This is a genomic window from Psychrobacter sp. DD43, from assembly GCF_904846555.1.
GTDB lineage: Bacteria > Pseudomonadota > Gammaproteobacteria > Pseudomonadales > Moraxellaceae > Psychrobacter > Psychrobacter cryohalolentis.
In genome coordinates, this window is sequence record NZ_CAJHBE010000001.1 from 230,687 (window position 1) to 274,473 (window position 43,787).

At 43.1% G+C, this 43,787-nt stretch carries 35 protein-coding genes; 19 read left to right on the forward strand and 16 right to left on the reverse strand.

The features are described 5' to 3' along the window. Positions 1-16 precede the first annotated feature (16 nt). Positions 17-439 carry a DUF6691 family protein gene (locus JMX89_RS01005; protein WP_201550497.1) on the forward strand — a complete coding sequence of 141 codons (423 nt, stop codon included), beginning with the start codon at positions 17-19 and terminating at the stop codon, positions 437-439. 119 nt (positions 440-558) lie between these two features. On the opposite strand, the gene JMX89_RS01010 is transcribed toward JMX89_RS01005, so the two are convergent. Beyond that, a complete protein-coding gene (locus JMX89_RS01010; RefSeq protein WP_201550500.1) occupies positions 559-2,223 on the reverse strand; it encodes an AMP-binding protein in 1,665 nt (554 codons plus the stop codon). 348 nt (positions 2,224-2,571) lie between these two features. Between JMX89_RS01010 and JMX89_RS01015 the strand changes: the two genes are divergently transcribed. Then, positions 2,572-4,707 carry an NADPH-dependent 2,4-dienoyl-CoA reductase gene (locus JMX89_RS01015; protein ID WP_201550503.1) on the forward strand — a complete coding sequence of 712 codons (2,136 nt, stop codon included), beginning with the start codon at positions 2,572-2,574 and terminating at the stop codon, positions 4,705-4,707. A 51-nt stretch (positions 4,708-4,758) separates the two neighbouring features. Here JMX89_RS01015 and JMX89_RS01020 read toward each other — a convergent pair. Then, positions 4,759-5,510, reverse strand: a protein-coding gene (locus tag JMX89_RS01020; RefSeq protein WP_201550505.1) for an IS5 family transposase whose coding sequence is annotated in 2 segments (ribosomal slippage) — positions 4,759-5,288 and positions 5,288-5,510 — 753 coding nt in all. Because the reading frame shifts where the segments join, the coding sequence is not laid out codon by codon here. Positions 5,511-5,678: 168 nt separating this feature from the next. Continuing rightward, positions 5,679-6,683 (reverse strand): lipoate--protein ligase, encoded by a 1,005-nt coding sequence (locus JMX89_RS01025; RefSeq protein WP_201530512.1) that lies wholly within the window; start codon positions 6,681-6,683, stop codon positions 5,679-5,681. Between the two features lie 285 nt (positions 6,684-6,968). Here JMX89_RS01025 and trpB point away from each other — a divergent pair, with 285 nt between their 5' ends. After that, positions 6,969-8,195, forward strand: coding sequence for a tryptophan synthase subunit beta (trpB, locus tag JMX89_RS01030; RefSeq protein ID WP_201550508.1), 1,227 nt, complete (start codon positions 6,969-6,971; stop codon positions 8,193-8,195). A gap of 100 nt (positions 8,196-8,295) precedes the next feature. Further along, the gene (locus JMX89_RS01035; protein WP_201550511.1) at positions 8,296-9,192 is read left to right on the forward strand and encodes a DMT family transporter; all 897 of its coding nucleotides are present in this window, start codon (positions 8,296-8,298) and stop codon (positions 9,190-9,192) included. Between the two features lie 85 nt (positions 9,193-9,277). On the opposite strand, the gene JMX89_RS01040 is transcribed toward JMX89_RS01035, so the two are convergent. After that, a complete protein-coding gene (locus JMX89_RS01040; RefSeq protein WP_201550514.1) occupies positions 9,278-9,445 on the reverse strand; it encodes a hypothetical protein in 168 nt (55 codons plus the stop codon). A 319-nt stretch (positions 9,446-9,764) separates the two neighbouring features. On the opposite strand from JMX89_RS01040, the gene JMX89_RS01045 reads away from it, so the two are divergent. Then, positions 9,765-10,868 carry an alkene reductase gene (locus JMX89_RS01045; protein WP_020442567.1) on the forward strand — a complete coding sequence of 368 codons (1,104 nt, stop codon included), beginning with the start codon at positions 9,765-9,767 and terminating at the stop codon, positions 10,866-10,868. Positions 10,869-10,942: 74 nt separating this feature from the next. Here the strand turns inward: JMX89_RS01045 and JMX89_RS01050 are convergent, their stop codons facing one another. Next, positions 10,943-12,244 carry an NAD(P)/FAD-dependent oxidoreductase gene (locus JMX89_RS01050; protein WP_201550516.1) on the reverse strand — a complete coding sequence of 434 codons (1,302 nt, stop codon included), beginning with the start codon at positions 12,242-12,244 and terminating at the stop codon, positions 10,943-10,945. Positions 12,245-12,464: 220 nt separating this feature from the next. On the opposite strand from JMX89_RS01050, the gene JMX89_RS01055 reads away from it, so the two are divergent. The 6 genes from JMX89_RS01055 to pgsA all read left to right on the forward strand — a co-directional run bounded on the left by JMX89_RS01055 (position 12,465) and on the right by pgsA (position 17,836). Next, positions 12,465-12,614, forward strand: coding sequence for a hypothetical protein (locus tag JMX89_RS01055; protein WP_181209436.1), 150 nt, complete (start codon positions 12,465-12,467; stop codon positions 12,612-12,614). Between the two features lie 15 nt (positions 12,615-12,629). Continuing rightward, a complete protein-coding gene (gene acs / locus JMX89_RS01060; RefSeq protein ID WP_201550517.1) occupies positions 12,630-14,597 on the forward strand; it encodes an acetate--CoA ligase in 1,968 nt (655 codons plus the stop codon). A 355-nt stretch (positions 14,598-14,952) separates the two neighbouring features. Next, positions 14,953-15,708: an NAD(P)-binding protein gene (locus JMX89_RS12765; protein WP_227672973.1), complete on the forward strand. Its 756-nt coding sequence runs from the start codon at positions 14,953-14,955 to the stop codon at positions 15,706-15,708. Positions 15,709-15,732: 24 nt separating this feature from the next. Then, positions 15,733-16,122, forward strand: a complete 390-nt coding sequence (locus JMX89_RS12770; protein ID WP_227672974.1) for a hypothetical protein — start codon at positions 15,733-15,735, stop codon at positions 16,120-16,122. Between the two features lie 98 nt (positions 16,123-16,220). Beyond that, positions 16,221-16,652, forward strand: a complete 432-nt coding sequence (locus JMX89_RS01070) for an MgtC/SapB family protein (protein WP_201550518.1) — start codon at positions 16,221-16,223, stop codon at positions 16,650-16,652. A gap of 503 nt (positions 16,653-17,155) precedes the next feature. After that, positions 17,156-17,836, forward strand: coding sequence for a CDP-diacylglycerol--glycerol-3-phosphate 3-phosphatidyltransferase (gene pgsA / locus JMX89_RS01075; protein WP_201550519.1), 681 nt, complete (start codon positions 17,156-17,158; stop codon positions 17,834-17,836). A gap of 142 nt (positions 17,837-17,978) precedes the next feature. Here the strand turns inward: pgsA and JMX89_RS01080 are convergent, their stop codons facing one another. After that, positions 17,979-18,473, reverse strand: coding sequence for a pyridoxamine 5'-phosphate oxidase family protein (locus JMX89_RS01080; protein ID WP_201550520.1), 495 nt, complete (start codon positions 18,471-18,473; stop codon positions 17,979-17,981). 436 nt (positions 18,474-18,909) lie between these two features. On the opposite strand from JMX89_RS01080, the gene purL reads away from it, so the two are divergent. After that, positions 18,910-22,920: a phosphoribosylformylglycinamidine synthase gene (gene purL / locus JMX89_RS01085; RefSeq protein WP_201550521.1), complete on the forward strand. Its 4,011-nt coding sequence runs from the start codon at positions 18,910-18,912 to the stop codon at positions 22,918-22,920. 133 nt (positions 22,921-23,053) lie between these two features. On the opposite strand, the gene JMX89_RS01090 is transcribed toward purL, so the two are convergent. The 9 genes from JMX89_RS01090 to JMX89_RS01130 form a co-directional block, all read right to left on the reverse strand. After that, positions 23,054-26,140 carry a histidine kinase gene (locus JMX89_RS01090; protein WP_201550522.1) on the reverse strand — a complete coding sequence of 1,029 codons (3,087 nt, stop codon included), beginning with the start codon at positions 26,138-26,140 and terminating at the stop codon, positions 23,054-23,056. 49 nt (positions 26,141-26,189) lie between these two features. Further along, positions 26,190-26,390 (reverse strand): hypothetical protein, encoded by a 201-nt coding sequence (locus JMX89_RS01095; RefSeq protein ID WP_201550524.1) that lies wholly within the window; start codon positions 26,388-26,390, stop codon positions 26,190-26,192. 29 nt (positions 26,391-26,419) lie between these two features. Beyond that, entirely contained in the window at positions 26,420-27,307 is an 888-nt protein-coding gene (locus JMX89_RS01100; RefSeq protein ID WP_201550526.1) for an N-acetylmuramoyl-L-alanine amidase, read from the reverse strand. Beyond that, the gene (locus JMX89_RS01105) at positions 27,301-28,554 is read right to left on the reverse strand and encodes a hypothetical protein (RefSeq protein WP_201550529.1); all 1,254 of its coding nucleotides are present in this window, start codon (positions 28,552-28,554) and stop codon (positions 27,301-27,303) included. The genes JMX89_RS01100 and JMX89_RS01105 overlap by 7 nt, the downstream gene beginning before the upstream one ends. A 60-nt stretch (positions 28,555-28,614) precedes the next feature. Next, a complete protein-coding gene (locus JMX89_RS01110; RefSeq protein WP_201550546.1) occupies positions 28,615-29,277 on the reverse strand; it encodes an MOSC domain-containing protein in 663 nt (220 codons plus the stop codon). A gap of 359 nt (positions 29,278-29,636) precedes the next feature. Continuing rightward, positions 29,637-30,050, reverse strand: coding sequence for a ribosome silencing factor (gene rsfS / locus JMX89_RS01115; RefSeq protein WP_201550532.1), 414 nt, complete (start codon positions 30,048-30,050; stop codon positions 29,637-29,639). Between the two features lie 153 nt (positions 30,051-30,203). Continuing rightward, positions 30,204-31,112 carry a nicotinate-nicotinamide nucleotide adenylyltransferase gene (locus tag JMX89_RS01120; RefSeq protein WP_201550534.1) on the reverse strand — a complete coding sequence of 303 codons (909 nt, stop codon included), beginning with the start codon at positions 31,110-31,112 and terminating at the stop codon, positions 30,204-30,206. A 196-nt stretch (positions 31,113-31,308) separates the two neighbouring features. Beyond that, positions 31,309-33,465, reverse strand: a complete 2,157-nt coding sequence (gene pta / locus JMX89_RS01125; RefSeq protein ID WP_201550536.1) for a phosphate acetyltransferase — start codon at positions 33,463-33,465, stop codon at positions 31,309-31,311. Between the two features lie 110 nt (positions 33,466-33,575). Continuing rightward, entirely contained in the window at positions 33,576-34,808 is a 1,233-nt protein-coding gene (locus JMX89_RS01130) for an acetate/propionate family kinase (protein WP_201550538.1), read from the reverse strand. Between the two features lie 601 nt (positions 34,809-35,409). Here JMX89_RS01130 and lptM point away from each other — a divergent pair. The 4 genes from lptM to JMX89_RS01150 all read left to right on the forward strand — a co-directional run bounded on the left by lptM (position 35,410) and on the right by JMX89_RS01150 (position 39,357). Further along, positions 35,410-35,721, forward strand: a complete 312-nt coding sequence (lptM, locus tag JMX89_RS01135) for an LPS translocon maturation chaperone LptM (protein WP_149492448.1) — start codon at positions 35,410-35,412, stop codon at positions 35,719-35,721. Positions 35,722-35,830: 109 nt separating this feature from the next. Then, complete coding sequence (gene lysA, locus JMX89_RS01140) at positions 35,831-37,162, forward strand: diaminopimelate decarboxylase (protein ID WP_201550540.1); 1,332 nt, start codon at positions 35,831-35,833, stop codon at positions 37,160-37,162. A gap of 200 nt (positions 37,163-37,362) precedes the next feature. Next, positions 37,363-38,250 carry a diaminopimelate epimerase gene (dapF, locus tag JMX89_RS01145; protein WP_020442583.1) on the forward strand — a complete coding sequence of 296 codons (888 nt, stop codon included), beginning with the start codon at positions 37,363-37,365 and terminating at the stop codon, positions 38,248-38,250. A 57-nt stretch (positions 38,251-38,307) separates the two neighbouring features. Further along, positions 38,308-39,357: a tyrosine recombinase XerC gene (locus JMX89_RS01150; RefSeq protein WP_201550542.1), complete on the forward strand. Its 1,050-nt coding sequence runs from the start codon at positions 38,308-38,310 to the stop codon at positions 39,355-39,357. A gap of 75 nt (positions 39,358-39,432) precedes the next feature. Here JMX89_RS01150 and JMX89_RS01155 read toward each other — a convergent pair whose 3' ends face one another. Beyond that, a complete protein-coding gene (locus tag JMX89_RS01155) occupies positions 39,433-40,329 on the reverse strand; it encodes a carbon-nitrogen hydrolase family protein (protein WP_201530495.1) in 897 nt (298 codons plus the stop codon). Positions 40,330-40,652: 323 nt separating this feature from the next. Here JMX89_RS01155 and rpoN point away from each other — a divergent pair, with 323 nt between their 5' ends. From rpoN to JMX89_RS01170, 3 genes are all read left to right on the forward strand, one after another. Then, positions 40,653-42,365, forward strand: a complete 1,713-nt coding sequence (gene rpoN / locus JMX89_RS01160) for an RNA polymerase factor sigma-54 (RefSeq protein ID WP_201530494.1) — start codon at positions 40,653-40,655, stop codon at positions 42,363-42,365. A 402-nt stretch (positions 42,366-42,767) separates the two neighbouring features. Further along, a complete protein-coding gene (gene hpf, locus JMX89_RS01165) occupies positions 42,768-43,136 on the forward strand; it encodes a ribosome hibernation-promoting factor, HPF/YfiA family (RefSeq protein ID WP_201530493.1) in 369 nt (122 codons plus the stop codon). A gap of 245 nt (positions 43,137-43,381) precedes the next feature. Then, a partial coding sequence (locus JMX89_RS01170) for an IS1595 family transposase (protein WP_201550544.1) occupies positions 43,382-43,787 on the forward strand: 406 nt, incomplete at its 3' end.

Consider the following 43,787-nt stretch of genomic DNA (forward strand, 5'->3'; position numbering starts at 1 on the left):
TGAAGTGCGAGACATAATGATGCTAAAAAATATAATTGGGTTACTGGCAGGTCTGCTATTTGGTATTGGGTTATTAATCTCAGGTATGACTGATCCTGTTAAAGTACAGGGCTTTTTGGACGTCTTTGGTGCATGGGATATTTCCCTTGCATTGGTGATGGGTGGCGGTTTAATAGTTGCCATCGTTGGTGTCCAATTGGCTAAGCGTCAACAGACCAGCTGGATTGGCACTTCAATAGATATGCCAAGCAAAACAGTGATTAATAAAAAACTGTTAATCGGCGCGATGCTATTCGGTATCGGCTGGGGCTTGGTGGGTATTTGCCCAGGTCCTGGTATTGTGCTGCTCGGTACAGGGCAGTGGCAGGCATATGTTTTTATCCCAGCGATGATAGTTGGGATGCTGGTGTATCAATGGCTGGAGCCAAAGCTTAATTAGTTGTTTGATTAATAATGAGCTTGGTTTTTTTAGCACAATAAAAAGGTCAGCCTACATTCATTAGGCTGACCTTTTTTATCAATGATGATTCAGTATTATGAATCATCATTGATAAAAGCTTACTTAGCACTAGCCGTTACTTTTGGCGTTTCGTGTGCCAATGATTTGGCTGCTTGACGCAGCTCAAACTTCTGCACTTTACCAGTGCTTGTCTTTGGGATTTCAGCAAAGATAATATATTTAGGTACTTTAAAGCCAGCAAGGTGCTGTTTGCAATGTTCCATCACATGATCGTGCTGTAAAGTGCTGCCTTCATGAATCTCGATAAATGCCACCGGTACTTCGCCCCATTTATCATGCGGCGCGGCGACGACCGCACAGCTTTGGATTTCGGGCATTTTATATAAGACGTTCTCGACTTCGATACTAGAGATGTTTTCACCGCCTGAGATGATGATGTCTTTAAGCCTGTCCATAATTTTGATATAGCCGTCAGGATATTTGACCCCTAAATCACCGGTGCGGAACCAGCCATCAGTAAAGGCTTCTTCGGTGGCTTTACGACTTTTTAGATAACCTTTCATCACCATATTGCCGCGCAGTGCCAGCTCGCCCATCTCTTCGCCATCAGCAGCAACTGGCTCAGTAGTCCCTTGTTTAAACAGCTCAAAGCCACTCATCAAATGCGAGGTCACGCCCTGACGCGACTTCTTTTGCGCACGAGTAGCGACATCCAGCTCATCCCATTCTTGCTGCTCAGCGCATACAGTAACCGGTCCATAGACTTCGGTCAGACCATAAACATGCGAGATATGAAAGCCCATTGCTTCCATGGCGGCGAGCATGGTTTCAGACGGCGGCGCACCAGCAACCCAGCCTTTGACTTCATGATTAATGGCGTCTTTATATTCTGGTTTGCCGCCTGCAATCATATTATGTACCACGGGTGCTGAGCAATAATGAGTCACTTTATGCTTAGCAATCAGCTGCAAAATCAAATCAGCGTCAATCTTGCGCAAGCATACATTGACTCCAGCACGTTCGGCAATCGTCCACGGAAAGCACCAACCATTACAATGAAATAATGGCAGCGTCCATAGATACATAGGGTGCTTGGGCATATCCCAATCTAAAATATTGGAGACGGCATTGAGCGTCGCACCGCGATGATGATAGACCACGCCTTTGGGCTTACCCGTCGTGCCAGAGGTATAGTTGAGCGCGATAGCATCCCATTCATCTAATGGTTTTTCCCAATTATCCAAACTGTCTGAGCTGGCGATTAATGATTCGTAGCTCATGCTGCCAAAACCTTTAATATCGAGCGCCGCATCTGTCACATGAATCACGATTAGATTTGGAAAGGTTTCATCGATCATTTCAGCATGTTCAGCAAACTCGCTGTCTAGAATCAATACTTTGGCTTCTGAATGCTGTAGACAAAAGGTCAGCGCATTGATATCGAGGCGGGTGTTCAGTGTACAAAGTACGCCGCCTGACATGGGTACGCCAAAAGCGCATTCGACCATTGCTGGGGTGTTTGGCATCATGACTGCAACTGTGTCATTTTTATCAATGCCTAATTTACGCAGACCATCCGCCAGTTGTCTGCAACGATCATAAGTCTGTTGCCACGTTTGGGTGAGGTTATTATGTTCTAAGTCGTCATAGATAATAGCGGTTCTGTCAGGATAGACCTGAGCACTACGGATGATAAAATCAATAGGAGTAAGCGGTTGATGGTTGGCAGAATTTTTGCCGAGACCGGTATGGAAGTCTGTCATGCAGATAGTCCTTTATCGTATGTTTTTATAGTCGATGACGCAGTAATGGTGCTTTGCTGTCGCCAATCAACTGTATCAGGGTCTGATTATTATAGACAGTCGCAGGCAAAATTTGGACAGGTTTTGTGGAGTTTATTTAACTATCTGCAAAAAACCTCACTAATTAATAGGATCGTTCAGCGCCGCTATTAATTAGTGTTCACTCATCAGTCGCTTGTCTGCATAGCTGATGATAATGGCGGTGTGGTACGATACCGTAACGCTAAATCCTATAGCACGAGCAATATAAGCACTCTTACAAAGCATTCCTAAAAAATATTCTCATAAACCATTCATAAGGAAAATGATATGTCCGCCAGCCGTACTGCCACTTCTATTGAGACCACCAGCACTAATGCACACTACCCGCATTTATTTGAGCCATTAGATTTGGGCTTTACCACGCTTAAAAACCGCATGGTGATGGGTTCGATGCATACGGGGCTTGAAGACCGTTTTTATAACTACGGTAAACTGGCAGCATATTTTGCCGAACGTGCCAAAGGCGGCGTAGCGATGATGATTACGGGCGGTATTTCGCCCAATCGTGAAGGGTGGTTACTGCCTGCTGGTGGCACCATGAATACGCGTGCTGACGTGATTAACCATCAACGCGTGACCCGTGCTGCGCATAAGTATGACAGCAAAATAATCATGCAAATCTTGCACAGTGGTCGGTACGGCTATCATCCATTTGCAGTCTCATCAAGTCCGATTAAATCGCCAATCTCACCATTTAAACCGCGTAAGATGAGTATTAAAAACATCGAACAAACGGTAAAAGATTATGCCCGTTCGGCTAAACTTGCCAAGCAAGCTGGTTATGACGGTGTGGAGATCATGGGCTCAGAAGGCTATTTGCTGAATCAGTTTTTATCCCGTCATGTGAATAAGCGTACTGATGAATATGGCGGCGACATTCAAAATCGTATGAAGTTTGCGGTCGACGTGGTCAAAGCGGTACGTGAAGCTGCCGGTGAAGACTTTATTATCTTATTTCGCTTATCAGTGATTGATTTGGTCAAAGACGGTAACGTCATGGACGAAGTCATCACTGTTGCCAAAGCGTTAGAAGAGGCGGGCGTGACCATCATGAATACGGGCATCGGCTGGCATGAAGCTCGCATTCCGACGATTGTCACTAGTGTACCGCGTGCGGCCTTTGTTGATTTTACCGCTGAAATTAAAAAACACATCAGCATCCCAATGATGGCAGCCAACCGTATCAATATGCCAGAAACGGCAGAAGAAATCGTCGCCAGTGGTCAGGCAGATATGATTCAGATGGCGCGTCCATTTTTAGCCGATGCCCATTGGGTGAATAAAGCCAAAAATGGTCAGGCAGATCGTATTAATACCTGTATTGCCTGTAACCAAGCCTGTCTTGACCATACTTTTGAGAATAAACGCTCAACTTGTCTGGTCAATCCCCAAGCCTGCTACGAGACTGAATTGGTTTATAAAAAAGCCAAAAAACCTAAAAAGGTCGCAGTCATTGGTGGCGGTGTCGCTGGCATGTCAGCCGCTCACGTCGCCGCGCTACGTGGTCATAAGGTCACGCTATTTGAAGCAAAAGACATCTTAGGCGGTCAGTTTAACTACGCCAAAGTTATCCCTGGTAAAGAAGAGTTCTTTGAGACCATTCGCTACTATATCAATGAGCTCGAGCACTTAGGTGTTGAAATCAAACTCAATACCAAAGTCGATAAAGCCATGCTTGAGAAAGCCAAATTCCATCACGTTATCGTCGCAACTGGTGTTGTTCCACGAAGCCTCGCTGGCAAACTGGAAGGCGCGGATTTGCCACAAGTAATGAGCTATGCTGAATTACTCTCTGGTGAAAAATCAGTTGGCGAAACCGTTGCGGTCATCGGTGCTGGTGGTATTGGTTTTGACGTTAGTGAATATTTGACCGCCAAACATGGTCAGCCGCTTGATGAGCTAGGGCCTGAATTGCTCAAAGACCCAAGCTATCGTCCAAAAGCCCAGTCTATCGAAGAATGGCGTGAAGAATGGGGCGTCACTTCTGCGACCGACTATCAAACCGAGGGCGGACTAATCAAGCCTGAAGCCATTAAGCCTATCCGCCAAGTGTACTTGATGCAGCGTACCAAAGGTCGCTTGGGTAGTGGGCTCAATAAAACCTCTGGCTGGGTACATCGTGCTCATGTCAAATCACACGGCGTCATCCAAGTATCAGGTGCGAAGTACGATAAGATCACCAATGAAGGTATTTGGATCACTAATAACCAAGGTCAAAGCCAGTTACTACGTGTCGATAGTGTCGTCGTCTGTGCTGGTCAAGAGTCGGTCGTTGAGCTGATGCCAAACGTTGGTGATGCGCCAGATGCACAGTATCATCTTATCGGTGGTGCTAAGCTGGCGGCTGAGCTGGATGCCAAACGTGCGATTCGTGATGGGGCTGAGGTTGCGGCGGGGATCTAAGGTTTGAATGGTTTAGGTGAAATATAGAAACGGTGAGATTAGGGCGTGTCCCTAATTCAGTTTGCAATGAATCATAGTACAAGCCAGATACAGCATAGACTTATAATTTCGAGCCAGTTTTTCGTAGCGAGTCGCAATACTACGAAAGTGTTTTAGCCTTGCAAACGTGTTTTCAACTAAGTGTCGTAGCTTGTATAAATAGTGATCAAACGCTAAATCAGGCTGCTTGGCATTTTTTCTCTTGGGGATGACAGGGCTTATATTGTCTTGCTTTAACTTGGTTCTGATGGTTTCAGAATCATAAGCTTTATCAGCAATGAAGTAGGTCGCATCCGTTAACATCGCTATGATATCGTTTGCAGCTTGGCTGTCGTGGACGTCACCCCCAGTGATTTTAAAATCAATCGGGTTTCCATGCGAATCGACGGCGAGATGAATCTTAGTAGTGGTTCCACCTCGTGACTTTCCGGTAGCTCGAAGCTCTCCTCGTCTGGCACCGCTTGAATGCTGATGACAGCGGATGTAGCTTCCATCTGCGAATACCCATTCTTCATCAATACTTGCTCGTAGATCAAAAAAAATTGCGCCCACAAACCCTTTTTCGACAGCCTATTGAAACGATTGTAGGCAGTTTTCCAAGGACATAGCTCACTCGGTATGTCACGCCACGGCGCGCCTGTACGAAGTTTCCACAGTATGGCTTCCATGACTTGTCTGTCGTTTTTCCAAGTGTGACAGCCATGAGCTTTCATGGTACTTTGAAGTTGTTCCCATGTATTATCATTGAGCACTGTTCTTGCCATAATTTAGAGAGCCATGTGGTAAATAGTCTCTATATCTTAAGGCTTTTGAACCCCCTTTTCCAGATTAGGGACACGCCCTAATTATCTTACCGTTTTTTTATATCTGCTTAACCAAGCAATTAACCACTAAAATGTAATTAATTGCCTACTATTTGTCTTGTAGAAAATCTACCCTTCCATCTCTCCAATTAGCCAATCCGACACATCGTCAATCTGCGTTGCCAAATCAGGATGCGCTCTGCTGAGCTCATCAAACTTAGCTTTAATCTCATGCTTGTCGTACTTAACATCTGCCAGTGATTCTTTTAAAAGATCAATCAACTCAACGTTTAGCGCGTCAGAGAAGATGACCACTTCGCGTATCACTGCTTGCTTCACATCAAGGTGCAAATCAATAATGCCCCAATCAAATCGCGTCTCAATGTGATGGGTAAATTCAGGGGTTTTGCCAAAGCGCCAATCCCAATCTGCCATTTGTTGATAATATTTATTCAGGTTAGGTTGCTTGGCGAGACTGGCTTCATCCAATTCTTCTACTGGCGCAGTATCACCATAATACTCACAAAACGCTTCGATAATCGCCTTGGATAAAGTCTCATGATTGATGTCTGCATTAAACTCAACCAAGTTAGCGACGCGCGCACGGACAGATTTAATCCCTTTTGCTTTTAGCTTAAGTGGATGCGGATTAAGATAATCGCCCAGCTTTTGCATATTGGCATTGACTAGTAATGTGCCATGATGAAAGCTGCGATCAGCCGCGTGTTTAAAGGCGCTACCTGATATTTTCTTATCACCGACTTGCATGTCGTTACGCCCAGACAACTCAGCGTCTATACCCAATTTTTTTAGCGCATTGATGATAATAGTAAAGTTCGCTTCTTGGTCGTAGTCGTCTTTGGGCGATAAAAAGGTAAAGTTAGTATTGCCCAGATCATGAAATACCGCGCCGCCGCCACTCTGACGCCGTGCCAAAAACACATCGTCAGCTTCCATCTTATTGATTTTGCATTCTACCCATGGGTTTTGTGAGCGCCCAATGACCACGGTCTCGCTATTGCGCCATAAAAATAGCGTGTGCGAGTCGGGATTGAGCGTATTAAATATCCAATCCTCGGTCGCGAGGTTAAACCAAGGGTTGGTCACAGCAGACTTTAAAATGCGCAGTTTCATTGTTTGTCCTTTTGGGCAGAGATTTTTAGTTTGGCTTTTATAAATCCGTACTGTCATTGTTGCCGATGCGAGATTGGAATTCAATGGGAGTGTGGTAGTGAGGATTGACGATTGAAGCTGACAACTATCAATGTACAGACTTGACCTTCTGAATAATTTCGCTTATCATCTTGTTTCAATGTACTAGAACGCAAATACATTCAATTATTTTTATCCTTAAAAAAGCTAAATAATTCGGCAAAGACAACAATATTAATACTCCATTTAAAACGATAAGGCTTAACTATGACAACGCAAAATACCGCCACTGGCTACGGTTTACATCAATCAATTTTGCCCAATGACGATGGTTTATACGGAGAGTTCGGTGGCAAAATTGCTCATCCCGAGCTGGCCAAAGCCATGGCAGAAATCGAAGTAGGCTTTCGTGAAATCATTAAAAATGACGATTTTATCGCTGAGATGAAGCGCTTGCGTGAGACCTATGTCGGTCGTCCAAGTCCTATTTATCATGCGCAGCGTTTGACCGAGCATTGCGGCGGCGCGCAGATTTATTTTAAACGTGAAGACTTAAACCATACGGGCGCGCACAAGATTAATCACTGTTTGGGTGAAGTATTATTAGCCAAGAAATTAGGCAAAACCAAAGTGATTGCCGAAACGGGCGCGGGGCAACATGGCGTAGCATTGGCAACGGCAGCGGCCTTGATGGGTATGGAGTGTGAGATTCACATGGGTGTGGTCGATATTAAAAAGGAGCATCCAAACGTCAGCCGTATGAAGATTTTGGGTGCCAATATCGTACCAGTCTCGCGCGGTGCTGGTACGCTAAAAGAAGCGGTTGATAGCGCCTTTGAAACCTATCTTAATGAGCTCGATACCAGTATGTTTGCGATTGGCTCGGCACTGGGACCTGCGCCCTATCCTGAAATGGTCAGCTATTTTCAATCGGTGATCGGACATGAAGCACGGGCGCAGTTCTTAACGACAACGGGTAAGCTGCCCAATAAGGTAGTTGCTTGTATTGGCGGCGGCTCTAATGCCATTGGTATGTTTAGCGGATTTTTTGATGATAAAGATGTAGAAAAAATAGGCGTGGAACCAGCAGGCGAAGGCTTGGATACCCCTAACCATGCGGCGACGATGTCACTGGGCGTGAAAGGCGAGATTCATGGGTTTAAGTGTTATGTATTGCTCGATGAAAAAGGTGAGCCAGCTCCTGTACATTCAATTGCCTCCGGTCTTGATTATCCAGGGGTTGGACCACAGCATTCGCACCTGCGAGATTTAGAGCTCGCGACCTATGAATCAGCGACTGATGCTGAATGTTTAGAAGCGTTTATGGTATTATCGCGCCTTGAGGGTATTATTCCTGCCTTAGAGTCGGCACATGCCATCGCTTATGCCATGAAAATAGCCAAAGATATGTCAGCGGATGAGACGATTTTGGTTAATTTGTCAGGGCGCGGTGACAAAGACATCGATTTTATTTTGGACAAGATGGATTTATAAAATAAATCTGTGATAAGTACAGAAAATACAATACCTATTGAGCGCTTAACCAGTTATCATCGAGGTTTTTTTACTGTCTAATGCTCGATAGGATCCTCTCATGTCTAACCGCGACCTCATTATTTTTATCACCTTATCTTTTATGTGGTCGCTGTCTTTCATTTTTTATCGTATTGGCGTGCCTGAATTTGGCTCGTTAGCTTTTGCCAGCCTACGTGTGGTCTTGGCTGGACTGACGATGTTGGTGTTTGTAATACTAAAAAAGAAAAACAGAGTAGGCATTCGTGAAAATTGGAAAGTATTAACGTTGGTTGGGCTGTTCTCCGCAGCAGTGCCCTTTATCTTGTTTGCATTTTCAGCACGCTCGGTAAACGCTGGCGTATTGGCAGTGCTTAATGCATCTGTGCCAATGATAAGCGGCTTTATTGCCAGTGTATTTTTTAAAGACAGACTGTCAAAAAAGCAAATTCTCGGTTTGGTCATCGGTGTGGTCGGCGTGATGATTCTAATGAGCGAGAACTTATTTGGCGGGCAAGGTGTTGGGTCAGGTTCTGGGTTATTGCCAATGGGCTACGCATTACTAGCCTGTGTTGGCTACGCGCTTGGAGCAAACATCACTCGAAATTACTTGGAAAATGTCTCTCCAGTAGCGATTACCGCAGGCTCGCTTATCATTGCCAGTGTGATTATGTTGCCTGTGGCGGTTTATGAGTTTCCTTATGGCAAGAGCATCAGTCTCACCGCTTGGATTTCTGTCATTTGTATCGGTGTGTTTTCGACTGCCATCGCGCTGATTTTTATGAATCAGTTGATTAAAAGTATCGGTCCGGTACGAGCGACCAGTATTACTTTGGTGATTCCGATTTTTGCCATTATTTTAGGCTATCTGCTGCTTGGCGAGGCATTGGATACACCCGCGATTATCGGCTCTATAGTGATATTATTTGGTACTTATTTGTCTTTGAATTTGTCTTTTAAAAAGATGCTCAAATCATAAAATATTTACTATTTTTAAATTTCATATAAAAAAACCTGTGTAAAATCAGGTTTTTTTTTGGCGAAATAGCCCTTCTAAGCACTCCCTATTGTCGCCATCGGCACGCCAAATCGAAGAAAATCGCATTGCGATTTACATCTAATAAAAATTTGGCGTCTTTTACCGCGTAGCCATTGGGATAACGTTGCCCATAATCTTCCCAAAATACCGCCCGTTCGACCAGCTCTTCAAAAGTAGTGGTACTGGGCAGCATCGCTCCAAAAGATATCTTGATTGTCTGTTGCCATCCGCTGGATAAAGGCTTAATGACTTTAATCAGCCAATCTGATTAAAGTCATTCGCTTAATATGCTAATAAGAGACTTTGAATAATGAGTATTATCAATACCGATATCATGCCATATTGATATTTTTGTTTGTAATTTTTCCTTGGAATTACCGTATCTACGCCCTATAAAGAACACGGCTTATGAATAGCGTGCTTAATGCGTTTTGGACGTAATATTAAGTGTGAATTATTCATCATTAACAAATTCTATAACCGTATTTTTATAACAGCAAATAAGGCTTTTTATGGCACATGATAATTTATTCGAACCCGTCAAAATGGGCACCCAAACCCTAAAAAATCGCATCATTATGGCACCTTTGACGCGCTTGCGCTCTGTCGAGCCCGGTGATGTCCCTACAGCGCTTGCTGGCGAGTATTACTCACAGCGTAGCGGTGCTGGGCTTGTCATTGCTGAAGCGACACAGGTTTCTTTTCAAGCAAAAGGCTATGCGGGCGCGCCTGGTATCCATACCGAGGATCAGACGACAGCGTGGAAAACCATTGTCGATAATGTCCATGCAAAAGGCGGCAAGATAGTAGTACAGCTCTGGCACACTGGTCTGGTAGCGCACGAAAGCGTTCAGCCTGATGGTAAGGCGCCGATCTCTGCCTCCGATGTTCATGTGGGAGTACGTACTTCACTGCGCGATAGCAACAACCAAGCCATTCGAGTTGAAGCGACCACACCGCGTCCTGCGACACTGGAAGAGATAGAGCAAGTTATTGCTGATTTCGGTCTTGCGACCAAAAACGCTAAAGAGGCGGGTTTTGATGGAGTGGAAATTCATGGTGCACATGGCTATCTATTACATCAATTTTGGGCTGAGCATACCAATCAGCGTACTGATGAATATGGCGGTAGCCGTGAGAACCGTGCGCGCTTGATGCTGGCTGTGATTGATGCTTGTGTCGACGCATGGGATGCGGACCATGTCGGTATTCGTATTTCACCGCTTGGTACGTTTAATAATGTGGAAGCTGGATATAACGAAGATGAAAACATTTGGCTGATTGAGCAAATCAATCAACGCGCTATTATGTATTTGCATTTATCTGAGCCTGATTGGGCAGGTGGAACGCCTTATAGCGATGCGTTCCGTCAGCGTGTTCGCGATGCCTTTGATCAGACAATCATTGCCGCAGGTGGTTATACAGCGGAAAAGGCTGAAAGAAACATCAAGTCAGGCTACATCGATGCCGTGGCATTTGGCCGTGATTATATCGCCAATCCTGATTTGGCTGAGCGTATTCGTGAAGGCGCGCCGCTAAATGAACAACATCCGCAGAGCTTCTATGGTGGCGGCACAGAAGGCTATACCGATTATCCGTTTTTAAACCAAGCATAATGGTTTGACGGTCAATAAAAAAGCCACCTTGCGATAATTTGTAAGGTGGCTTTTTATGATTTGGTCAATATGATTTAAACTATCTCACCGCAGACAAAGCCACTTGCCCACGCCCATTGGAAGTTATAACCACCGAGCCAGCCTGTGACATCCAGCACTTCACCAATAAAATACAGACCATCTTGATAATTACTTTGCATGGTTTTTGAGGAGACTTCATCAGTCTTGACGCCGCCGCGCGTGACCTCAGCAGTGCGATAGCCTTCGGTGCCAGAAGGTTTTAGCTGCCAACCATTAAGTGTTTCACCAAGTTCAATTAAACGCTCATCTTTAATATTGGCAAGCTCTTTGTTTTTAATGTCATCCCACAGAGTTGTTTGTAAAGCCGCAAGCAATTTTTTGGGTAAGGCATTATCTGTATAATCAGCCAATACCGTACGGATAAGCTGTCTTGGATGTGTTTTTTTATGTGCAAGCAATAGGGTGGTCATATCGATATTGGGGAGCAGATTGATACTGATGGTTTCGCCTGTATGCCAGTAGTTGGACAGCTGCAACATGGAAGGACCAGAGAGTCCACGATGGGTAAATAGTAGTGGCAATTTAAATGAGATGCGATCATTGCTGGCAATCACAGGGAGACTAATACCAGCAAGCGTACGAATTAGCTCGCCAGTTTTATCGGTAAACGTAAAGGGCACTAGGCTTGCATCAGTCGTGATAAGGCTATGACCAAATTGCTGTGCCAACTCATAGCCTAACCCACTCGCCCCCATAGTCGGAATGGACAGTCCGCCCGTTGCCACGACCAGTGACTCACAGCGAAAGACCGTTTGCACAGGCTTAGTGTTCTCGGGAGCCTCTTTTCTTTCTTGCTTTTCTTTTTTGCTCAGCGCTTTACTGGTCGATAATTGAAAGCGTGCCTTCTTATCGTTTTCGAGTGCTTGTACGCTGTCGACTTGGGTATTGAGCCTGACTTGTACGCCGACAGCGACACATTCATCGAGCAGCATCGTCAAGATATCTTGCGCCGAATCATCGCAGAACAGCTGACCATGCTCGCGCTCATGGTAGGGTATTTTATGCTGCTCAACCATACCGATAAACTCCCAACTCGGATATCGACTAAGCGCTGATTTACAAAAATGTGGGTTACTACCGATAAAATGCTCAGGCTCCACAAAATAATTGGTAAAGTTACAGCGCCCGCCACCAGACATAAGGATTTTTTTGCCGGCTTTATTGGCATGGTCCAGTACTAATACACGGCGACCACGGCGACCGGCGGTTAATGCGCAATATAACCCTGACGCACCAGCACCAATGATGATGACATCATAATGCGAGTATTGTGAGGCAGTACGGTGCTTGTCCATGGTCGGTAGTTCCTGATTTTAAAAGAGCAAATAAGTCTTATAGAGCCTATTGTCATATAAAGAATGGCGATATCAATTATAGCGCTTGATATCAGGTTGCTATTGTCCATGTTTTATAACAGGTTACAAGGATTAAATAGCATTGTTGCAACTGCATTTAAAAAAAAGCGGTAAAAAATATCTACCATAGAATCTGCACTGTTAAACATACTGATGTGATATGCAATTGTTGCGATTAGTGGTTGATGCCTTGCAACCATTCAGCATATTTGTCAAACTGTCTTTGAGTGTCACCATTATGGAAGATGACCCTTATTGCCTGTGCCAATCCTCGCTATCAGCGATGTTTGCTACAGGTCATAATAATTAAAAAAGGATGAAGCTCATGACTCAAAAATCATTTCCCATTGCGCCTGAATTCCTCGCCGCAGCCAATATCACCGCCGAGCAGTATGCTGAACAATATAAGCAATCGATTGCATCAGCTGAAGCGACAGATGCTTTTTGGGCGAAGCGTGCCGAGCTGATTGATTGGATAAAAAAGCCCACCAAAATCAGTGACGTCAGCTACGACTTAGACGATTTTCGCATTAAATGGTTTGAAGATGGCGAGCTGAATATTTCAGTCAACTGTCTGGATCGCCATGTCAAAAACAACCCCTACAAGCCTGCCATCATTTGGGAAGGGGATCATCCTTCCTTACATAAAATCATCTCATTTAAAGAGCTGCATGAAGCGGTTTGTCGCTTAGGTAATGCCATGCGCAAGCTTGGGGTCAAAAAGGGCGATCGCGTGACCCTTTATATGCCGATGATACCGGAAGCCATGGTCGCCATGCTGGCATGTACGCGTATTGGCGCGGTACATTCAGTGGTATTTGGCGGTTTTTCCGCTGAGAGCTTGGGTAATCGCATCATTGATAGTCAGTCTAAGCTGGTCATTACCGCTGATGAAGGTATCCGTGGTAACAAACGTACGCCACTCAAAGCCAATGTCGATCGCGCGCTGGATATGGATGGAACAGGCAGCGTCAGTAATGTTATCGTCGTCCATCGTACGGGCAACTCAGTGCCGATGAGTGGTCACCGTGATATTTGGTACCATAGCTTGGTCGATGGTGAGTCGCAGCACTGCGAACCTGAAGTGATGAATGCAGAAGACCCGCTATTTTTATTATATACCTCTGGTTCAACAGGCAAGCCAAAAGGCGTGTTGCACACCACAGGTGGCTACATTACTTATGCGCTGTCCACGTTTCGTGATGTTTTTGATATTAAAGAGGATGATGTATATTGGTGTACCGCAGACGTCGGTTGGGTGACGGGTCATACCTACGCCACTTATGCACCGCTTGCTAATGGCACCACGACCGTTATGTTTGAGGGCGTGCCAGAGTATCCGACATGGGCACGCATTGGGCATATTATCGATAAGCACCAAATTACTGTCTTGTATACTGCACCGACCGCTATCAGAGCCATGATGAAAGAGGGCGATACCTTTGTACGTGAATCGGATCGCTCAAGTCTGCGCTTACTTGGGACGGTTGGTGAGCCAATTAATCCTGAAGCATGGGACTGGTACTATCATGTCGTCGGTGGCAGCAAGTGTCCGGTTGTCGATACTTGGTGGCAGACAGAAACGGGCGGTATCATGCTCGCGCCCATACCGGGAACGGTTGCAATGAAGCCGGGCGCAGCGATGAATCCGCTATACGGAATCATACCAGAAGTTATTGATACCGATGGCGTCGCACTCGATGGTGCTGCTGAGGGTAATTTGGCAATTAATAGTAGCTGGCCGGGTCAAATGCGTACTATTTATAAAGACCATGCACGGTTTTTAGCGACATACTTTACCGAATATCCCGGCTATTATTTTACGGGTGATGGGGTGCAGCGTGATGAAGATGGTCACTATTGGATTACCGGTCGTGTCGACGATGTGCTTAATGTGTCAGGACATCGACTGGGTACTGCAGAGATTGAAAGCGCGATAGTTGCCCACCCAGCGACGGCAGAGGCAGCAGTGGTAGGAATGCCGCACGATATACGTGGTATGGGTATTTGCGCTTTTGTTATTTTAAAGTCAAGTGAGACGGTCACTGAGTCATTAAAAGCAGAATTAAACCGTCATGTACGTTCTGAGATTGGTCCGATTGCCAATCTAGATGCCATCTATATGGTCAATGTGTTACCCAAAACGCGCTCTGGTAAAATCATGCGCCGTATTTTGCGTAGTCTAGCGGCAGGGCAATATGTTGGATTGGGTGATTTATCTACCCTAGCTGACAGCTCAGTTATCAACGAGCTGGTCGAAGTGGTCAAGATAGAACGGGCAAAATCACATTGATGGTTCAATATCAATAAAATTTGAATAGGGTCAATGCTTAAAAATGATTGGAAGCCAAGGTAAAAAGCCATGCTATAAGAATAGCATGGCTTTTTACCGAGATATCATGGATATAGTCGGTCCTAAATAAAAGAAATACAAACATTATAAAGTACTACTGGGGTTAATTTTCTTGCTTGCTGTGCCTGCGCAGACAGAGGCTGCAAATAATTAACCCTAGTAGTTCTGTAACCTTTTAAAAATGGATTAACTATATTAGCAGGCTTTAGAGGTTCAATACTTTTTAGAATAATCCCCTTACTTTCATCTGACTACTTACTATTTTGCTAAATATTTTATAAGGTTTATTGTCATTATGACTAATTCTACTTTGCATACGACTGAACAATCCATACCGAAAATTGCGATTATTGGCGGGGGTTTGACTGGCTTATTTACGGCTACGTTATTGGAGCGCATTTTTATTGAAGCAAATGGTAAATCAGTATCACCTAAAATTAATATTTTTGAGAAATCCCGTAGCGTTGGTCGTTTAGCAACACGCTATCGCACGGACAGCGCAACGCATAAAAACTGGCAATGGGCATTTGGGGCGCAGTTTTTTACTGCCAAAAGTGCTGACTTTCAGCAGTTTATCAAACCATGGCTACAAAGTGATTTATTGCAGCCATGGTATGCCAATGTGGTGGACTTAATACCTTCTGACGATGCCGCTCAGAATGCTGACATACAAGCCAAGGAGCAATGGAGCAGTACCCAAGCGCGTTATATCAGCACGCCCAAAATGACCAGTTGGGGTCGTGCCTTGGCTGATGAACTAAAGCATACAACTATAAACTTTAAAACTCGTGTGGCGCCATTACGCAGAGAAGATTTTGTAGAACAAAATGAGGCTAATAACAAAACTGAGCTGTTTGATGAGAATGGCAACAGCCTTGGCAGCTATGATTGGGTAATTTGTACAGCGCCCAATGGTCAAGCTGTAGAGCTGATGGCGGATAGCAATTTTAAAGAGCTTGCAAAAATTAGCGAAGCACAGATGGAGGCCTGTTATACCTTGATGCTTGGGTGGGATAAAGAGCAGCCTTTACCTGCTGCATTAAACAGGTAACCCCCTTTATGGGATGTGGCTTATGTGCAGGATTCGGTGCTCGATCGTATCTTTATTGAACATCAAAAACCTGACCATGGCAGTCTATTACCCAGTATCACTATTCACGCTCGCAACGATTGGTCGGAGCAGCATGTCGATGACGATATAGAAGCTGTAAAAGCAATCTTGCTGCAAGCAGCAAAGCAAGCGTTGAGTTGGGATGAAGATAGTACGCCAAGCCAAATCGATTGTCATCGCTGGCGTTATGCTGCAACCCTTAAACCGCTTGATAATACAGAGTTAGGTATCTTAGTTGATGAGCCGCGTCAATGGATTGTCAGTGGCGATTGGTGCGGACAAGGTAACATCGAAAGCTGCTATCAGATGGCAAGACAAACCGTAGCAAAAATCTGCGCTGACCAAATCAGTTAAAAACGATGACTGAAAGTGTGTTTTTTAAAACGGTAAACAAGCTCATCACCAATACTAAAAATTAAAACGTGTATCGTTATAAAAGGAGTTAGTACGCTATGTTTGTATTTGATATCGATATGGAGCTGATGCAATTTCATTTTTTTCAATTGGGAATTGCTTTTATTCTCTCTTTGCCGATTGCACTCAACCGCGAGATGAAAGACAACGGCGCAGGGCTTAGAACCTTTCCTTTAGTGACCATTGCTTCCTGTGCTTTTATGCTCGTTGGTATGGATATTTATGATGCGACTGGTGAGGCGAGAATCATGTACGCTATTATCACTGGCATGGGTTTTATCGGTGGTGGCGCGATATTCAAAAACGAACAGGGCTCAAAAGGCACGGCAACGGCAGCAAGCCTTTGGAATACCGGTGCTATTGGTATTTCGGTCGCTTATGGGCGGTATGAGATTGCGATTATCTTGTCTGTGGTTGGCTTTTTGATTTTGCAATTCTCTGAGCCGTTTAAGTCAAAAAACAAGCTGTAGAAACCAAGAAAAATACTGCAAGGTGAAATATAAAGAACACCCAGCGAATAACTTTACTAAATATAGTTGATCCACTTTTAAAAGACTGCAACACTACTGTGGTTAATTAGTCGCCGCCTTTGTCTGTATAAGCACAGCAAGCAAAAAAAGAGCCCACGGAGGAGATACCGTGGACTGAGGAAAACTTATCATGAGGTCAAATGAAAAATCATTCAGCCAAAAATAAGTTGATACAAATTTATTATTATTACTAGCCGTTGTTCTTACTATTGATATTTGGTTAAAAAGAGACGGTTCAAGATATTATTACATCTATTTACAATGTTTAGTGTACGAGTGTATCGATATTTCCGGTTCATAATAACCGACATTTAGCCTAAAAATCGCTCGATTATCAAAATATATGCTTGGTATAAACGATAGCTACACAGATGGCATGACGACTTGCCTGAAAAATGCTAAGCTATCTGCCATTATTAGGTCAATATTAAACTGGGTTTGCCATGACTGAGAGCACGCATTTGCATCCGCAGGAGCCGTCAAGTACGCAGAGTAACAAGAGTATTTTTAATTTGCCCAATAACCTGACGATTGCGCGTATCTTAATGATTCCGCTATTCGTCGCCATTGCTTATTGGCCGCCTGCTATGGGGATTGGCATGCCAGCAATCTCAGATAACGTGATTGCAAAGGTTGGTATGAGTGACTTTAGCGACAGTCTATTGCGTCACTTATTGTTAACTGGCGTTTTTATCCTAGCGGCAATTACCGATTGGCTTGATGGCTATTTCGCCCGTAAGCTCAATGTGGTATCAGCCTTTGGTCGATTTTTAGACCCAGTCGCTGACAAGCTAATGGTGGCAGCTGCGCTCATTATCTTAGTGCAATGGCATCCCAATATCATCATGGCGATAGCTGCGATTGTGATTATCTCGCGTGAAATTGCGGTATCGGCATTGCGTGAATGGATGGCAGAACTTGGTAAAAGTACCAGTGTGGCGGTGTCTTATGTAGGTAAGCTCAAAACCACCTTTCAGATGATAGCGATTACGGTGCTTTTGTTAAACTGGCAATCGCTTGAAACCATTGGCTATGTGTTGATGGTAGCGGCAGTGATTCTAACGTTATGGTCGATGATGATTTATCTTAAAGCTGCGTGGCCGTATTTAAAACAAAGTGGGTAAAAGGTAGCTAAATAGATAGCGGTTAAATCTTATACTTTTATTCTAAAACTATAAAGCCCAGTCAATAAAAAACGCCAGTCGCATCAGCCACTGGCGTTTTTTATGGTAAATTTTCTTAGCTATTTAATAGTTTAATAATAAATTATAAAGAAACGGAAAAGGTCTTGCCCATATCTTCAGCAGTTTTGCCGTCTTGTACGGCTGCCGCTGCCATCTTAAACATATTCACCACTGTACTGCCGCTAAGCCAGCATTCGGCACCATGAGGAACTACTTTAATCAATTGTACGTTTTCATCTTCTTTACCATGCTCAAAAAAGGCATTGTAAACTGGCGACCAAAGCTCATCCAATTTAGCTTTGTCTGTCGGTAATTCAGCGTTAGCACTAATAGAAACAAAGTTCTTTTCATCTTGAGTGGCATAAGTCAGCCCGATTCTTGCATCATCCTGAATATCTTTGACGACGTCTGATGTCTTATCGCCAATAAACCAGATCTCTTTATTATCAAGGTTGACTTCACTTGTGGTCATTGGCCACGCATGAATATCGCCTTTTTTATTGCTGGTACTCATCATGGCAAATTTCACGTCTTTGATGACGGCTTGGATTTTATCGAGATGCTCTTGGTTACTCATGGTAGATATCCTTTTTCATTATTGTAAATAAATTTTGAATTTATAGTTGTTAGGAAAATAATTATTAAGAGGTTAATGTATACAAACCGTTTATTTTATAAAAATTGGCTTTATAAAAACTAGCTCGTCAAGAACTGCTATCTAGAATAGCGATTTCTGCTGGGCTATTTATATAGGTTGCCCGTAAGGCGATGTGAGGGTTTGTAAGGATTATAAGCTTTAGGTAAAAATTGTGACGCTGTGCCGTCAGCCTTGCTGTTTTGATAGCAAATCGTCAGTATTTGCTCAATGCTTTAGCATAATATTACCGAAGCAATTGGCAATTTATCTTGGTTTTGTCCTGCTTATTACAGGGCTTCTTGTTATAATACGCGAACCATTTACTTAGCATGGCAGAGATGCCTGTTATTGCCTATATCCTATGGAATATGCCTTTATGATGACCATCGCCGGACAACCGTTTCTTACCGATTTTCAGACGCAGCAACTCATCAGTCAGTTTCAGCAAAAAACCGAGCTAAATGTCAGCCAAATTCATACCCAGCAAGTGTATGTGTTATCACGAGAACTCGAAGGTGATGAGCATAAAAAAGCGCTAGACTTACTTGCTGTCGATAGTAGCACTGTCCTTACAGCCCCGAAAAACAATCAACTACAAGTTATCGTTGGTCCACGTTTTGGTACGATATCGCCATGGGCAAGTAAAGCGACCGATATTTTTAATAACTGTGAAATTGCCATTAATCGTGTTGAGCGCGTCATTATTTATACGCTAACCGTCGATGGAAAAGCAGACGGCGAAGTGAATGCAACGTTACCTAAAGCCGCTGAGCAATTATTATTTGACCGTATGACGCAAAGCTTGGTTTATGATTTAAATGACGTAAATAAACTGTTTGACGATGAAAAGCCAGCATCACTGAATCATATCGATGTGATTGGACAAGGTCAGTCGGCACTAGAATCAGCTAATAAAGAATTTGGCTTTGCGTTATCGAGTGAAGATATCGATTATCTGATGAATGCTTATGTCAATGAGCTAAAGCGTAATCCAACGGACGTTGAGCTGATGATGTTTGCACAGGCAAATTCTGAGCATTGTCGTCATAAAATCTTTAATGCTGAATGGACGGTAGATGGTGCAGTTCAGCCAAAGTCACTGTTCCAAATGATTAAGAATACTTATAAAGCCAATCCTCAAGGCATCTTGTCTGCTTATAAAGACAACGCTGCTGTGATGGCAGGCTCTAAAGGGATGCGTTTTTACCCAATTCCAACTGACGCGATGGATGCAAATTCTGCCCATCCTTATGACTTCCATCAAGAAGCAATCGACATTCTGATGAAAGTCGAAACGCATAACCATCCAACGGCTATTGCCCCGTATGCAGGTGCAGCGACAGGTGCGGGCGGTGAGATTCGTGATGAAGGTGCAACTGGTCGTGGCGGTAAGCCAAAAGCCGGTTTAACTGGCTTCCATGTGTCGCATCTTCACATTCCAGAGCTTGCAGAAAAATGGGAGCAGTCAGGTCAATTAAGTACACAGGATTATGGTACGCCAGATCGTATGGCAACCAGTCTTGAGATTATGACCGAAGCACCATTAGGCTCAGCTAATTTCTCTAACGAATTTGGTCGCCCGAACCTTTGCGGTTATTTCCGTAGTTTCCAATTGGATACTTCAGCGGCAAAAGACGGCAGCCAAATGCGCGGCTATCATAAGCCAATCATGCTTGCCGGTGGTTACGGCAATATCAAACGCAATTTGATTGAAAAAAATGCCATTCAGCAAGGCGATTTATTAATAGTCCTTGGTGGTCCTGCGATGCAAATTGGTCTTGGTGGCGGTGCAGCATCTTCTGTCGATAGTGGTTCACTTGATGAAGGTTTAGATTTTGCTTCTGTACAGCGTGATAACGCTGAGATGGAACGTCGCTGTCAAGAAGTGATGGATCGCTGCTGGGCGCTAGCTGGTAATGACGTTGATGCAAGCAATAATGGCAAAGACGGTAATCCAATCGTCTCATTGCATGATGTTGGTGCAGGCGGTCTGTCTAATGCGATGCCAGAATTGGTCAATGACCATGAGATGGGCGCGGTATTAAATCTACGTAAAATTCCGTCGCTAGAAGCTGGCATGTCGCCAATGGCAATCTGGTCAAATGAAGCGCAAGAGCGTTATGTCTTGGCAATTCGCCCTGAAAGCAAAGAGCAGTTCGATGCGATTTGTGCCCGTGAGCGCTGCCCGTATGCCATCTTAGGTGAAGCCACTGAAGTACGTCAGCTTGTTGTGAATGACGAATCACTCCCTGAGCAGCCAGTCGATATGCCAATGCAAGTATTGCTTGGTGGTACACCAAAAATGCAGCGGAGCTTTGAGCGTCAAGAGACGGCCTTGCCAGCATTAGAGCTTGGTGAAGTTAATCTAGCAGAATCAATCAAAGATGTGCTACGTCATCCAACCGTTGCTAGCAAATCATTCTTGATTAGCATTGGTGACCGCTCTATTACGGGTATGGTTGTTCGCGATCAGTATGTTGGTCGCTATCAAGTGCCCGTATCAGATTGCGCCGTTACGGCTTCAGGCTTGATTGCGCTAGATGGTCAGCCAATGAGCGGTGAGGCGATGAGTGTTGGCGAACGTACGCCTGTCGCACTTATTAATCCGAAAGCCTCTGCACGATTGGCCGTTGGTGAAGCGATTACTAATATCGCTGGCGCACGTATTACTCAGTTATCTGACATTACCATGTCGGCGAACTGGATGGCAGCATGTGGCGAAGACGTAGAAGATGCCGCATTATTTGACGCTGTCTATACGGTTGGTGAAGAACTATGTCCGGCACTGGGTATCGCCATTCCAGTTGGTAAAGACTCGCTATCGATGCGTGCTAATTGGACGGACGAAGACGAGAACGGCAGCACAGACAAATCAGTCGTATCACCAATGAGCTTGGTGATTACTGCATTTGCACCTGTTATTGACGTGGCAAAAACCCTAACGCCTGAGCTTATAAATGGTGATAGCGCCTTCTACCGTATCGACTTATCAAAAGGTCAATTGCGTCTAGGCGGTTCAATCCTTGCGCAAACGCTTAGCCAATTAGGTAACGACTGCCCAGATTTAGCACAGCCAAGCGACTTGATCGACTTCTTTAACTTTATCCAAGCGGGTAATGCGCAAGGCGTCATTAGTGCTTATCACGATATCGGTGATGGTGGTTTGCTTGCGACCATCGCAGAGATGCAATTCACCAGCCGTCAAGGTATCAAGCTGTCATTGACTGATGATAATTTGCTCGGTCAACTGTTCAGTGAAGAGCTGGGCGCGGTGATTCAAGTCTTACCAGAAAACGTCGCCGCTTTAATGCAATTAGCTGAAGAATTTAATGTCAGCGAAATGATGAGCCTCGTCGGTCAAAGCTCGGAAGAAGATAGCCTAATCATCCAAACGCCAACGCTCATGGGTGATGATACTCTCAGCTTTAGCCGTACTGAATTGCAGCAAGCGTGGAGTCAGGTCAGCTATCAAATCGCCCGTCGCCGTGACAACCCAGCGTGCGTACAGCAAGAGTATGACTTGATTAGCGACGCTAGCCATCAAGGTCTTATCGCTGCACCAAACTTTGACCTCAATCAAAAAGTTGAAGAGCCGTACTTAAACAGCCGCGAACATAAACCAAGAGTCGCTATCCTGCGTGAGCAAGGCGTCAACGGTCAGACAGAAATGGCCGCAGGCTTTACCCAAGCTGGCTTTGAAGCGATCGACGTCCACATGAGCGACCTGCTAGAAGGTCGCATTAATCTACGTGACTTCGATGGTCTGGTCGCTTGTGGTGGCTTTAGTTATGGTGACGTACTCGGCGCAGGCTCTGGCTGGGCGAACTCTATCTTGTTCCATGACGAGTTGCGCATGCAGTTTGTGCGCTTCTTTGCCCGTCCTGATACCTTCTCACTTGGTGTCTGCAATGGTTGTCAGATGATGGCACAGTTAAAAGACCTCATCCCAGGCGCGGAAAACTTCCCACGCTTTATCGCCAATAAATCAGCTCGCTTTGAAGCGCGTACGGTCAACGTAAAAGTTGAGCGCACCAAATCTATCCTGTTTAAAGGCATGCAAGACAGTATTTTACCAATCGCTGTGGCGCACGGTGAAGGCTATGCCACGCTGGACAACACCGAGATCGACGGTATGGCAAAACACGGTCAACTTGCCATGCGCTTTGTCGATAGCCAAGGTCATCCAACCGAGACTTATCCGCTCAATCCAAACGGTTCGCTCGGCGGTGTCACAGGTCTGTGTAGCACTGACGGTCGCGTCACCATCATGATGCCGCACCCTGAGCGTACGCTACGTGCCTACAATCACAGCTGGAAGCCAGAAGAGTGGGACGAGGACGGCGCGTGGATGCGTATGTTCCGTAACGCCCGTGCTTGGTTGCGTTAAGATATAGGTTAAGCTGTTTTAAATCATTGTTTTAAACATAAAAAAAGGTGGGCTTCGGCTCACCTTTTTTGTGTTTGGGTGTCTATGGTAGGTGTGAATCTTGTGACACCCAACAGTTTTTAGTTTCTTGGTACTAAAAATCATTATTACTAAAGAATTTATCCCATTTAGGGCACTCTCTTGTCAGTTTCTTCACATAACCTATTAGGCTTTTATATTTCATTTCAATATCTGATATTGATACATCAGTATTTATAGCTTTATTTTTAACAAATTTGCACAGCAATTTTAAGTCATGAAATATTATTTCATTAGATTTAAAGTAGAAAGGAAATATTATTCCTCTTTGTTCGTAGAATTTGTGTAGAGCATATGAGTAATGCTCAGGAATCATGATTTCGAGATCTTTAAAGTTATGAAACAAATGATAGTCATCATAATTTGGTCTTATATAAATTGTATCCTCTTTAGATAGCTTATCAAATTCTTTTATCTCATCAATAAATTTATAATCTTTAGCTAGATAGATTTGATCTGAATTTTCTACAATCGAGCTTGTAGTGATAGGAGAAAAAATAGCAACATTATCATCATCTACCCATAGCGCATTTTTTATTTTTATTCTTTCAAAACACTCTGGCTTACAAAACAACAATGTATCATTATTACCGTAGTTATCTAATTTTCCAGAAAAGTTAATTTTGTATATTAGAAAATTATTTTTGAGGAAATAGTCTAAGGTCCCTTTATAATATATATCGTTGATCTTATTGAAAGACTTTATGCTACTAAATACTTGCTCACGTTTGAGTAGTTCTATGAGCACACTTGATGGCTCAGGGTTTCCAAGTATAAATACCTCTTCTTTAAGAATATCACTAATGTATGTATTATCATCAAACTTTAGTTTCTCTATATCTTTTTTATCTATATCCTTATCATTTACTTCATTATTTATGATACTGAAGCCTAAGTCTTTATCATACTCGAAACCGTAGATAATTTTTCTCATATTATCTTGCGTGATATTCATGTTTTCAAATATATGTTTTACCTCGACTATCAAGTCGTCGAGTAGATCATAATTATTCCAATCGTTCCTAGAAATATTTAGAAATTCTTTAGCATTCCCATAAATATCTATGTAAACACTAGCATTTTTAAAAGAGTGAACAAGATAAACATTTTCCCTATAGATGGGTATCTCCTGTCCTCTAAAGGAATAGCTATAAGCGTACTCAAAGTTATTACTACATATAGTTTCTGGTACATATACCTGTATAGCAAAACTATAGTTTTTGTAATTGAACCAAGCTATATCGCTAATTGGTCTATAGTTTTCTTCTATATCATATACTTGGTCTAATATCTCGTTTGCTACATCTTTCTTCCATGAAATATCTATATCCTTAAAAGTTATTTCTGGAATAATGTTGATAAATATATTAGATAATGAATTTTTTAATTCAATTAATATAGAGTTAGCTTCTTTAGAAATATTGGTGACAATATCAGATGAAAAATTTAGTTCAGTTTTAACAAATAACTCTGTTCGAGTGCCATATGGGATATATTTACTATTTTGATCTAACTTACTAATAAAGCAATAGCCATTGTCTTTACTCAAAGGAGAGTTAAGTTTCACTTCAATAGATTCATTGCTAACTATACTTTTAGATATAAATCTCAGATGCTGATATTCTTCTGGGTTTTTCCTACTTAATAAAAATACGCTATGCATTCCTATACCGAAAGCTCCTGAAGGCTTCATCCATTGTGGCATGCCATTAATAATTTTCTTTTTTTCAATGTTTTTATCTGAACCTCCCATATATTGCATATATTTGAGATCTTTTAAACTAATACCGATACCAGAATCTTTAATACAAAGTTTCCAAATATTTTCGTAATTTTTCGTGGTTTCGATAAAATCTAGACTTACAATAATAGAGTGATTGTCAAAAATTTCACGAACTTCGCTATCATAAGGATTACCTTGTTCTAGTATTTTTCGCCTACTCTCATCATCTCTAGAGTCTATCCATACTCTTGTTAATGTAGCATCGATAGCATTTTGTATTAGTTCTCTTACAACATCATCTACACCATTATATAAATTGTTGCCTTGCAATAAATCAATTACATTCTTTTCATCCAACGCAAACTTCATAGGCTTCCCATCTAATAGTACCTTTGAATCATCCATTTCAACATCAAGTTTATTAATAGTCGGAAGCAAACCAAAATCACGACTAGGCACGATGTTTTTCCATTGTGACATTTGGTTTTGAATCTCTTCTTTGATCCAATCAAACCAGTTGCGACATTCAATATATGCCATCTCAGTACTACAAATAGCTGTTACGCTTACCGTTTCATTATCTAGCTGAAATTCTCGAATAGCTTGATGCTTATGTTTATGCGTTTCACTGAACGATGGCATATTACCAACTTGCCTAGCCATGACGGGGCAAAAGCGGTTGTCATCGATATCAAATAAGTCACCTAAACGTAGTAGGCATGCAACAAAACGAGGATGACAATCCTCCGTACCCATACCTGTTTGGCGAAAAGGTAGGTCCTCCATGACGTAGTTAAAACTTTTACCATGGGATAAACAGATTTGAGCGAGATATCGATAAATACGGTTTGGGAGTAATTCAGTACGTGGAGAGCTAATATTTAGCTTTTCAAATGGTTTTAAAACAACTCTTTCGGAGTTGGCAGGATGGTCACGACGATACCATTCGGCAACCATTTGACGATATTTTTCAACGCCTTTATATGGGTTATCATAATGAACAAGGGCAGCTTCCCAACCGTCGTTATGCCAAACCTTCGCAAACTCATGTAAGTCTTGAACATTGTTATTAGCAAGCTCTTCAACGTAATCTTTGAATTTCTCATTATTAACTACATCTTGAACTTCATCGGCATTAAATAGCATACCGATATCATGCCAGTAAGCTGCTTCCAATATTAACCAAGTATCTGTTGCTGTCAGCTTGTCAATATTGCTACCTAGCAGACGTTCGATATTGACAAGGATTTGCTGTGAGTGCGATTCATTGTGGCTACTGAAATGTGGGTAATAACTACCCACATTTTCAAGCGACTTACCGACGAGCTTTTCATCAAATTCCCATTGCGACATCAATATTTTAGTATTGCTGTCTTCATCAGTCTTCTTTCTTAGATGTTTGATTAAGCCTGCGCTCATGGTAAGTCCCTTTTATTTTTCCAAATTTGGTATTTTTTATTGTACAGACTTACTTTTTAACTTCTTTCCGAGCCTCAGCAATTAACTCATGAATCTTTGCACTCTCCTTTAGCACACAAGCCTCATACGCAGAGAGCGGCTCGGCTTCCTGCTCTTTTTCTTCCTCCTGTTTGGCTTTTCCTTCTAGATATTTCTGAAGCTCGTCTTGATCATTTTGATCATTTTGATCATTTGGTTGAGAGTTAATCATGGCTTATGTCTCCTAATATTTTTTATCCATTAATAAAAGTCATCACGACCAGCATACTTCTTATTGAGTGCCTTTAAAATAGCATAAGTTTCTAAATCCAGCTCGCCCGTTGGCTGCTGCGGACGGAAATGCAACTGAAAGGCATACACGACATTGCGACTGGCTTTATCCCATTCATCGCTGTCATTGATTTGATAACCGTAATCGCGAAACGCTTGCTTAATCTCGGGTATCGTTGCCACTGCAAACGCGTCTTGATTCATAAAGAATTGCTTATCAAATTCATCATACCAAGCGCCAATACCGTAATCGAAATACAGTCGCTGCCAAGGGAACTTGGCACCGGGGTCAATCTTACGCGACGGTGCCATATCGGCATGACCGATGATATTCTTTGCTGAGATATTATATCTTTTTGCCAAGTCTTGCACCAGCTGCGCCATTTTCTTAATCTGTAATTCATTAAATTCAACATAGTGCTCGTAAGGATGATAGTCGAGCGCGCCGTTTTTTAAGGCATCTCGATATTCAGGCTTAATGCCTGCATTTACAATCTCGATGCCGATAGAGGTATCGTTGAGTATCGTTCTACCTGCAAAGCCGCCCGCGCCAGCATGCCAAGCACGCTCGCTTTCGGGTACTAGGTTATAAATCTTATTATCGTTATTATCCAAGATCAAATAGTGGGCGCTTACATTTCCAGTGGTCAATGTTTTTATAGATCTGGCATTATCTGAAACGGTATAGTGCAGGACGATGGATTTAATCCGCTCGCTTTTACCAGTGGCTTGATAGGTTTCGCTATCAATAACGAAGGGTTCAGTATTCGCTATTTGGGTGTTATTAGTGGTCACGCAGCCAATTAATGAGAATATAAAGAAGGGAATAAGTGCAATCGAAGTAATATTCTTTACCATTTTCTTTTCTCGATGGCGTTTATAAGCTCATTGCCTAAACTGCGAGTGTTTTTCTGATTTCCATTACTATTACTAAGCTCAATATCGAACTGACTACAAAGCTCTCTTAAGATAGGTTTGGCAATTACTTCTGAACCGTCTTTATTTACAAGAATTGTTGAGTTTTCCAGTTGAATGATTTCATAATCATTAATTGGAACCCTTCTTTTTTCTGGGCTATTTATAGCTGAGACTTTTTCGATTTGATAACCGAATACTTCATTAGTAGTTTCAATCATATCTTCGATATTATCTTTACTCCATTGGCTCGATACGACATATTTAACGCCATCATTTGTTGTCAAAATATCATTGTCATATATGAAGTATCTGGCTCTACCTGTATCTTTTGCAGCTTTCCTAGCTGCTTCTAAACTTTCTATAATAGGTTGAGAATGAGGAATATTAACAAAATCATGGATTAAAGATTCGATGGGCTTGTTTGGGTTTTGATTAAGATGATGTTTAATAATCTCTAAGGCAAGTCTGCCTTTACCAAGTTCCATGTCATTAAAACGATATTTTGAATAATCTCGTGAGCTTTCTTTACGTGTATCTCGCTTCTCCTCCAACTTACGTCTTACCTTGATTTGATAATCTTCTGCCTCGGGCAAAGGGATGATCTGCTGAATATCAATCAGTATTTTCCCATTATCGTTATATGGCTGTATTTTCATACAGGTAATGTCTAAATTACGTTCATTTAACCAAATTACCGAAGTTGTTAATTCAACAGAAAAGTCTTGCGATACTAAAATCGTCTTAACGTCTTCTGCGAAACCTGACTCATCAATATTAACCTCAACAAAATATTCAATTGCATTCTTTGCTTCTTGTAAGGAGTAGCTAGGACAACCATTTTTTTGTTTATACCTATGAAAGACTTCTATAGCGTCCTCAAAAGTCATAGTAGAAATCATAGAGGCATAACGTAAAGCCTGCAGCTCCATATGGTCGCCTGTCTCAGTTCTTTTGAGCTCAATAACGACTAGATTTGCTTGTTTATCTATAGCCAATAAATCTATTCTCTTTCTTGAACCCTGCCAATCAGCAAACTCTTCCGCAATCACCAAACAGTTAGGAGCAATAATATCTATATTATTCTTAAAGACTTCCTGTAAATCATTTCGCTCAAAAATAGATTCAACGACAAAGTTAGTGGGCTTGATTGCTAAAAGTTGCTTATCTTCTAGGGCGTAAATACTCATACTAATACTCTCATTATTTGCTTTATGCTGGTGGTATATTGATATTAAAGCTTATAATATTTAATTTTTCTTAATCTTCTTCGCCAAAACCGTTTTCCAGCTCTCTTCCAAACACTCAATCGCAAGCCAAGGTTCAATAACTTCTGCGGCAAATTTCTCTTTTGAGCTTGATAACTGCCACAGTTTCTCAAGTGTCGCAAAAGGATAGGGGCGTTCGATAAGATAAACCGGTAAATTAGCGCTGATCATGCCATCACGAACGACTTGAAAATACCAACCAGCGATGCCTTGTTTGCTGACCCAAGACGCAATATTTGGCACTTTGGTAAATTGTCCGATTTGGTCATTGATTTTGTAGCACGGTCGGCGCGGTTGGACAATGCGTAATTGCACTCTGTCGCCACCATTCCCGTCAATGATTTCATCTTGACCATACTGAAAAACGTCACCAATACAAACCGTGGTTTCCGTCATTTCTAGCAAACCATTTACTGCTTCTGTAGTGAGGTTCTCACCCAATGTACCGACATGTACTTTCAAGCCAAACTCTGCATTAATCTTGTCATAAGTCGCCGTCGCTAGTTGATGTACCGCTTTTAGTGGACCACCATGATGACGTCTATCGGCTTGCTCATCAGTTGTGAGACCCATAAAGTTGACAGCAACGGGCGCGTTAATTGGTGCTTTATCAATGGCGCTCATTTCTTCACGGGTAAATGGCATGGCTTTGCCAGCACGGACGCAGGTTAGAGTCGCGATATGGAGCGGCAAGGTTTGGTTAAAGTCAGCAGTATTTTTTTGGCTAGAAGATGCTATCGTTTTTGAGTTTATAGGTTGCATGTTTATAGGTTCTAAGTTCGTAGGTTTTCCTAATCTATAGGGATTTATTAGGGGAGAGGTTATATCGATATTGGTATTAATAATGCGTATTATCTTAGCTTAATCATTCCTCTAATGGTAAGAATTCAGCCGTTTAAAATTTAACAGTATTTTGAATTTTATTAGCACAGTAAATTTTAGACAAAAAAAGACCAGAATAGATATCTGGTCTTTTTCTTAAGCAGCTTTGGCAATAAATAAAATTATTTATTTTTATTGCGACGACCGGCTGTTTTCTTTTCACGCGGCACGGCAACCAGCTCAGCCAATTGCTCAGGTGATGACCATAGACCTTCTAGGTCATAGAACTCACGGGCTTGTGGTGTCATCATATGGACGACGACCGCACCCAAATCTATCAACGTCCAGTCAGAATCGATACCGCCTTCACGACCCAGTGGCATAAAGCCACCTAGTTTGGCTTCAGCGCCGACGCTGTCAGCCATGGCACGTACATGGCGCTTTGAGGTACCGTCAGCGATAACGATGCGCTCCATTACGTCTGTCAATGCTGCTACATCCATTACGGTGATATTCTTAGCTTTCATATCGTCTAGCGCGGTTTCAACAAGGGTCAAGCATTCTTGCAAACGTTCGTCAGTCATGGTATTGGTCATAAATTTTAATCTCTTGAATCGTAAATATTAAAAATAAAATGATAAATCGTCACAGTGCATTCTCTAACGTGCCCCTGAACATATAGGTAGGTAGGCAGACGTTTTTTGAGGCAACATGATCAAAGTGGGCAAAGTTAAAAGTATAAGGCGATTTTAACGGAATTGAGCAGCAGAATATAGCTGATGGGCGATAATATATTGATAAACAGCAGGATTTAGCCATTTAGCTAATGAATTGGGTGCAGTATTGGCTATGATATCATTTATTGGTGCGATAGATGCAATTTGCATGTCAGCGCTGTGCGTTATATTTAATGATTGAGGCGCTTGCGGCAGTTGTTGATAAAGTTGCTGCCGTACTTGCGTGCTTGATACGGCTGCCACAGCGCGCGGGTCGATAAAAATATAACCTTGGTGGCTATTTTTTACGCCAAAACTGTTTGTTAAAGATTGAGGGTTAGCTGCTAATAACTGAAGCACTGAATCGACGATAAAAGGTTTTAGCAGTTTTGGAAGTTGGGATGTTAGAGAGTGCTGCAACTCATTCTTAAAGAAGTTTTTATCAGTATAGATATCAGTATCTATATCGCTATCAAAATTTTCTTCACGGTCAAACACCCATAGACTGACATAATCCGTAAGTTGCAGCCCATTTTTCCAGTGTTCTAAACTGCGCGCGCTGTCCATCCCCATGATAAATATCAGACTGTCATTTGGATAGCGGGCGCGTAATATCTGTACACTATCGATAGTATAGACAGGCGGTGCCTGCCAGAGCTCAAGCTCGTTAATGTACAAGGGCGAATCTTGCGTTGCCAGCTTTAACATCGCCAGACGATGTTTAGGGTTGGTGCTATCTTCTTTAAAAGGCGAGCGCGCATTGGGCAGCAACGATACATACAGCAGGCGCTGTTGCTGCTTTGCTATCGGCAATAAATGCTCATAAACATACATCGCCATTTGCAAATGACCGTTATGCACAGGATCAAATGAGCCACCCAAATAAGCACGGATGGCAGACTTAGTATTTTGGCTTTGATAACTGTTAGAAGTATTTGACATAAATGAGTGAGTAAAAACTAATGCAGATGGGCGTTGTAGTTGATTTATTTTAAATCGACTATAGCATGTGATTATTTACTTATCCCGATTATCGATTTTATTATATTTAATTATACTGTTTAAAAGCCATAGAAAAGCCGACCATCATTATGATAATCGGCTCAATAATACGTGTTTTGAATGAAGCTTTAAATGCTTAAATAACGTCGCTATGTGCTTGAATGGCAGTGAGGGCGATGGTATAGATAATATCATCGACCAAGGCACCACGTGACAAGTCATTGACTGGTTTATTTAAGCCTTGCAACATCGGTCCAACACTGACCACATTGGCGCTACGTTGTACTGCTTTATAAGTGGTGTTTCCCGTATTGAGGTCTGGGAAAATAAAGACGTTTGCTTGTCCAGCAACAGGCGAATCCGGCGCTTTTTGCTTGCCGACGCTCATAACAGAAGCCGCGTCATATTGTAGCGGTCCGTCGACTTTTAGATTCGGCGCACGTTCACGGACGATTTGGGTCGCACGGGCGACTTTTTCGACATCAGCGCCAGTGCCTGACGAGCCCGTAGAGTAGCTAATCATTGCCACTTTTGGATCGATGCCAAAGGCAGCAGCAGACTGCGCAGACTGAATGGCAATCTCAGCCAATTCTTCTGCATTTGGATCAGGATTAATGGCGCAGTCACCGTAGACAACCACTTGCTCAGGCAACAGCATAAAGAAGACTGACGATACAAGTGAATACTCCGGTGCCGTTTTAATCAACTGAAACGCTGGGCGGACAGTATTCGCCGTGGTATGAATCGCCCCAGAGACCAGACCATCAACTTCGTCCATCTGTAGCATGGTCGTACCTAAATAAACGGTATCTTGCAGATATTCAGCAGCCACTTCTGCGCTGGTTTTACCTTTGCGACGCTCGACTACAGCGGCGATATACTTGCTCATATCTAAGCTGTCAGGGTCGATGATTTCAAGCCCTTCAGGTAATACCAAATCGCGGTTTTTGGCGACTTGTTCAACATCAGCACGCTTAGCGAGTAGCACACAGTTGGCAATACCGCGGCTTTGACAGATACAGGCGGCTTCGACCGTACGCGGCTCAGAGCCTTCTGGCAGCACGATACGTTTTTTGGCGATTTGCGCTTTTTTGACCACTTGATGACGGAAAGCAGAAGGTGACAAGCGTGGCTCATGATTTTGGCTAAAATACGCTTTAATCCAGCTAAGATCTAGATGCGCCGCGACATAGCGCGCCACTTCTTCAGCGCGTTCAGTATCATCACTTGGAATCTCAGCACTCATGTGTAATAGACTCTGTACCGTCTCAAAGCTGTCATCTTCGACACTCATCACAGGAATACCAGTTTTGAGTGCAGATTGCCAAAGCTCAGCGACGGTTGGACTAGGGACAACGCCGCCAGTCAATACCAATCCTGCTAGCGGAATACCATTGATACAGGCAAGACCCGCCGCCAATAATAAATCGTCACGGTCGCCCGGCACCACGATAAGCGTACCACGTTTGAACACTTCATCGACACGTGCAATTGAGCGTGCGGTCAAGCTGATGCGATTGATACGGCGCGATTTTGCCTCACCAACGTTGAGCCAAGTACCATCAAGTTCAGCAGCGATATCCCACGTACGCGGCACGGATAATGAGTCACTAAATGGTACGACACCAATTAAGCGGAATTGTTCGGTATTAAAGTGCGGCGATAAGCGTTGTACTTCTTGTATAAAGCCGCTATCCAAGCTCACAATCGCTTCACCAGGGGCAACGATTTGATTTTCTAAGGTGCTTTGCGTATTCGGCAAGTCATGCATACGCATCAAGATACAGCCAAGCGTACGATCACTTGCCATACCACCAAATTCACGGGCATGGACATCAAGCTTATCTGCCAAATAGGCCGGATTACTGGTATCAGCGGTGCTAACAAAGATAATTCTGGCATCGAGTGCATGAGCAATCGCACGGTTGATCTGTGAGGCATAAGAAGTTTCAGTCGTCGGTACTAAGCCTTCGCAAATCACCACATCGTAATCATCACCAAGAGTATGGTAGTTAACAATCACCTCTTCCATCAAGTCATCAAGATTGTCATCGCCAATCATACGCTCTACATGTTGACGGCTGATCGATTTAGGGGGCTTTAGACCAAAGGCATGCATGGCTAATGCGCTTGAGCTGTCCAAGCTGTTTTGCTTATCCAGCGTATCGTCTTGTAAAAACGGCTTCATAAAACCCGCTTTGATACCGTTATAATCGAAAGCACGAATCAGCCCCAAAGCCGCTGACGTTACACCGATACCGCGACTGGTCGGCACAAGTAAAATAGTTTGCATAATGTATCCTACTGTTTATTATATTTTTAGAGAGATTGTTATCCTGGAGTGTATCAGAATCAGCTTGTGATTCTTATCGCAGGCATATGAGTCTTATTGTAGACCTGGTGTTATTTTAGACCCAAGGCTGCACGAGTTTCTTGTGCGATACGGCATTCTTCATCAGTTGGGACAACCCACAGCTCAATACTGCTATCGTCAGTATGGAAACTGCCTTCATTGCCACCGACCAAGCCAGCGTTCTTATCGGCATCTATTTTGATGCCAAAATGACGCATGACTTCCAAAATACGCGTCCGCGTGGTCACAGAGTTTTCGCCGATACCACCTGTGAAGACAATACCGGTAAAGTCAGGGAGCGCGCAGCTTAAGCTGGCAAGGTATTTACCAACACGATAGCAGAACATCTCGATAGCCAGCTTCGCGTCTTCATGACCTTCATTAGCCGCTTGCTCAATGGTACGCAAGTCATTCGATAAGCCTGAAATACCAAGTAAACCACTTTCGCTATTGAGCATTTTATCGATTTCTTCTAAGCTCATACCAAGTTGGCGCTTGAGATGAATATGTAAGCTTGGGTCAACATCACCACTACGCGTACCCATCATAAGACCTTCAAGCGGGGTTAGACCCATACTGGTATCAAGGCTTTTGCCGTCGTAGACAGCCGTTGCTGAACAGCCATTGCCCAAATGCGCAGTTAACCAACCATGTGGTCCTGTTGCGCTGGTAATGTGGCTGGCGCGTTCTGATACATAAGCATGCGAGGTACCATGGAAGCCATAACGACGAATTTTGTGTTCTGAGTAGAGTGCCTTTGGTAGCGGATAGCGGAAAGCAACGGGTGGCATGGTCTGGTGGAAGGCAGTATCAAATACCACCACTTGCGGAATATCAGGATAGATTGCTTGTACAGCTTCGATACCCAGTGCGTTTGCCGGATTGTGTAATGGGGCGAGGACTTTTAGACGTTTGACTTCTGCTAACACATGCGCATCGACACGCACCGCTTCTGAGTACTCACGACCGCCATGTACCACTCGATGCCCAACAGCAATAAAGTGATACTGCTCAAGTAGCTCAAGGATTTTCTGTAAGGCAAGTTCATGACGACCACCAGCGATTGCAATTTCTAACTTTTCACCATTTAATGTGGTGTGTTTAATACGGGCAGTATCGAGACCTAAGTTTTCGGCAAGACCTGTGATACGAGTGCCTTCATCCTCACTAATTAAGGCGTATTTGATTGAAGAGGAGCCGCAGTTCAATACTAAAGTAGGATTGGTCAGGGTCGATGCTTCAGAATGTTTGTCATCAAAAGTGGTGCTTACGCCAGCGCTCATACTCTATCCTTAGATTGTCTTTTATAAAAGGTGCCGCATCTTGACGATCACCTGTTGAATAAACGAAAACCAGCGATATTGGTGCTGGTATAGGTTGCACGGTTTGGAAACATAAACCATCATCGCGCTGATTTTCGTTATGCTTGAGCCATCACTATGTCTAACAGAGGTTCAATGTAAAGCAAACGCCTGCTAGCGTTGCCTTATAGCTACAAGGGTTGACTATAATGTATCATATTTTGGCAGTGACACCACGATAACTCTAAGGCTTTAATCAGCCAGTTCTCGATTGATGGTTACAGGTGTGCACCGAAGACAGTAAGGGCTTATTAGATAAAATAAGTAAAAATTTACCTTTATAAAAATTGTAAGTAAGTTTGTCTAGCTTTAGATCAATAACATTGTTTTATATTTATATTGGATTCTCTATCACTACATTTCAGCAAATTTACTACGCAAACATATTCTATAGGCGCACAGCTTTATAGAATAATGCTATGATTAAAAAATCTTCCTATTTTCCCTATTGCAGCCTTGGTTGTTTTCGCTGATAGTGATTTTTATCGCGTACACCGTTGCAAGATTACAGGTTATCTATCCTATGTTTACAACACGATATACCTCAAAACCCAAGCACTCTCAGACAGTGGGCAGCGCTATTCGCCATAGTACGTATAACATCATGCTTGGTACGTCGATCACGATAGCTTCAGCGGCATTGTTGGTTGGCTGCGGACAAAAAGGCGATTTATACCTTGTAGACGCTGGTAGTAAAGCAGTGCGAGATAGCACGGCAATATTAGATAGTGGCAGTAATCCACAAGATACCGCCTTTGCTAAGATTGACAGCGACCAGCAAAATACAGAGAATTTTCAGCTGCCTGAACCGAGTAACGATCCTAATGATTACTAATAAGTAATCATGGATTATGAATTATGAATTATTAAAATGTAAATGCTCAAACGATTTTTGAGCAAGCCCAATACTTTATTGTTACCTTGATTATATTAGAGATATTTATATGAGTCAGTCAGTCACGACCCAAACTGAGCAAGGCCTGTACATCAATCCTGAAGCCTTAACCGCCCATTTACCCGCTCTAGATTATCGCGACGGTGCACTGTATATGGAACAGGTCAACATTACCGAAGTGGCTAAACACTATGGTACACCATGTTATGTGTACTCAAAACAGGCGATTTTAGACGTATATCAAGCATACGCTGACAGTTTTGCCAGCTTAAATCACCAGATTTGCTATGCGGTAAAAGCAAACTCTAACCTTGCTGTACTTGGCGTATTGGCGCAAGCAGGCGCAGGGTTTGATATCGTTTCACGTGGCGAGCTAATGCGGGTATTGGCGGCAGGGGGTGCAGCTGCACGTGTGGTATTCTCAGGCGTCGGCAAAACCTATAGCGATATTGAATATGCGCTTAACCAAGGTATTGGTTGCTTTAATGTTGAGTCGATTAGCGAGCTGACTCTAATCAATGAAGTCGCCGCGCAGCTTGATAAATCAGCGCCGATATCACTACGTGTCAATCCTGATGTGGATGCCAAAACCCATCCGTATATTTCAACAGGTCTCAAAGACAATAAATTCGGTATTGCTCACGAGGATGCGCTGGTCGTTTATCAACAAGCCGCCAAATTGTCTCATATCGATATCGTCGGTATTGACTGTCATATCGGCTCGCAGTTGACTGAAGTTGCGCCATTCGTTGCGGCATTGGACAAAGTGATTGAGCTAGTACATAGCTTACGTAAAGCAGGTATTGAGCTGCGTCATATCGATTTGGGTGGTGGTCTGGGTGTGCGTTATATTGATGAGACGCCTGTTTCTATTGATGAATTTGCCAATGCGTTATTACCAAAACTTAGTGAGCTTGGCTTGACGGTATTCTTTGAGCCGGGTCGTAGTATCGTGGCAAATGCTGGGGTGTTATTGACCAAGGTTGACGTGCTCAAACCAACTGAGCATAAGAATTTTGCCATTGTTGACGCGGCAATGAACGACTTAATTCGCCCTGCTTTATATCAAGCAGAAATGGCAGTAATCCCAAACGTTTTACCTAGTAATGGTATTAATACAGAAAGTACTGAGCCATGGGATATCGTTGGTGCTATCTGTGAAACGGGTGATTTCTTAGCAAAAGATCGTTTGTTGTCGCTTTCGACAGGCGATATTCTCGCAATCACGGGTGCTGGTGCTTATGGCTTTACTATGAGTAGCAACTATAATTCACGCCCGCGAGCCAGTGAAGTCATGGTAGCTGATGATCGCCACCAGCTGATTCGCAAACGCGAAACCGTTGAAGCGCTATATGCAGACGAAGTATTGTGGCAAGGTTAACGGCTAAGCAGCATAAAGTATCTCAAAAATCTAACCCATTATCATAATGCTAGTGGGTTTTTTTATGGCAAATTTTGATCAAACACCTGAATAATAAGTGTGGAATATAACTTGGCATTTGATAACGGTGATAGTTATGATTGTAACTGACAGCGTGCTAATATAAGACATACATAAAAATAGGATAGGATATCAGGGATATGCTAATAGAATTTACTAAGATGCATGGGTTGGGCAATGACTTTATGGTCATCGATTTGGTGACTCAGCGTTTGGACTTGACCAAGGATTTGGTGCAGTTACTGGGTGATCGTCATTTAGGTATTGGTTTTGATCAGTTGCTCGTCGTTGAGCCGCCGATGCGCCCCGACGTCGATTTTAGTTACCGTATTTTTAATACTGATGGGTCAGAGGTTGAGCAATGCGGTAATGGCGCCCGCTGTTTTGCCCGTTTTGTGCAAGCGCGCAAGTTATCCTTTAAACAGCGTCTCCGTGTTGAGACGGCAAGCGGCATTATTTCGCTGACGACCGATCGTTATGGCTGGGTAGAGGTTGATATGGGCAAGCCCAAGTTTGAGCCAAGTGAGATTCCATTTACCCCAAGAGCCATCACCAAAATCCAAAATGCTTATCATCTGGACGTGAATGGTACGCCGGTGCAGCTTTATGTTGCCAATATGGGCAATCCGCATGCGGTGATAAAAGTTGACGATGTGCTTGATGCTGACGTTGAAACCTTGGGTAAAGCCATCGAATCGCATCCAGCGTTTCCAGAACGTGTCAATGTCGGTTTTATGCAAATAATGAATCAGCGTCATATTCGTCTGCGAGTGTACGAGCGCGGTGTCGGTGAGACGCAAGCCTGTGGTACGGGCGCTTGTGCAGCCGTTGCCATTGGTATACGCGAAGGCTGGCTTGACGAAGGCGAAGATGTGCGTGCTCAGCTCTATGGCGGCAGCATGGTAATTAAATGGCAGCCGGGCTATTCGGTCATGATGACCGGACCAACCGCATTTGTGTATGAAGGTGTCTTTAGTCCAGATGGCTTGATGGCACAAGCCGGTATCAAGCCCAATCCAGAAAGTTAATAGTAAAACATAAGTGACAGTTATTTTTACTGGATAAGTAATAGGGTTGTTTTCAATATGGTGATGTCTTATAAAAAATCTCAAGTGACAGACGCACGATCTGATAAACAATCCGTTTCACCGTCATGGCTATCAGCAGAATTGGCAATCACCATAGAAGCGGATGCCGCGTTAAGTGAATTATTAGCCCCTGTGCATCGTTGGCTAAATGTCTTATCTGTGCGCAATCACTCGCCGCATACATTGACGGCCTATTTTGCAGGCTTGAATCAACTGGCGTTATTCCTGCGAGGTAAATGCCTGACATGGACGCGTTGTGATAAGCGCCAATTAGCCCAGCATATCAGCCAACGCCTTGATGAAGACAAGCTAGCCCTTGCCAGCGTTCAGCAAGAGTTATCAGCTATTCGTCATTTTTATGGCTGGCTGATAGAAGAGGATTTGGCACGTATCAATCCAACTACAGGGTATCAGCTCAAGCGCAGCCCTAGACCATTACCCTCTATTGCTGATGTGGATTTATTGACGCAATTGCTCGACCAAGAAATCCCTGATACACCTGAACAAGCGCGATTATGGCTACGTGATAAGGCGATGTTTGAATTACTTTATAGCAGTGGTCTACGTGTCGGTGAGCTCGTCGCGCTAGATATAGTAGATGTCGACTTAGCTGATCTGCGCGTACGCGTGACCGGCAAAGGTAATAAGACACGCCTAGTACCTTTAGGAATAAAAGCGGCTGACGCCATTCGTCGTTATTTACCGCACCGCAATCTGTGGGTAGAGCAGATGGACAGTGCATTATTTATTAGTGAAAAATTGGGTACGCGTTTATCCACAAGGGCTGTGCAGCAGCGTCTCAAAGTTGCTGCTACTCGTGCTGGTATTGCTCAAAACATGTATCCGCATCTATTGCGCCATTGCTTTGCATCACATATGTTGTCAGGAAGTGGCGACTTGCGCGCTGTCCAAGAGATGCTCGGACACAGCGATATCAGTACCACGCAAATTTATACCCATGTCGATTTTGCTAAATTGACCCAAGTCTATGACCGCGCCCATCCCCGAGCCACTCACGCATCTAAAGACAGTGATTCAACCCTTTAGTTTTAAAAGTGTCTTTCATCGTAAACTTCTTTGATTGAAAAAACCTTTTATCAAGACGCTTTTATAAAAATTATTTTATGCCAAACGATGACAATCAAAGATAGGCATCTTTTGTCGTCCCTGATTTTGCGCTTGTCTATCTAACGTCGCTAAGACCAAAGCATAATTTTTATGGTCTTTATTCAAAGATGGGGTCAATTCGCTATCATTGTAGCTGCTCATTACAGTTCCATCATAAGCGCTAATCGTCGTATGTCCCCACGTCTGACGTGTATGACCGTCTCTGTACGCATGCTCACCGCCTTGTGCTGCTCCAATTACCATACATTGACTGTCTAAAGCTCGTGCTTGCAGTAAGAGCGACCAATGGGCTTGTCCTGTTAGATACGTAAAAGCAGAGGGCGCACTTAATAGTTCTGCGCCTGCTTGCCGCAGACGCTGCGCCAATGCAGGAAAGCGTAGATCAAAGCAAACCATCATACCGAGCTGATAAACATCATCATTTACTTCGAGCGCTGCCACGACCGTCTGCGTACCTGGCTCAAACGTCGCCGCTTCGTTATAACTGCCTTGCTTATCGGCGACGGTCGCGGTGAATAAGTGAATCTTGTCATAGCGCGCCACTTGTGTACCATCCGGCGCAAACAATAGGCTTACTTGGCGCAATCTACCATCAGGCACAATCATGCCGTCAGGGCGATATGGGCAGGGCAGAGAGCCCGCTAGTACGTATATACCATATGTACGTGCATACTCTGCTATCGTCGCTGACAGCGCATCGAACTGCTCTGCTGTCGCAAACTGTCTACCCATGCTACAGCAGTTTTCTGGTAGTACGACAAGCTGCGCGCCTTGTGCACGAGCATCCATAATAGCGGATTTTATATCCGACAGATTGTCTTCAATGCTTTGCTGGCTATTCATTTGGATAGCAGCAACGGTCAGCTGTATGTTATTTATATGTTCATTCATAGCAGGCTTCTCAATATTGTTAATGTTATATATCTCTTATAAAACGTTTTCAGGTTTGTCATTATTAATGGTTTATTTGAACCTTACTCCGCAAATCATTCTATGCAACTATGCACAGGTATAAATTTTTATTAAAGTATTCTTTAGAAGCTACCAGAAAGCTACGGACAGAGGTTTGTCATTCACTTATCTGGCAAGGGCATAAATTATCATAGCAAAATTGTCGCAAAAAATGCTATCGTCATGTCCTGTTGAGGGTAAACCGCTCACTAATCAGCATTACAAAGACAATATTACCAAGACTGGAGTGTAATAAACTGCCCATGAGTATGTCGTTCGGATTGGCGACCACGCTAAGCACCTCACAAAAACTGACCCCGCAAATGCAGCAAGCTATTAAATTGCTGCAGCTCTCTAGTCTTGAGCTTGCGCAGGAGGTTCAAGCGAAGCTGGACAGTAATCCATTACTAGAACGCATCGAAAACGATGAAGATGAGTACGAAAGTATGGATAAAGACGTATTAGATGAGTTTGGCGAGCCACTAACGTTAGACAGTTGGAATCAGAGTACTGCTTCTGATACGTTTTCTATATCTCCTTCATCAAATAATGAAGATGGATTTGACTATGATGACAGTACTAGCGATAGCTTTACTAATGATAGTCTAGATAAATTGCAGCAAGACGGCTTTGATACGGATGCCATTGACAGTCATACGCTTGAAGACTTTGAAGGCTCAAACTATGAAAGCTCAAACTATGATAGCCCTAATGCAGATTATGACGGTTTTAACACCGCCAGTACTGGTTCAGGCAGCATATCAGCGCGTCCAGATTCTGAGGACTTTGATCGCTATGAGGGCAGTACCAATGCGACGATTCAAGACCATGTGCGTTGGCAGCTGAATTTTAAACGTCTCTCAGAGACAGATACTCTTATCGCTGAGTATTTGATGGATTCTATGGATGACATGGGTTTTGTACGGCTCGATATAGAAGAGTTGCTACAGAGCTTTGATACTATTGCAAGCTTTTATCAGTGGAATGAGCACGTTGAGCAGGATGAAGTAATGGCAGTACTGCGCATGATTCAATCCTGTGATCCACTGGGGGTCGGCGCACGAAATCTAAGTGAATGCTTAGCGATTCAGCTATCTAAGCTCGATACTGACACGCCTTATCTAAAACAAGCCCAAGCGCTCTTATCTGCCAGTGAGCATCTGGTCAGTAATAATATTAAAGCCTTAACTGAGCGCACAGGACTTGCGGCACAGGAGATTACCCCTGCGCTTACGCTGTTGCGTACTTTAAATCCTTCACCAGGATTGCTATTTCAAAGCCGCCAACCGGATTATACTCAGTCGCCCGACAGCTATGATATCCCTGATGTATTGGTGACGCCTATCCGTCGCCATGATGCTCATCAAAACACCACCACATCTACTCAAGAAGATGGCTGGCAGGTACGTCTAAACCCTGAAACCTTGCCAAAACTGCGAGTCAACCAAGAATATGCCAATCTTGTTAAGCGCGGCGATAATAGCCCTGATAATCAATATCTGCGTGAAAATCTCACCGATGCGCGCTTGTTTATTCGCAGTATCGAAGAGCGTAATCAGAACCTTTTAAAGGTCGCCACTAGCATCGTGCGCTACCAGCAATCTTTTTTGCAGTATGGCGCCACTGCTATGCAACCGCTTATTTTAAAGGTGATTGCAGACGAAGTCGATTTACATGAATCAACGGTCTCGCGCCTGACCACTAGCAAGACCATTTTGACACCGCAAGGACTGTTTTCGCTCAAGCATTTCTTTTCATCACATGTTAGCAGCAGCGATGGCGATATCTCATCAACTGCTATCAGCGCGATGATTAAGCAGCTTATCGCTGATGAAGAGCCCAAAAAGCCATTGTCTGATAGTAAGATAAAAGATTATTTGTTGGCAGAAGGTATCGATATTGCCAGAAGAACAGTCGCCAAATATCGTGAAGCAATGAATATTGGCTCATCTACACAGCGCAAACAAAAATATTAATGGTCTGAATTCAATAACTTATCTAAAGAGTCGATCAATAATCAAAATATTTTGTAGATAATATAAAAAATAAAATTTTTTGATTATATAGAAACATTAAAGAAACAACCGATTTTATTACATTTACTTACAATATAAAGCCTTGCTACTAGCAGGTTTTCATGACAAATTAGAGTCATACCAACAACAAAATCAAAGTGTCGATTTAGCAAATTTATGTAGTCAGTCATTAGGGATGAGATAAAAAAGACGATAAAAGGATACGTCGATATTTTATTAAAAGCACTGCTATTAAAGGCGTTGAGGATAAAGATACAAGATTATTTTGTGGTAAGGCAGGATGATAAGAGCAGCGATGCGACCTCATCTGTTGATTGTAAGTACTAATAAGAGGACAATAATATGAATGTTTCTATCAGTGGTCACCATATCAGTATTACCGATGCCATGGACACCGCAGTTCGCGAAAAACTTGAAAAAGTCGAGCGTCACTTTGATCAGATTCAAAGTATTCAAGTGATTCTATCGCTAGATAACAGCGGTGCTAAAAAGAGCCATAAGGCTGAAGCTATCATGCGAGTCTCGGGTAAAGAGATGTTTGTCCAAGCTCTTGATGATGATATGTATAAAGCCATAAATGAGATGGCAGACAAACTTGATAGACAAGTACGCAAGTATAAAACAAAAATGGAGAGCAAAAAAACACAGGGTGTAGGGCGTGATGCTCGCTATGAAGATTTGATGACGGCTGAAGCTGAGCCTGCAGTTTAGTGATAGCTTGCTGTGTCATAAAACTTTAATCATTATTAGCCAATAAATAAATGCGTAAATAGCAAGGTTATTAAATTGAACAGTATTCCTGAGTAATTTGAATACGTGACATGCTCAAAAATGAGCAATTTAGCAAGCCTAAGACGCTAAGTAAAAAAAAGACCTCAAACGCATAATCGTTGAGGTCTTTTTTATAATAAATTTTGGGGCTGTCCTAGATAAGTAAAATAATCTAGGATAGCCATATGAGAAAGAGTAGATTAGGTTGGTACAAACAAACCAGACTCATTAAACTATTTGTTGCTGGTTCTACCGCAAGAACAGCAGCAAGCCTAGTGGGTGTTAATAAAACAACATCTAGCTATTACTTTCATCGTCTTAGACTACTGATTTATGAAAACAGTCAGGAACCTGGTCTTCTAGAAGGCGAAATAGAAGTTGATGAGAGCTACTTTGGCGGCAGACGCAAAGGCAAACGTGGTCGCGGTGCTGGTAACAAAGTTCCTGTTTTCGGACTGCTTAAGCGCAATGGTAGCGTCTACGCTTGTATTATTCCTAATGCCAGAGCTGAGACCTTAATCCCTATTATAAGAGAGAAAGTAAAGCCTGATAGCATTGTCTATACTGACTCATTCAGAAGTTATAACGCCC

Excerpts from the sequence above, each read along its gene's own strand:
- acs (WP_201550517.1), top strand. The coding sequence starts at position 12,630 with ATGACTCAAAAATCATTTCCCATTGCGCCTGAATTCCTCGCCGCAGCC.
- JMX89_RS01040 (WP_201550514.1), bottom strand. The coding sequence starts at position 9,445 with ATGCTGCCCAGTACCACTACTTTTGAAGAGCTGGTCGAACGGGCGGTA.
- purL (WP_201550521.1), top strand. The coding sequence starts at position 18,910 with ATGATGACCATCGCCGGACAACCGTTTCTTACCGATTTTCAGACGCAG.
- dapF (WP_020442583.1), top strand. The coding sequence starts at position 37,363 with ATGCTAATAGAATTTACTAAGATGCATGGGTTGGGCAATGACTTTATG.
- JMX89_RS01100 (WP_201550526.1), bottom strand. The coding sequence starts at position 27,307 with ATGGTAAAGAATATTACTTCGATTGCACTTATTCCCTTCTTTATATTC.
- hpf (WP_201530493.1), top strand. The coding sequence starts at position 42,768 with ATGAATGTTTCTATCAGTGGTCACCATATCAGTATTACCGATGCCATG.
- JMX89_RS01080 (WP_201550520.1), bottom strand. The coding sequence starts at position 18,473 with ATGAGTAACCAAGAGCATCTCGATAAAATCCAAGCCGTCATCAAAGAC.
- JMX89_RS01150 (WP_201550542.1), top strand. The coding sequence starts at position 38,308 with ATGGTGATGTCTTATAAAAAATCTCAAGTGACAGACGCACGATCTGAT.
- rsfS (WP_201550532.1), bottom strand. The coding sequence starts at position 30,050 with ATGACCAATACCATGACTGACGAACGTTTGCAAGAATGCTTGACCCTT.
- JMX89_RS01110 (WP_201550546.1), bottom strand. The coding sequence starts at position 29,277 with ATGCCATTTACCCGTGAAGAAATGAGCGCCATTGATAAAGCACCAATT.
- JMX89_RS12765 (WP_227672973.1), top strand. The coding sequence starts at position 14,953 with ATGACTAATTCTACTTTGCATACGACTGAACAATCCATACCGAAAATT.
- pgsA (WP_201550519.1), top strand. The coding sequence starts at position 17,156 with ATGACTGAGAGCACGCATTTGCATCCGCAGGAGCCGTCAAGTACGCAG.
- pta (WP_201550536.1), bottom strand. The coding sequence starts at position 33,465 with ATGCAAACTATTTTACTTGTGCCGACCAGTCGCGGTATCGGTGTAACG.
- JMX89_RS01120 (WP_201550534.1), bottom strand. The coding sequence starts at position 31,112 with ATGTCAAATACTTCTAACAGTTATCAAAGCCAAAATACTAAGTCTGCC.
- JMX89_RS01035 (WP_201550511.1), top strand. The coding sequence starts at position 8,296 with ATGTCTAACCGCGACCTCATTATTTTTATCACCTTATCTTTTATGTGG.
- JMX89_RS01070 (WP_201550518.1), top strand. The coding sequence starts at position 16,221 with ATGTTTGTATTTGATATCGATATGGAGCTGATGCAATTTCATTTTTTT.
- JMX89_RS01130 (WP_201550538.1), bottom strand. The coding sequence starts at position 34,808 with ATGAGCGCTGGCGTAAGCACCACTTTTGATGACAAACATTCTGAAGCA.
- JMX89_RS01105 (WP_201550529.1), bottom strand. The coding sequence starts at position 28,554 with ATGAGTATTTACGCCCTAGAAGATAAGCAACTTTTAGCAATCAAGCCC.
- JMX89_RS01010 (WP_201550500.1), bottom strand. The coding sequence starts at position 2,223 with ATGACAGACTTCCATACCGGTCTCGGCAAAAATTCTGCCAACCATCAA.
- JMX89_RS01015 (WP_201550503.1), top strand. The coding sequence starts at position 2,572 with ATGTCCGCCAGCCGTACTGCCACTTCTATTGAGACCACCAGCACTAAT.
- JMX89_RS01025 (WP_201530512.1), bottom strand. The coding sequence starts at position 6,683 with ATGAAACTGCGCATTTTAAAGTCTGCTGTGACCAACCCTTGGTTTAAC.
- lysA (WP_201550540.1), top strand. The coding sequence starts at position 35,831 with ATGAGTCAGTCAGTCACGACCCAAACTGAGCAAGGCCTGTACATCAAT.
- JMX89_RS01050 (WP_201550516.1), bottom strand. The coding sequence starts at position 12,244 with ATGGACAAGCACCGTACTGCCTCACAATACTCGCATTATGATGTCATC.
- JMX89_RS01090 (WP_201550522.1), bottom strand. The coding sequence starts at position 26,140 with ATGAGCGCAGGCTTAATCAAACATCTAAGAAAGAAGACTGATGAAGAC.
- JMX89_RS01095 (WP_201550524.1), bottom strand. The coding sequence starts at position 26,390 with ATGATTAACTCTCAACCAAATGATCAAAATGATCAAAATGATCAAGAC.
- JMX89_RS01155 (WP_201530495.1), bottom strand. The coding sequence starts at position 40,329 with ATGAATGAACATATAAATAACATACAGCTGACCGTTGCTGCTATCCAA.
- trpB (WP_201550508.1), top strand. The coding sequence starts at position 6,969 with ATGACAACGCAAAATACCGCCACTGGCTACGGTTTACATCAATCAATT.
- rpoN (WP_201530494.1), top strand. The coding sequence starts at position 40,653 with ATGAGTATGTCGTTCGGATTGGCGACCACGCTAAGCACCTCACAAAAA.
- JMX89_RS01045 (WP_020442567.1), top strand. The coding sequence starts at position 9,765 with ATGGCACATGATAATTTATTCGAACCCGTCAAAATGGGCACCCAAACC.
- JMX89_RS01055 (WP_181209436.1), top strand. The coding sequence starts at position 12,465 with ATGCAATTGTTGCGATTAGTGGTTGATGCCTTGCAACCATTCAGCATA.
- lptM (WP_149492448.1), top strand. The coding sequence starts at position 35,410 with ATGTTTACAACACGATATACCTCAAAACCCAAGCACTCTCAGACAGTG.
- JMX89_RS01005 (WP_201550497.1), top strand. The coding sequence starts at position 17 with ATGATGCTAAAAAATATAATTGGGTTACTGGCAGGTCTGCTATTTGGT.